We start from the raw sequence: 57,415 nt of genomic DNA, 5'->3' as shown, positions 1-57,415 counted from the left end.
TGGCGGACATGCTGGCCGAGTGGGGCGCGGCCCTGGTCGACACCGACGAGATCGCGCGCGCGCTGACCGCCGCGGGCGGCGCCGCCATGCCGGCGATCGAACGCGAATTCGGCCGCGAGGCCTTGACGCCCGACGGCGCGCTGGATCGCGCATGGATGCGCGCGCAGGCATTCGCCGATCCGCAGGTCCGCCTGCGGCTGGAGGCCGTGCTGCATCCGGTCATCGGCCGCGAAACGGAACGTCAGGCGGCGACCGCCCAAGGATCGTATCTGGTCTTTGTGGTGCCCCTATTGGTCGAGTCCCTGGACCGTTGGCGCGATCGCGTGGATCGTATCTGCGTGGTGGACTGCGACCCCGAGACGCAGGTGGCCCGCGTGCAGCAGCGCAGCGGGCTGACGGAGCAGGACATCCGGCGTATCATGGCGGCACAGGCTGCGCGGGCACGCCGGTTGGAGGTCGCGGACGACGTCATACTCAACGACGCAACGACCACGCCGGATCAATTGCGCGCGCGGGCGTTGACCCTGCATGACCGCTGGCTGGCGCTGGCGACCACCACGGGCCGGTAAGCCAGCGGCTGCCGGCACCCCTGAAAATTCTTGGCCCGCCGGCCAACCACTGATAGGGCCTGTAAAAAAGCGTGATCGTTTACGAATACCCCTTCAATGAGCGCATCCGTGCTTATCTGCGGCTGGAATACCTGTTCGACAGGCTCTTCTTCTTTGCTCGCGAGGGCGACTCACGCCAGCATCAGGTTGCCGTCTCCTCATTGTTCGATCTGCTCGATGCCTGCGAACGCACCGACGTAAAGGGGGCGATCCTCCAGGACCTTGAACGCCAGCGCCTGGCGCTGGTCGGACTGCGCGACCATCCTGGCGTTGCTCAGGACGCGCTGGAAAGCATGCTGCGCGAAATGGAAAAGGTGGCCAGTGCGCTGGCTGCACCCGGCAAGACCGGCCAGTCGCTGCGCGAGAACGAATGGCTGACCAGCCTGCGCGGCCGCTTGTCGATGCCCGGCAGCGCCACGCAGGTCGACATGCCGTCCTACTATGCCTGGCAGAACAAGCCCGAAGCCGCGCGCTGCGCGGACCTGCAGGCCTGGGTGTCGCCCTTCATTCCCCTCTACGACGGTCTGACGCTGGCGCTGCGCCTGTTGCGCGAGTCCGGCCGCAAGACCGACATCGTGGCCGAGCAGGGCGCCTATCAGCAGATGCTGGGCGGCAAGCAGTTCCAGCTTTTGCGCGTCTGGGTGGATCCCGCCCAGGGCGTCTTTCCTGAGATCAGCGCCAATAAGTACATGATCTGGATACGTTTTTCCACGCAGGACGGGGAGTTCAAGCCTCAGCAGGTGGCCCGCGACGTGGCATTCCAGATGACCTTGTGCAGTTCCTAGGCGCAAGTTACGTACGGTTTCGCGGCCCGGATTCCTGTTGCGGGTAGTTTCAGGCTGACGGCGACCAGGGCCGAAACCGGGACGGTCTAGTAGACAATACGGCTTTCCTTCCGAGTGTGCCGGAACCGAGTCCATGTCCGATAGCCGTCCCGTATCCCCACCCTCCCGCTGGAGCCGCCGCCGCGTCGTCGGTCTGGTCTTGCTGCTGCTTGCCGTCGCGGCGATTGCCTGGGTGGTGCTGCGGCCGTCGGCCAAGCAGGCGGGCCCGGGGGGGCGGACAGGCGGCAGGCCGCCCGCGGCCGCCATGGCCAACATGCCTGTCCCGGTCCGTATCGCCACCGCCGCGCAGCAGGACATCGACATCTTCCTGCGCTCGCTGGGCACCGTCACCGCCTACAACACCGTTACCGTCCGAAGCCGCGTCAGTGGCGAACTTGTGGACGTTGCGTTCCAGGAAGGCCAGCAGGTCAAGGCCGGCGACCTGCTCGCCCAGGTGGACCCGCGCGCCTTCCAGGTGGCGCTTGACCAGGCGCGCGGCACGCAGATGCAGAACCTCGCGCAGCTGGAAAACGCCCGCCGCGACCTGCAACGCTACCAGGCCCTTTTCAAGCAGGACTCCATCGCCCGCCAGCAGGTCGACACGCAGGCCGCGCTGGTGCGCCAGTACGAAGGCACGGTCAAGAGCGACCAGGCCAATGTCGACAATGCCAAGCTGCAACTGGATTACGCCCGCATCACCGCGCCGATCAGCGGCCGCCTGGGCCTGCGTCAGGTCGACCGCGGCAATCTGGTGTCCAGCTCCGACACCAACGGGCTGGTCGTCATCACCCAGACCCAGCCCATCTCTGTCGTCTTCACCCTGCCCGAAACGCAGCTGCCGGAAGTGCGCGCCGAGTTGGCGGCCGGCAAGACGCTGGCCGTCGACGCCTATGACCGCGCCGACACCCGCCGCATCGCCTCGGGCACGCTCGAGACGCTGGATAACCAGATCGACGTGGCGACCGGCACGCTCAAGCTCAAGGCCCGTTTCGACAACACCGACGATGCGCTTTTCCCCAACCAGTTCGTCAACGTGCGGCTGCACGTGCTGACCCGCAAGGACGTGACGGCCATTCCGACGGCGGCGGTCCAGCAGGGCTCGGCCGGCGCGTTCGTCTTCCTGGTGCAGGACGACAACACGATCGCGGTGCGCCCGGTGAAGCTGGGCGCCATCAACGCCGGCATGGTCGCCGTCAACGAAGGACTCAAGCCCGGGGATCGGGTCGTCACCGAAGGCACCGACCGCCTGCGCGCCGGCGCCAAGGTGGAAATCGTGGGTGGCGCCGAAGTCATTCCCGCCGCCCGCGACAAGTCGCTCGGCGCGGGCGCGCCGGCCGGCACCACGCCCGCGGCCAAGTAAGCAGAGAACGCCGTGAGCCCGTCGCGCCTATTCATCCTGCGCCCCGTGGCCACCACCCTGTCGATGGTGGCCATCCTGATCGCGGGCCTCATCGCCTACCGCTTCCTGCCCGTCTCGGCGCTGCCCGAGGTGGACTACCCCACGATCCAGGTCGTGACGCTGTACCCCGGGGCCAGCCCCGACGTCATGACCTCGCTGGTCACCTCGCCACTGGAGCGGCAGTTCGGCCAGATGCCCGGCCTGAACCAGATGTCGTCCACCAGTTCGGGCGGCGCCTCGGTCATCACGCTGCAATTCAATCTGACGCTGCCGCTGGACGTGGCCGAGCAGCAGGTGCAGGCGGCCATCAATGCCGCCTCGAACCTGCTGCCGTCCGACCTGCCGGTGCCGCCCACCTACAACAAGGTCAATCCCGCGGACGCGGCCGTGCTGACGCTGGCGATCACGTCTCCCACCATGCCGCTGCCGCAGGTGCGCGACCTGGTCGATACGCGCGTGGCGCAGAAGCTGTCGCAGATCCCCGGCGTGGGCCTGGTCAGCGTGGCGGGCGGGCAGCGGCCCGCGGTGCGCGTCCAGGTGAACCCGCAGGCGCTGGCGGCCAACGGCCTGTCGCTGACCGACCTGCGCACCGCGATCGTCGGCGCCAACGTCAATCAGCCCAAGGGCAACCTGGACGGCCCGCAGCGCTCCACCACCATCAACGCCAACGACCAGCTCAAGTCGCCCACCGACTACAACAGCCTGATCATCGCGTACAAGAACGGCGCGCCGCTGCGGCTGGCCGACGTGGCGCGCGCGGTCGAGGGGGCCGAGGACACGCGCCAGGCCGCGTGGGCCGGCGACAAGCCCGCCATCCTGCTGAACATCCAGCGCCAGCCCGGCGCCAACGTGATCGACGTGGTCGACCGCATCCAGGCGCTGATGCCGCAGCTGCGCGCCGCGCTGCCCGCCACGCTGGACGTGACGGTGGTGTCGGACCGCACGCAGACCATCCGCGACTCGGTCGCCGACGTGCAGTTTGAAATGCTGCTGGCCGTGGGGCTGGTGGTCATGGTCACGTTCGTGTTCCTGCGCAGCCTGACGGCCACGCTGATTCCCAGCGTCGTCGTGCCGCTGTCGCTGGTGGGCACGTTCGGCATCATGTATCTGTCCGGGTTCTCCATCAACAACCTGACGCTGATGGCGCTGACCATCGCCACGGGCTTCGTGGTGGACGACGCGATCGTGATGATCGAGAACATCGCCCGGCACATCGAGGAAGGCGAAAAGCCGATGCAGGCCGCGCTGAAAGGCGCGTCGCAGATCGGCTTCACGCTGATCTCGCTGACCCTGTCGCTGATCGCCGTGCTGATTCCGCTGCTCTTCATGACCGAAGTCGTGGGCCGGCTGTTCCGCGAATTCGCGATCACGCTGGCGGTGGCCATCCTGATTTCGCTGTTGGTGTCGCTGACGCTCACGCCCATGATGTGCGCGCGCCTCTTGCGCTCGGAATCCGAAACGAAGCATGGGCGCTTTCATCGGGCCACGGGCGCATTCATCGACCGCGTCATCGCCGCGTACGACCGCATGCTGCAGGTGGTGCTGCGCCACCAGACGCTGACGCTGGTGGTGGCGGTGGCCACTTTTGCGCTGACCGTGCTGCTGTACATGGTGGTGCCCAAGGGGTTCTTCCCGCAGCAGGACACCGGCCTCATCCAGGCCATCACGCAGGCGCCGCAGTCCATTTCGTTTGCCGCCATGTCCGAGCGCCAGCAGGCCGCCGCCCGCCTGGTGCTGCAGGATCCCGACGTGGCCGCCGTGTCGTCCTTCATCGGCGTGGATGGCAGCAACGCCACGCTCAGCGCCGGCCGCATGCAGATTTCGCTCAAACCCCAGGCCGAGCGCACCGGCGATCTGCGCGCGGTGATGGCGCGCCTGCAGGAAAACCTGAACAAGCAGGACGGCCTGACCGTCTACATGCAGCCGGTGCAGGACCTGACCATCGAAGACCGCGTCAGCCGCACGCAGTATCAGATGACGCTGTCCAATCCCGACCTGAAGGTGTTGAGCGAATGGACGCCCAAGCTGGTCGACCGCCTGCGCGCCGTGCCCGGCCTTATGGACGTGGCCGACGACCTGCAGGACGATGGCCTGCAGACCTGGGTGGAAATCGACCGCGACGCGGCCTCGCGCCTGGGCATCACCGCCGCCATCATCGACGAGGCGCTGTACAACGCCTTTGGCCAGCGGCTGATCTCCACGATCTTCACGCAGTCCAACCAGTACCGCGTGGTGCTCGAGGTGCTGCCGCAGTTCCAGATGTCGCCCAGCGCGCTCGGGCAGATTCACGTGCCCACGTCCTCGGGCGCGCAGGTGCCGCTGTCGTCGGTCGCGCACATCAGCGAAGGCAGGACGGTGCTGGCCGTGAACCGGCTCGACCAGTTCCCGATGGTGACGGTGTCGTTCAATCTGGCCCCCGGCGCCTCGCTGTCCGACGCGGTCGAGAACATCAAGGCGGCCGAAGCCGAGATCGGCATGCCGGCCGGCGTCGAGACCCGCTTCCAGGGCGCGGCGCTGGCGTTCCAGAATTCGCTGTCCAGCACGCTGTGGCTGATCCTGGCGGCCGTGGTCACGATGTACATCGTGCTTGGCGTACTGTACGAAAGCTACATCCATCCCATCACCATCCTGTCCACGCTGCCGTCGGCGGGCGTCGGGGCGCTGCTGGCGCTGCTCATCAGCGGCACCGAGCTGGACATGATCGGCATCATCGGGATCATCCTGCTGATCGGCATCGTCAAGAAGAACGCGATCATGATGATCGACTTCGCGCTGGATGCCGAACGCAAGCGCGGACTGTCGCCGCGCGAGGCCATCCACGAGGCCGCGCTGCTGCGCTTTCGGCCCATCCTGATGACCACGCTGGCGGCGCTGTTCGGCGCCTTGCCGCTGATGCTGTCGACCGGCACGGGCGCTGAACTGCGCCAGCCGCTGGGTCTGGTCATGGTGGGCGGCCTGCTGCTGTCGCAGGTGCTGACGCTGTTCACCACGCCCGTCATCTATCTGATGTTCGACCGCATGTCGCGCCGCTGGCGCGGAGCGGGCTCGCAATCGGCCGGAGGCGCCCGATGATCCTGTCGGCGCCCTTCATCGTCCGGCCGGTGGCGACCACGCTGCTGAGCCTGGCGGTCGTGCTGGCCGGCATGCTTGCGTTCTTCCTCTTGCCGGTCGCGCCCTTGCCGCAGGTGGACATTCCGACCATTTCGGTGTCGGCCAGCCTGCCCGGCGCCAGCCCCGAGACCATGGCCTCCAGCGTCGCCACGCCGCTGGAGCGGTCGCTGGGCAGCATCGCGGGGGTCACCGAAATGACCTCGCGCAGCTCGCAGGGCTCTACCCGCATCACGTTGCAGTTCGACCTGTCGCGCGACATCAACGGCGCCGCGCGCGACGTGCAGGCCGCCATCAACGCGGCGCGCTCGCTACTGCCCACGGGGCTGCGCAGCAATCCCACGTATCACAAGTCCAATCCGTCGGACGCGCCCATCCTGACGCTGGCGCTGACTTCCGACACGCTCAGCCAGGGCCAGCTCTACGATCTGGCGTCCACCATCGTGGCGCAGAAGCTGGCCCAGGTGGACGGGGTGGGCGAGGTCACGGTGGGCGGCAGTTCGCTGCCGGCCGTGCGCGTGACCGTGCTGCCCGGCGCCCTGGCCAATCAGGGCGTGTCGCTGGACGAATTGCGCGCCACGCTGGCCAACGCCAATGCCAACCGGCCCAAGGGCGTGCTGGAAAACGACCGCTACCACTGGCAGATCATGGTCAGCGACCAGCTCAGCCGCGCCGAGCAATACCGGCCGCTGATCGTGGCCTGGCGCGATGGCCGGCCGGTGCGCGTGTCCGACGTGGCCCGCGTCGAGGACTCGGTCGAAGACCTATATCAGACCGGCTTTTACAACGACCGCAACGCCATCCTGATGATCGTGCGCCGGCAGGCCGACGCCAACATCATCGAAGCCGTGGACGCCGTGCGCGCCCAGCTTCCCGTGTTGCAGGCGCTGATGCCCGCCGACGTCAACATGAGGGTTGCGCAGGACCGCACGCCCAGCATCCGGGCGTCGCTGCACGAGGCCGAGCTGACGCTCATCATCGCCGTGGGGCTGGTGGTGCTGGTGGTGCTGCTGTTCCTGCGGCGCTGGCGGGCGGCGATCATTCCGAGCGTGGCGGTGCCGGTGTCGCTGATCGGCACGTTCTGCATCATGTACCTGTGCGGCTACACGCTGAACACCATCTCACTGATGGCGTTGATCGTCGCGACCGGCTTTGTCGTGGACGACGCGATCGTGGTGCTCGAGAACATCATGCGTCACGTCGAACGCGGCATGTCGCCAATGCGCGCCGCGTTGCGCGGCTCGCGCGAAGTCGGATTCACGGTGCTGTCGATGAGCCTGTCGCTGGTGGCGGTGTTCATCCCCATCCTGCTGATGGGCGGCGTGGTCGGGCGCCTGTTCCGCGAGTTCGCGGTCACCTTGTCGGCGTCGATCCTGGTGTCGCTGGTGGTGTCGCTGACGCTCACGCCCATGATGTGCGCGCGCCTGCTGCGGCCCGAACCCAAGGAACAGAAGCCGCCGGGCCGGCTGGCCCGCTGGTCCGAACGCGCCTTCGAATCGATGCAGAACGGCTACCGCGTGTCGCTCGGCTGGGCGCTGGCGCACGGCCGGCTGATGATGCTGACGCTGGCGATCGCCGTGGGCCTGAACGTCTATCTGTATACGGTGGTGCCCAAGGGGTTTTTCCCGCAGCAGGACACGGGCCAGCTGCTGGGCTTTTTCCGGGTGGACCAGGGCACGTCGTTCCAGGCCACGCTGCCCAAGCTCGAGGCGCTGCGCAAGGTGGTGCTGGCCGATCCGGCAGTCCAAAGCATGACCGGATACGCCGGCGGGCGCGGCGGCAGCAACAGCAGCTTCATGCAGATCCAGTTAAAGCCGCTGGACGAGCGCAAGGTCTCTGCCGACGTGGTCATCAACCGCCTGCGCGCCAAGCTGCAGAACATGCCGGGGGCGCGCATGTTCCTGGTGTCGCAGCAGGACATCCGCATTGGCGGGCGCCAAAGCCAGGGTTCGTACGACTACACCCTGATGTCTGGCGACCTGCAGCTGCTTCGCACGTGGATGCCCAAGGTGCAGCAGGCGATGGCCAAGATTCCGGAGATCACCGACGTGGATGCCGACGTCGAGGACCGGGGCCGCGAGATCAACCTGGTCATCGACCGGGAAGCCGCGACGCGGCTGGGCATCAGCATGGCCACCATCTCCACGGTGCTGAACAATTCGTTCAGCCAGCGCCAGGTGTCGGTCATGTACGGGCCGCTCAACCAGTATCACGTGGTGCTGGGCGTGGACCCGAAGTTCGCGCAAGACATCGAGTCGCTGCGCCAGGTCGAAGTCATCACTGCGGACGGCGCGCGTGTGCCGCTGTCGGCGTTCACCAAGCTTGAAAACGCCAATGCGCCGCTCAGCGTGAGTCACCAGGGGCTGTTCGTGGCGGACACCATCTCGTTCAGCCTTGCGCCGGGCGTGTCGCTGGGGCAGGCGACCACCGCGATCGACAACGCGGTGGCCCGCATCGGCCTGCCGTCCGACCAGATCCAGGCCGGCTTTCAGGGCACCGCCGCCGCGTTGCAGCAGACGCTGTCGCAACAGCCCTGGCTGATCCTGGCCGCGCTGGTCACCATGTACATCGTGCTGGGCATCCTGTACGAAAGCTTCGTCCACCCGCTTACCATCCTGTCCACGCTGCCGTCGGCGGGCCTGGGCGCGCTGCTTGCGCTGCTGCTGGTTCGCTACGATTTCACATTGATCGCGTTGATCGGGGTGTTCCTGCTCATCGGCATCGTCAAGAAGAACGCCATCATGATGGTGGACTTTGCGCTGGACGCCGAGCGCCACCACGGCATGTCGCCGCGCGACGCCATCTTCCAGGCCTGCCTGACGCGCTTCCGGCCCATCATGATGACCACGATGGCGGCCATCTTCGGCGCGCTGCCGCTGGTGCTGGCCACGGGCGCCGGCGTCGAGATGCGCCAGCCGCTGGGCATTACCATCGTGGGCGGTCTGGTGCTGAGCCAGATCCTCACGCTGTACACCACCCCGGTGGTCTATCTTTATCTGGATCGCTTCCGCCTGTGGGCCGCACGCCGGCGCTCCGGGCGGGCCGGCGATTCCGCTTCCATCAAACACACATGATCCGTACCACGCCGTCTGCTTTCGCCTCATTTCCCCGCGCCGCGGTCACGCTTGCGCTGTGCGCGCTGCTGGGCGCTTGCGCGGTCGGGCCCGACTACCAGCGTCCGGCGCTCGACGTGGGCGCCGCTTACAAGGAAGGCCAGGTCGAGGTGCCCGGCTGGAAGCCCGCGCAACCGCGCGACGAGGCCGATCGCGGCGCGTGGTGGACGGTTTACGACGACACCACGCTGAACGGCCTGGTGGACCGGCTGAACACCTCGAACCAGACCATTGCGCAGGCCGAGGCCAACTACCGCCAGGCGCTTGGTCTGGTTCGCGGCGCGCGCTCGGGCTTTTATCCGACCGTGGGCGCGGGGGCAGGCATGAGCCGCAGCGGCAACGGCGGGCAAAGCGGTTCGTCCACTGGTTCCGGCGGCAACGTATCCAACCAGTATTCGCTGACCGGCAGTGTCAGCTGGGAGCTGGACGTCTGGGGGCGCGTGCGCCGCAGCGTCGAGTCCTCGGAAGCCAGCGCCGCCGCCAGCCTGGCCGACCTGGGCGCGACCCGGCTGAGCGCGCAGGCCGCGTTGGTGCAGACCTATCTGCAATTGCGCGTGCTGGACGAGCAGAAGCGCCTGCTCGACGCCACCGTGGCCGCCTATGAAAAATCCCTGCAGCTCACGCAGAACCGCTATGAGGTCGGCGTGGCCGGCCAAGCCGACGTGGCGGTGGCGCGCACGCAACTGGAAAGCACGCGCGCGCAGTCCATCGACCTGGACTGGCAGCGCGGCCAGTACGAGCACGCGATCGCCGTCCTGATGGGCCTGGCGCCGTCCCAATTCAGCCTGCCGCCCGCCGTCTTCGCGTTGCGGTTGCCGCAGATTCCCGTGGGCCTGCCGTCCGAACTGCTCGAACGCCGTCCCGACGTGGCGGCCGCCGAACGCCGCGCCGCCGCCGCCAACGCGCAGATCGGCGTGGCGCAGGCAGCGTGGTTTCCCAGCCTGACCCTGTCGGCCGACGGCGGTTTTCGCAATGGCGAGTTTGCCGAACTGCTGACGGCGCCCGCGCGCTTCTGGTCGCTGGGACCGGCGCTGGCCCTGACGATCTTCGACGGCGGCGCGCGCGAGGCCCAGGTCGAGCAGGCCCGCGCGTCCTATGACTCTCAGGCCGCGGCCTACCGGCAGGCGGCGTTGACCGGGCTGCGCGAGGTCGAGGATTACCTGATCCAGCTGCGGGTGATGGAGCAGGAGCAGATCGTGCAGCGGCGCGCGCTGGAATCCGCGCGGGAATCGCTGCGCCTGATCCAGAACCAATACAAGGCGGGCCTGGTCGACTACCTGAGCGTCGCCGTGGTCGACGCCACCGCGCTCAACAGCGAGCGCAACGCCCTGAGCCTGCTGGGCAACCGGCTCGTGGCCAGCGTCAACCTGATCGTCGCGTTGGGCGGCGGGTGGGAAGGTCTGCCGCCCGTGGAAACGGCGCGGGCGGACGCCGCGACCTCGCCGGCGGTGGCGCCTGCTTCGGAGCCTGCATCGCAAACCGCTGCGCCGCAAGCCCCGGCGCAGCAAACGCCGGCGGCGCCGTCTCGCTAGCCGCGGCTGCCCTACAAACCCACCGCCTTCAGATCCGGCCGCTGGCGGTGCCAGTCGGTGACCGCCTGGAACGCGATGCCAATCCGGCCCAGCACGGCCTCCGCGTTCGGCTTGCCCAGCAACTGCACGCCCAGCGGCAGGCCGTCGCTGGTAAAGCCCGCGGGCAGCGCCAGTCCTGCGGCGTTGACGTAGTTGCCGGCGCGGGTAAACGACGCAAGCGGCGTGGCGGTTTCATCGACGTCGGCCAGCTGCCGCGCGCCGAACGGCACGCAAGGCGTCAGCACCGCGTCGAACTCCTGCATCCAGTCCAGCCAGTCGCGGCGCGCCTGCGCATGCGCCTGCAACGCGCCGATGTAGTCGGCCGCCGAGATCCCCTTGCCCGACAGCACGCGGGCGCGCACGTACTGGCCGATGGGCTGCGCCGTGTCCTCGATGTGGCCGCGGTGCAGCGCATAGGCTTCCGCGGCGATGATCTGGCCGTTGCGCTGCATCATCTCGTGAAAATCGAAGGGCAGGGGCGTTTCCTGCACGTCGGCGCCCAGCGCGGCCAACACGCGGCGCGCGTCGTCCAGGGCTGACAGCGCATCGGCTTCCACGGCAATGGGGTGCTGTGCAACCGGCATCAGCGCGATCCGCTTGCCGCGCAGCGGTTGCGGGCCGGAGTAGGGCTCGCGGTATTCGAAGGCGGGTATGCCGAACGTCAGGGGGTCATGGGTGTCGGATCCGGCCATCAGCGCGGTCAGCAGCATTGCGTCGCGGGCGTCGCGCGTCAGCGGGCCCAAGGTGTCCAGCGTCGGCGACAACGCCACCGCGCCGTGCAGGCTGATCAGTCCGCGCGTGGTCTTCAGGCCGGTGATGCCGTTCAGCGCCGCCGGAATCCGGACCGAGCCGCCCGTGTCCGACCCCAGCGCCGCGGGCGCCAGCCCGGCCGCGACGGCGACGCCGGACCCGCTGGACGAGCCGCCGGGCACCCGCGCGCGATTCAAGTCCCAAGGGTTGCGGGGCGTGCCCATCACCGGATTGGTGCCCCAGCCGCCAAAGGCAAATTCGACCATGTGCGTCTTGCCCAGCAGCACCATGCCCGCGTTCAGCAGCCGTGCCACCGCGGTGGCGGTGACGCCGCCGCGCCGCTCGCGCCAGGCCTCGGAGCCCGCCGTGGTGATCTGCCCCTGGATGTCGCACAAGTCCTTGATGGCCACGGGAATGCCGTCCAGGGCGCTGAGCATCCCATAGCCGGCTCGCCGGCGTGCGTCGGAGGCCTCGGCAAGCCGTAGCGCGCCTGCGCTGTCGACGCTGACGAATGCGCCCAACGCCGGGTTGGCCCGGTCGATCCGGTCCAGGAAGTGGCGCGTCACTTCCACGGCACTGTAGCGGCCCTTCGCCAGCCCGTCCGCCAGATCGCTCATCGTGGCAAATGCGATTTCAGACATGCGTTCCTCGATGTAATGCCGATTGCCTGCCGGGCCGCGTGTGGCGGCCGGGCCTCGGGATGTAGCGTGCAACGGCGCGCACGTTTGGTCTATGCGCGCTTTCCCGCCCGGGCGGAATGCAAAACGGCCCATGCGAAAGGCATGGGCCGTTGGATTGCGCGTGCGGCGCGAGCGGTTCAGGCGGTCAGAGGATGCCGCGAATGCCGGCGATGCCGTGCGCGCCGTGCCGCAAGGCTTGCGAGACCGTCTGGGTGGATTGTCCGCCCAATGCAAACACCGGAATGCCCGCGTCGCGGTTGCCTTGCACGAAGCCTTCCCAGCCCAGCGTCTGCGCGCCGGGATGGCTGGGCGTGTCCAGCACGGGACCCAGCACGGCAAAGTCCGCGCCCAGTTCGCGGGCATGGACCACCTGCGCGTTGTCATGCGCGGATACGCCGACCAGCGCGTTGCGCGGCAATTCCGGACGAGCGGTCAGACGCAGTGCGTCGGCCGTGCGCAGCTGCACGCCGTCGGCTTCCTTCCACCAGGCAACGGGATGGATGCTGTTGACCAGCACGCGCGCACCAGCGGCGCGGCAACGCTTGACCACCTGTTGCAGCACCTCGTGCAGCGAACTGGCGCCCACGCCGTCGGGCCATTGCGGTTCGCGGAACTGCACCAGCTTCACGCCGCGCGCCAGCGCCGCGTCCAGCCGGCCGAGGAACGGCGCAATGCCCGCGCGCGACCCGATGCCGCTGATGCCATAGGTGGTGGGCAGCTGCAGCCAGCGCAGCGGCGGCAAGGTGGCGGGCAGCAGGTCGCCCACCGCGGCCGCGTTGGCCGGATCCACCCATTCCAGGCGCTGGTTTTCCAGGCTTTGCGGTTCACCTTCCCAGCCGGTGACGTGGCAGAACGCCAGGCGGACCGTGGTGTGGGGATAGGCGTGCACATAGGTGACCCACGGGCGCGACTGCGTGACACGGATGCCGATTTCTTCTTGCAGTTCGCGCGCCAGCGCCTGTAGCACGGTCTCGCCGGGTTCGAGCTTGCCGCCGGGCAGTTCCCACCACCCCGACCACGGCTTGCCCTCGGGGCGCTGGCCCAGAAGCAGCTTGCCGTCCGGACGCAGGATCAGGCCGGCGGCGACGTCGACGATCTTTTCAGACATGGCGGGCCGCCCAGTCGCGTGCGAACTGATAGGCCACGCGGCCCGAACGCGAGCCGCGCTCGATGGTCCATTGCAGGGCCTCGGTGCGCGACGGTTCGATGTGCTGTTCGGGGCAGCCCAGTTCGCGCAGCCAGTGGTACACGATATCCAGGTAGTCGTCCTGCTTGAACGGATAGAACGACAGCCACAGCCCGAATCGCTCGGACAGCGAAATCTTTTCCTCGACGGTTTCGCCGGGGTGGATTTCGCCGTCGGGCTGGTGCTTGGCCTGCAGGTTCTCGCTCATGTATTCCGGCATCAGGTGGCGCCGGTTGGACGTGGCGTAGATCAGGACGTTGTCGCCCGAGGCCGACACCGAGCCGTCCAGCACCGATTTCAGCGCCTTGTAGCCGGCTTCGCCTTCCTCGAAGGACAGGTCGTCGCAGAACACGATGAAGCGTTCGGGCCGCGCCGCCACCAGTTCGACGATATCGGCCAGGTCGCCGAGGTCGGACTTGTCGACTTCGATCAGCCGCAGGCCGCGGTCGCCGTAGGCGGCCAGCATGGCCTTGACCAGCGAGCTCTTGCCGGTGCCGCGCGCGCCGGTCATGAGCACGTTGTTGGCGGGCTTCTTTTCAAGGAACTGCAGCGTGTTGCGGTCGATGGTGGCCTTCTGGCGCTCGATGTGCTGCAGGTCCTGCATGTCGATGCGCGCCACGTGGCGCACGGCGTCCAGCCAGCCGCGCGCGCCGCGCTTGCGCCAGCGGAATGCGTGGGCCGACCAGTCGATCTCGGGCGGGGCCGGAGGCAGGAAGGCCTCCAGCTGCGCCAGCACGCGTTCGGCGCGCTGGATCAGGGTGGTGAACTCGTTTGCCGTCATGGTCGATCAGGAGCGGTAGTCGGCGTTGATCGACACGTACTCGTGCGAGAAGTCGCAGGTGTAGACGGTGTCGCTGACCTTGCCGCGGCCCAGCGCGATGCGCACCGAGATTTCGGCCTGCTTCATGACGCGCTGGCCGTCGGCTTCCTGATAGTCGGGGTTGCGGCCGCCGTTCTTGGCAACCAGCACGTCGTCCAGCCACAGGCGGATGTTGGAGACATCCAGGTCGTCGATGCCGGCGTAGCCGACGGCTGCCAGGATGCGGCCCAGGTTGGGGTCCGACGCGAAGAACGCGGTCTTGACCAGCGGCGAATGCGCCACGGCATAGGCGACCTTCAGGGCTTCCTCGGTGGTGCCGGCTTCTTCGACGCGGATCGTCATGAACTTGGTGGCGCCTTCGGCGTCGCGCACGATCTTGGTGGCCAGATCAAGGGCGGCGGCGGTCAGGGCCTCGCGCACGGCGGCGTAGGCGGCGTCGGACTCGCTATTGACGTTGACGCCCGACTTGCCGGTGGCGGCGATGATGAAGGAGTCATTGGTGGAGGTGTCGCCGTCGACCGTGATGCGGTTGAACGAGGCGTCGGCGATTTCCACGGCCAGCTTGCGCAGGAGCGGCTGGGCGATGCCGGCGTCGGTGGCCAGGAAGCTGAGCATGGTGGCCATGTTGGGACGGATCATGCCGGCGCCCTTGCTGATGCCGGTGAAGGTGACCGTCTTGCCGTCGATCTGCACCTTGGCGGACGAAATCTTGGGCAGGGTGTCCGTGGTCATGATGCCGTGGGCGGCGCTGGACCAGTGGTCGGCGGCCAGGTCGGCGATGGCGGCGGGCAGCCCGGCGACCAGGCGGTCCAGGGGCAGGGGCTCCAGGATGACGCCGGTGGAGAACGGCAGGATCTGCGAGGCGGGCACGCCCAGCAGCTTGCCCAGCGCGTCGCAGGTGTCCTTGGCTTTTTTCAGGCCTTCTTCGCCGGTGCCGGCGTTGGCGTTGCCCGTATTGATGACCAGGGCGCTGATCGGGCCGCCGGCGGCCAGGTGGGCCTGGCAGACCTGCACCGGGGCGGCGCAAAAGCGGTTGCGGGTGAAGACGCCCGCCACGCTGGTGCCTTCGGCCAAGCGGAACACCGTCAGGTCGCGCCGGTTGGCCTTGCGGATGCCAGCCTCGGTGACGCCGATTTCTACGCCGGCAACAGGGAAAATTTCGGACTCGGAGGGGATCTGCAGATTAACGGCCATGACTTCGTCTCTTGGAGTGAGCGGGACGGAACCGCCGCCAGGCACGGCGGCGTGCGGGAAAGCTTCGTATTATCCCACCGGATCCGGGGGCGGTGTCCGGCCCCCTCGGCAAGCCGAGGGGCGGGGCGTCCGCGTCAGGGACCGATGCGCATGGCGGCCACGTCCAGCACGCCGGCTTCGCGGTTGCTCAGCACGCTGCGCACGGTGCCGTCGGGCGCCTGCAGCACCGACTTGCCCGCGGGGACGTCTTCGCCGCCGGCCCGGCGCGCCGAGCGCCCGCGCGAGGGCGAGAACAGCAGGTCCCCCGGCTGCGCGCCCTGCAGGCGCGGGTTGGCGGCCAGCACGCGCGTGCCTGGCGGGTAAGTCATGTCGCCCAGCACGGTGTCGCGCGCCGCCAGGCCTTCGAAGCCCAGCATCCGGCGCTGCGCGTCCAGTTGCAGGTCAACCTTCAGCAAGGGAATCCTGGCCACAGTCAGGGAATCGCTGCCCTCGGTGCGCAGCAGCCAGCGCGGGCCGGATCCGCTCTTGTCCAGCGGCGTGCCGCGCAGGGCGGGATCGACCTTGAGCCAGGCGCCGGCGGGCACGGGCTGCTGGTCCAGCGTGTTGCCGATGGCCAAGTGGCAACTCGAGAACTGCGGATGCCCGCCCTGCACGACGAATTCGATGCGGTGGCCGTGGGCGCACAGCCAGCCCTCCAGCGCCTGGTCGCGCGCGATTTCGGCGGAGAGCGTTTCGGGTTGCTTGCTGGTCGCGGGGTAGCGGAACAGCTGGGTCGCTGCGACGCCCAGGATCTCGGCGGGATGGGCTTCGGGAAAGGTGGCGCGGTCAAACGAGGCCAGGTCGCCCGGCGTGGCCAGCCGCAGGGTGGTGCCGGCGGGCATCTGCACCCCGGCCAGCTGCGTGGGCTGGGCCAGCACGGTCTTGCGCGCGTTGTCGGCCTGCGCATCGCGCTGGGCCACGAACCACTGGCTGAATTGCTGGTACGGAAAGATGGCGCCGACGACCGCCAGCAAGGTCATGAGCACGGTGCCGGCGCGCCGGTGGACGGCCAGCCATTCGCGGGCGCCGCGCGAGGTGGCCAGGACGGCGAGCCAGGTCAGCAACGTGGACAGGCAGGCCAGCGAGGCCGCCATCAACACGTAGAAATTACCGCCAGGAAGAGATACCGGAATCATGGCGGCAATTATGCGCCAATCCGGCCCCCGGATCCGGCGCGCAAGAACGCTTAATCGCGGTTGGCCGCCGAGCGGGTGGCCACCACCTGCAGCTTCAGTTCGCCCAGCGCCTGGAACAAGGCGTTGCGGCTGGATTCGGGCAGGTCGGCGAACATCGACTTGACCCAGTTTTCGTGCGCCCGCGCCATGCGCGAGAAGCTTTTCTTGCCTTGCGGGGTCAGCTTGATGAGCGAGCTGCGGCGGTCCGATTCAACCTTGGTCCGCACCACCAGGCCTTCCTTTTCGAGCTGGTCGGTGATGCCCGTGATATTGCCGTTGGTCACCATCATGTGACGCGAGAGCTCGCCCATCTTCATGCCCTTGGGCGCGCGCTGCAATTGCGCCATGAGGTCGAAGCGGGGCAGGGTGGTGTCGAATTCGTTGCGCAGGCGGCTGCGGATCTCTCCTTCGATGAGATTGGCGCAGGTCAACATGCGCAGCCACAGGCGCAGCGCGTGATGGTCGTCGGGCGCGGCGCGGGATTCCAGGTCGGGAGTGTCGGTCATGGCTCGGAAGATTACCGGGAATGCGGTGGTGATGAGGGCGCCAGACCCATCTGTTCGAAGATGGCTTGGGTCAGCGGGCTGTTCGGATCGTTGAGCGTCAGGACGATATCAAAGTGATTGGTGCCCGGCATCGGGACATACCTGCCGGGAAACCCGCGTTCGCGCCAGGCGGCCAGGTAATCATTGCTCTGGCGCTTGAATTCGTCGGTTTCGGATTCGCCGTAGCTGACCACCAGCGGGCAGCCCGTCTGCGGCAGTTGCAGCGCGGGGCTGTTGCGGATGGCGTCGGCCTCGCTCATGCGCATCCATTCGTTGATGTGCGTGTGCACCAGCGGGCGCAGGTCGAACAGGCCCGACAGCGGCGCAGCGCCCCGGACCACGCTGGGCGGCACGTCGTAACTGGCATGCCAGCCGCTGGCCAGCAGCGCGCCGACCAGGTGGCCGCCGGCCGAGCTGCCGCAGATGTGAATGCGTGCCGGGTCGCCGCCGTACTGGGCGATATGGCGATGGATCCAGGCCAGCGCGCGCCGGTTCTGGTCGACGATGCGGTCCAGCGTCACTGCTGGGGCCAGCGAATAGTTCACGGCCACGACCACCGCGCCCGCCTGGGTGAACGCGGGCGCCATGTTGCTGGACTCGTTCTTGGACAACAGGCGCCAGTAGCCGCCGTGGATGAACACGAAGACGGGCGCGCCGGGTTTGCCGGGCGCGGCGCCGGCGGCTGGAAATATGTCCAGCAATTCGTCGGGATGGTCGCCAAAAGGCACGTCCAGCGCGCAGTCCAGCGTGCGCCGGGCAGTAGCGCTGTCCTCGGCGTATTTCTTGAGTATCGGCTGGATGTCGGGTACTGTCGCGCGAGCGTTGTACTGGACGTCCAGCTGAGCGCGATCGTAGTTGCGGTAGAGGGTGTCCATGGCGGCAGGTGGTAAAAACCCTAGACTTGTTTTGCCGAATACTTTAAACCTAAACTATGAACCACGCCAGTTTTCCCTGTGCTGCTTGAGGGGATTGCGGCGTGGCAGGCATACCTCCTGCCGGCACGGCCTGACGGCGGCGACCATCGCGCCGGCGGGCCGGGCACAGAAGTCTTTCGCATCGCACCTTCAAAAAGAACACCCTCTGCGCGGGCTCGCGCACGGAGCACACCACCATGCGTTTGATCACTTCCTTCCTGGCTGCCGCCGCCCTGGTCCCCGCCATGGCCTACGCCGACACCGTCAAGGTCGGCATCGCCAACGACATCTCGGGCCCGTTCTCGGCGCTGGGCGCCGAGGCCCGCGACGGCTTCAATCTGGCCATCAAGCAACTGGGCGGCAAGTTGGGCGGACAGCCCGCGGAATTCCTGCAAACCGACATGGGCGGCAATCCGGACCAGGCCCGCCAGCTCGTCACGCGCTACATCCAGCGCGAAAAAGTCGACTTCTTCACGGGTCCCATCGGCTCGAACGTGGCGCTGGCCGTCGGCCCCGCGCTGTTCGCCGCCAAGATCCCCTACCTGTCCAACAACCCCGGCCCCAGCCAGTTCGCCGGCGCGCAGTGCAACAACTACTGGTTCGGCACGTCGTACCAGAACGACGCGTTCCACGAGGCGGCCGGCAAGGTCGCGGCGGACCGCGGCTTCAAGAAGATGTTCATCATGGCCCCGGACTACCCGGCCGGCAAGGATGCACTGACCGGCTTCAAGCGCGGCTACAAGACCGCCCCGGGCGACGAGGTCTACACCAAGCTCGGCCAGATCGACTACGCCGCCGAGATCGCGCAGATCCGCGCCGCCAAGCCGGACGCCGTCTACATCTTCCTGCCGGGCGGCATGGGCATCAACTTCGTCAAGCAGTTCGTCTCGGCCGGCCTGTCCCAGAACGTCAAGCTGATCGGCCCGGGCTTTTCGGCCGACGAGGACGTGATCCAGGCGGTGGGCGACCCCATGCTGGGCATGTACAACACGGCGCAATGGGCGCATGACCTGGACGTGCCGCAGAACAAGGCCTTCGTCGACGCCTTCCGCAAGGAATACAACGGCCGCTACCCCTCGGTCTACGCCGCCCAGGCGTATGACGTCATCATGGCCATGGACGCCGCCGTCAAGCAGGCCGGCGGCAAGGCCACCGACCGGGAAGCCATCGTGAAGGCGCTGGAAAAGGCCGACTACCCCTCGGTGCGCGGCAGCTTCACCTACGGCAAGAACCACTACCCGATCCAGGCGTACTACCTGCGCGTCGTCGACAAGGACGGCAGCGGCCGCATCACCAACAAGCTGGTGGGCAAGGTGTTCGACAAGTACCAGGACGTCTACGTCGGCGACTGCAAGATGTGACCCCCCCGAGGCGCTGCGCGCTTCCCCCCAGGGGGCGTCGCAGCGGACCGGCAAAGCCGGATCCGCGCGACCCCGCTTGGGGGCGGCGGCGTGCGCGGGGGTGATGCGCGGCTGATGCAGATTGAGATGGATTTGGTGATCGGCGCTTGCCTTCGGCGGCGCGCGGCAAGGGGGAAGTTTTCATGACGTTTACGCTGATCGTCGAGCAATTGCTGAACGGTCTGCAGTTTGGGTTGATGTTGTTTCTGATTGCGGCCGGGCTGACCCTGGTGTTCGGGATCATGGACATCATGAATCTGGCTCACGGCTCGCTCTACATGGCTGGCGCCTATGTCGCCGCCGAAACCATGCAACGCACCGGCTCGTTCACCGCCGCGGTCCTCGTGGCGGCGGTGGCCACCGGCATCGTCGGCATCGTGCTGGAACTGTCGCTCATCCGCCGCCTGGCGCTGCGCGACCACCTTGCGCAGGTGCTGGGCACCTACGCCGTCATCCTCATCGCCAATGACCTGGTCAAGATGATCTGGGGCCCGGCGCCGGTCATGCTGAACATGCCCGCGATGCTGTCCGGTCCCGTGCGCCTCTTGCCTGACCTGCTGTATCCCGCCTACCGCCTGATGATCATCGTCTTCGGCGTGGCGGCGGCTGCCGGGCTGTACTGGTTCGTGACGCGGACCCGCGCCGGCGTGCTGGTCCGGGCCGGCGCCTCCAACCGCCAGATGGCCACCCTGATGGGCGTGCGCGTGCCGCTGCTGTTCCTGGGCGTGTTCGTGCTGGGCGCCATGCTGGCCGCGGTGGCCGGCGCGCTGCTGGGCCCGATCACCTCGGTGCAGGTGGGCATGGGCGAAGAGATCCTGATCCTGGTGCTGGTGTGCATCGTCATCGGCGGCATCGGCTCGATCCGGGGCGCCTTCGTGGGCGCGCTGCTGGTCGGCATGGTCGACACCGCCGGCCGGGCGTTTCTGCCGATGCTGTTGCGCCAGGTGTTTTCTCCGGCCGTGGCCTCCAGCGTCGGTCCGACGCTCGCGGCCATCGCCATTTATGTATTGATGGCGGCAGTGCTGGTGTTCCGGCCCTCTGGCCTCTTTCCGGCGCGGGGCTGACCATGAAAACCAAGATCTGGACCGTGGTCCTTCTGGCTGCGCTGGCGGTGTTTCCGCTGGTGGCGCCCATGCTGGGCCTGGACTTCTACATTTCCTTCGTGCGGCGCGTGCTGATCTACGCGTTGGCGGCGACCAGCCTGAACCTCATCCTGGGGTACGGCGGCATGGTGGCGCTGGGCCACGCCGCGTTCTTTGGCGCGGGTGCCTACGCGGTGGGCATCCTGGCGATGTCGGGCGTCACGTCCGCGCTGGTGTCGTGGCCGGTGGCGATGCTGCTGGCGGGCGTGCTGGCCTGCATCACGGGCGCGATCTCGCTGCGCACGCGCGGCGTGTACTTCATCATGATCACGCTCGCGTTTGCGCAGATGCTGTTCTACATCTTCATCTCATTGCGCCAGTACGGCGGTGAAGACGGGTTGAACCTGCCGGGTTATTCCACCTTGCCGGGCATCGATCTCGCCCACGACGTCAGTTTCTATTACCTGGTGCTGGTGCTGTTTGCGCTGCTGATGTGGGCCTTCGGCCGCGTGGTCGCCTCGCGCTTCGGCATGGCGCTGCAGGGCATCCGCGAGAACGAATCGCGCATGGAATCGATGGGTTACCCCGTCTACCGCATCAAGCTCGTGGCCTTCACGCTGAGCGGCGCGGCCGCCGGGCTGGCGGGCGCGCTGCTCGCCAACCACAACCTGTTCATTTCGCCCAGCCTCATGCACTGGACCCAGTCGGCCAACCTGCTGATCATGGTCCTGGTGGGCGGCATCGGCCTGCGCTACGGCGGCGTGGCCGGCGCGGTCGTGATGCTGACGCTGGAAGAAGTGCTGCGTCTTTGGACCGAATACTGGCACCTGCCCCTGGGCGTGCTGCTGCTCTGCGTGGTGTTTGGCGCGCCGCGCGGCCTGGTCGGCCTGTTCGGGCCGCTGTTCAGCGGGCGCGCTGCCCCGCAATCCGGCAAGGTGGGCTCATGAGCACTCCGATGAATCCCACGACCCGCGCGACCGGCACGCACGCCTTGCAGGCGCGCGGACTGGTCCGCCGCTTTGGCGCCCTGGTGGCCACCGACAACGTGTCGCTGTCGTTGGAGCCGGGCGAGATCCACGCCCTGATCGGCCCCAACGGCGCCGGCAAGTCCACGCTGATCCACCTGCTGTCGGGCACGCTGTCCGCCGATGCCGGCACGCTGGAGGTGGACGGCCGCGACGTTACCGCGATGAACGCGCACCAGCGCGTGGCGGCGGGGCTGTCGCGGTCCTACCAGATCACCAACATCTTCAAGCAGTCCAGCGTGCTGGATAACCTGGTGCTGGCCGTGCAGGCCCACGCCGGCAGCAGCTTCCGCTTCTGGAAGCCGCGCGCCGCGGAGTCGGCGCTGTATGAACAGGCGCGGGAACTGGCGCGCGAGTGCGCCATCGACGCCAGCCTGCTTGGCCGCGCCGCGGGCACGCTGCCGCACGGCGAACAGCGCAAGGTTGAATTTGCGCTGGCCCTGGCCGCCCGGCCCAAGGTGCTGCTGCTGGACGAGCCCATGGCGGGCATGGGGCCGGACGAGACCGTCCGGCTGACCGAACTGATCGAATCCATGCGGGGACGCGCCGCAATGCTGCTGGTTGAACATGACATGCAGGCGGTCTTCCGTCTTGCCGACCGCCTGTCCGTGCTGGTGTACGGCCGGGTCATCGCCTCGGGCACGCCGGACGAGATCCGCGCCAACCCGGAAGTGCGCCAGGCCTATCTGGGCGACGAGGAGACCGTGTGATGCTGGCCATCGAATCGGTAAAGAGCGGCTACGGCGCCAGTCAGGTGCTGTTCGGCGTGGACCTGGAAATCGGCGCGGGCCAGGTCGTGACCCTGCTGGGCCGCAATGGCATGGGCAAGACCACGCTGCTGCGAACCCTGTTCGGGCAGCTGCCGCTGCGCGGGGGCAAGATCCATTTCGCGGGGCAGGACATCAGCGGCTGGAGTCCGGACCGCATCGCGCGGGCCGGGGTGGCAATTGTCCCGGAAGGCCGCCAGTGCTTTCCCAACCTGACAGTGCGCGAGCATCTGACGGCATTCGTCGCCGGGCGCAACCCGGACATCGGCGAGCCCTGGACGCCCGATCGCGTGTTCGAACTGTTTCCCCGGCTGGCCGAGCGCGCCCGCAACATGGGCAACCAGCTGTCGGGCGGCGAGCAGCAGATGCTGGCCATCGGCCGTGCACTGGTCACGAACCCGCGGCTCCTGATCCTGGACGAAGCCACCGAGGGGCTGGCGCCAAAGATCCGGGAAGAAATCTGGAACTGCCTGGCGCGCCTGCGGCAAGCCGGGCAGACCATTCTGGTGATCGACAAGTATGTCGAAAGGTTACTTAGCCTTGCCGACCAGCATGTCATCCTGGAACGCGGCAAAGTGGTCTGGACGGGCGATTCCCAAGCCCTGGATTCGGACCGGGGCCTATGGGAACGCTATCTCGGCGTGTAGCCGGCCTGTCGCAATAAAGCTGCAAATCGGGACGACGAGTGGTAACAGGCGCTGATATAAAACGCAATAAATCAAGATATATATTGCTCGCGTGAAACTTAGGGTGTCTCGAACGCATCCAGACGTTTGCACCTGTATCAATAAACCCCACCGCCATCTACACTAGCCGCGCCGGTTCGCCCGCATGGGGCGCCGGCGTTCAGGCTCATGGCTCAAAAGGCGGGGCATCAGCATGGCAGGGCGCCTCGTACGGCCTAAGCACCCGACCTGCATCCCCGTTTTCGCGCGTGACATCGCATCAGGCTGTCAGGAAGACTTCGCATGGCGAAATGGGGATTGCGCAGGAAATCACTAATGGCGCTGCTGTTGGCGTGTCTGGTCGCCCTGGCGCCAGCGGCGCTGATCGGCTGGCAGGTGCTGGACGGCGTGCGCGAGCACTTCGGCCGCGCCTTTGCCGACAACTTCACGCAGCTGAACCGCCAACGGATCCTGGCCCCGGTGTCGCGCGAACTCGCGCTGTCGCAGCGCCTGGCCGACAGCGAGGTCACGCGCCGCTGGCTTCGCAATGAAAACGATCCCGCCGCGCGCGAGCTGTTCTTCCGCGAGGCCGACGGCTACCGCCGCGACCTGCTGGGCGGCGCCTATTTCATCGCCAGCGCCGCCTCGGGCAATTACTACTTCAACGACGACAAGCCGCTGTCCGAGACGCCGCGCTACACGCTCAGCCCCAGCGCGGCCGACGACGGCTGGTTCTACGCCACGATCAAGTCTTCCGCCCGCTACAACATCAACGTCAATCCCGACCTGAAGCTGCAGACGACCAAGGTCTGGATCAACGTGCAGATCCGCGACGGCGAGAAGGTCATGGGCCTGACGGGCGCCGGGCTGGATGTGGGCGGGTTCCTGAAGGAATTCGTGAACAGCGGCCAGCCGGGCGTCACGCCCATCATCGTGGACGAGGAAGGCGCGATCCAGGCGCACATGAACCCCGCGCTGATCGCCTACAACTCGGGCGCGGGCGGGGCCAGCGGCGAAGGCATGGTCTTCAGCCTGCTGGACGAGGGCGCGGGCCGCGCCGAGCTGCTGTCCGCCATGCACGCGGCCCAGGCGGACCCGCAGTCGGTGCAATCGGCCTGGGTCAAGATGGACGGCGTGCGCCAGCTGGTGTCGGTGGCGTACATGCCGGAGCTGCACTGGCACGTGCTGACCGTGGTCGACCTGGGCGCCGCCCGGGTGCTGGACACGGGCTGGCTGTGGCCGGCCGCGATCGGCCTGGTGGTGCTGTTTGCGGCGATGCTGCTGTGCTTTGGCTATGCCATCGAACGCCTGATGCTGCGCCCCTTGCGCCGCCTGCAGCAGTCCGCCCGGGCAATCGCCGACGGCAGCTACGACGTGCGCCTGCCGCCGGGCGGCCAGGACGAGATCGGCGACCTGAGCCGGGCCTTCGGCGTGATGGCCGACAAGGTGCGCAAGCACACGGCCGAACTGGAAACCAAGGTGCGTGAACGCACCTCGGAACTGGAAAACGCCAACCGCGCCATGGCCGCGGCGCACAAGAAGATCGGCGACTCGATCGATTACGCCAGCCTGATCCAGCGCGCGATCCTGCCGGACCGCCAGCTGACCCAGTCGCTCGGCGCCCACCATTTCGTGCTGTGGAAGCCGCGCGACGTGGTCGGCGGCGATTTCTACGTGTTCCGCTCGGACGGCGCCAACTGCCTGCTGGGCATCATGGACTGCGCGGGCCACGGCGTGCCCGGCGCGCTGATGACGATGCTGGCGCGCGCCGCCATCGATCTGGCGATCACCGAGGTCGGCCCGGGCGATCCCGCCGGCATTCTGACGCGCACCGACAACGCCATCCGGGCGATGCTGGCCGACGCGCAATTGCCGCGTGCCCTGGCCACCAACACCGATGCGGGGCTGGTATATATTGACCGGCAATCCGGCAGGTTGCTGTACGCAGGCGCCAAGATCAGCCTGTACGCAAGCGACGGTGAAACCCTGCGCGAAGTGCCCGGCGCCCGGCGCGCACTGGGTGACAAGCGTATGGGGGTTTACGAGAACATCGTGCTGCAGATGGAGCCGGGCTGGACGTACTACCTGGCTACCGATGGGTTCCTGGACCAGGCGGGCGGCGAGCATGGTTTCGGCTTTGGCAACACGCGGTTCGCGGAAATGCTCAAGACGCACGCCCGCAGGCCGTTAACCGAACAGGCGGCGGCTTTCAGCCAGGCGCTTGCCGAATACCAAGGTGGCCGGCCCCAGCGCGACGACATCACCTTGCTGTCTTTCCGTTTCGAATAATCGTTATCAAGGCGGTACCCTCATGAATGCCTCCGATCTATACGCGTTGGGCGCGCGCTTCGACCAGAACCGCACGCTGCTGTGCTTTAACGGGCCGATCTCGCGCAGCCTGATCGAGGAAATCGGCAATGCGCTGAAGAACTACCTGAACGCCGAGCACGTCCGCCCCGCCGAAGCGATGGACGTGTTCTCGGTCTACATCGAAATGATCCAGAACATCCGCCAGTACGCCGCGCAGAACGGCGACGCGGACGCCTCGGCCACGGTGGTCATCGGCCGCCGCGACGAAAGCCGCTACGTGGTGTCGGCGGGCAATCTGGTCAACGCAGAGGACGGCCACAGCCTGGTCGCCCGCATCCAGGAACTGGCCGCGCTGGACAAGGCGGCCCTGAAGGCCGAATACAAGGCACAACTGCACAAGCCGCGCACACAGGGCGTGGCGTCGGGCGCAGGCCTGGGCCTCATCGACATCGCGCGCCGCGCCGGCGCTCCGCTGGAAGCCAGCCTGACCCCCGCCGCACAGCCGGGCAAGGCCTTCTTCAGCCTGAGCGTGGTGGTCTGAGAACGCGCGTTCAAAGGATTATTTTCGGAGTATTTGATGAAAGACCTGAACATTCCCGGGACCCAGTCCACGCCCGCCATCGCCGCCGACGCTGCCGCCGGCGTGCTGGCGATGCGCGGCGACTCCTATCCCGAGAATTCCTTCGAACTGTTCGGCCCGGTCATTGAATGGGTCGAGACGTACCTGCAGGACCACGACGCGCCGCTCAAGCTTGAGCTGGAACTGCTGTACCTGAACACCAGCAGCATCAAGTCCGTGATGGACATCTTCGATGTGCTCGAGGCCGCGCACCGCAAGGGCCGCGAGGTCGGCGTGACCTGGTTCTACGACATGCGCAACGAGCGCGTGGGCGAACTGGCCGAAGAGTTCAAGGAAGACTGCACGTTCCCGTTCTCGGTGGTCGGCCGCCAATGAAGCCGGGCGCCGCCGAACTGGATAAGCGCATCGCCGCACTGCTGGCGGATCCGGCGCATGCCGGCCATCCGCTGCGCGACGCGCTGGAAGCGCTTTGGCGGCATACCGAGGAACAGATGACGCGCATCCAGCGCGTGACCCAGCTTTCGGACGCCTACCAAAGCATGGCGCACGAACGTGAACTGGGCCTGTGCGACCAGTTCGATCGGCAGTTGCGCCGGTTGACCCGCATTGCGCGGATCTCGGATCACTACCAGAACATGATGCGCGACCTGAACCGCGCGCTCGAGGAAACGTCCAGCCGCGATCCCCTGACCGGCCTCTTGAACCGCCGCGCGCTGATGGAGACGATCAAGCAGGAAGTCCAGCGCGCCGCGCGCACGGGCGACAGCTTTGTCGTGGCGATGCTGGACGTGGATCACTTCAAGGCCGTGAACGACCGTTTCGGCCACGAAACCGGCGACCGCGCCCTGGTGGAACTGGCCGTGGTGCTGGGCGAAAGCCTGCGCGAATACGATCTCTGCGGCCGCTGGGGCGGCGAGGAATTCCTCGTCCTGCTGCCGCAGACGCAGCCGGACGAGGCGCAGGCGGTCATGGACCGCTTGGTCGGCGAGGTGCGGGCAATGGCGATGGCGGCCGGGGACGAAGTCCTGCGGCTGACGGTCAGTATCGGCATGGCGTATCACCAGTTGGGCGAAACGTTCTCAGAGACGCTCAGCCGGGCGGATCAGGCGTTGTATCTGGCCAAGCAGGACGGACGCGATCGCGTCGCCCTTGGTTTTCCGAGGCGCTGAATGAAACCGGAACAGCTGTTATCCGGGTTGGAGCCCCTTATGCTTGATTCTCATCTTGGCGGTTCGGAGACGAACCCCCAAGGCGCCGCTTGGCATGTGGGCACTTATCTGACGTCGATGGACCGCGCTTTGCTGCTGTTCGATTTTGACGCCAGCGGCTCCTTGTTGAACGGCAATCCCAATTTCCTGGCCGCTGTGGGTTACACCCGCGAAGAGGCCCTGACGCTGCGCCACGACGTGCTGTGCGACAGCATGGACGAAGGCAAGGGCACCGGCAGCGGCGAGCAGGTGTGGGCCCGGCTGCGCCGCGGCCAGCACTTTTCGGGCACCTGCCGCTATCGCACGAAGGCAGGCGCGTCGCTGTGGATCGAAGCGACCTACCTGCCGCAACTGAACGAAGCGGGCGAGGTCGGCCGCGTGTCGGTCATCTCGCGCAAGTCGATCGCGGACGCCGAACGCCAGGAGGAAATCCGCCTCCTGATGCTGGGCATCAACGAGACCGGCAATGCGGTGGCGGTGTCGGGCTGTGATGGGCGCATCGTCTATGTGAACGACGGCTTTCAGCGCATGCTGGGCTTTTCGCGCGGCGACGCGGTCAACCAGGACCTGGGCGAGCTGCTGTCCGGCGGCCGCGCCGACGGCGGCACGCGCGAGGAACTGCATCGCCGCATCGCCTGCCGCGAGGGCTATCACAAGGACGTGCTGGTCTACGACCGGGGCGGCAAGCCGTTGTGGGTGTCGGTGATGGCCAATTCGGTGTTCGACGAGCGCGGGACGCTGGTCAACATCGTGGACGTGCTGACGGACATCACGCCGACGAAGGTGCACGAGGTGCTGCAGCGCCGGGTGCTGCAGGCGATGGTGAATGAGGCCTCGGTGGTCGAGGTCATGAACATGGTGTGCCGCGAGGTCGAGCGCCTGGCGCCGGAAGTGGCGGCCTCGGTGGTGCGGGTGGACGACGCGGGCCTGCTGCGCCCGCTGGCCGCGCCGAGCCTGCCGCAGGGCTATTCGGACGCGCTGGAAGGCGTGCCGATCGGTCCGCAGGTAGGCGCCTGCGGCACGGCGGCGTTTCTGGGCCGGCCGGTCATCGTGCCGGACATTGCCACGGACCCGCTGTGGGACGATTACCGCCATTTGCCGCTGCCCGAGGAATACAAGGCCTGCTGGTCGTCGCCGATCAAGTCGAGCGACGGCCGGGTGATCGGCACGTTCGGCTTCTATTTCCGCGAACGCCGCCTGCCGGACGATTTCCATCATCGTCTGGTGGACGTGTGCGTGTACCTGTGCGCGCTGGCGCTGGAACGCGAGGAAGCCCGCGCCCGGATCCGCCAACTGGCGTTCTACGACGAGCTGACGGGCCTGCCGAACCGCAATCTGCTGCTGGCGCAGGCCGAACAGGCGATCGCGCGCGCCGAACCGGAACGCAAGCGGGTCGCGGTGCTGTTCCTGGACCTGGACCGCTTCAAGCAGGTGAACGATACGCTGGGCCATCCGATCGGCGACGCGCTGCTGCGCGACGTGGCGCAGCGCCTGCGCCGCCTGGCGCGCGCGACGGACATCGTGGGCCGCCTGTCGGGCGACGAGTTCGTGATGCTGATGCCGGAGTTCGAACACGGCCGCCTGACCGCCGCCGCGGAACACATCCTGGTGGCGCTGGCGCAGCCGTTCTCGGTGGGCGGCATCACGCTGAACCCGTCGGTGAGCATCGGCATCAGCGTGTTCCCGGAAAACGGCCGCGACATGGATACGCTGCTGCGCCATGCGGACATGGCGATGTACCAGGCCAAGACGGCGGGCCGCAACCGCATTTCATTCTTCAGCGCGGAGATGAACCGCCAGGCGCAGGAAAGACTGGCGCTGGAAGCGGCGTTGCGAGACGCGCTGGAAGCCAAGGCATTGCGCTTGCATTACCAGCCGCAGGTGGGCTTGAAGAACGGCAGCCTGTACGGGGTGGAGGCGCTGGCCCGCTGGCGTCACCCGACGCTGGGCGACATCTCTCCGGCGCGCTTTGTGCCGCTGGCCGAGGAGTGCGGGCTTATCGGTGACCTGGGCGACTGGGCACTCCGAGAAGCCTGCTCGCAACTGTCGATCTGGCGCCACAACGGCCTGCGAGTGCCGTCGGTGTCGGTGAACCTGTCGGCAACCAATTTCCACAACCTGAACCTGCCCCGCATGATCGCGGCGACGCTGGCGGAATTCGGGCTGGCGCCCGCGGATCTGATGCTGGAGATCACGGAAGGCGTGGTGCTGGACGCGACGGCAGGCACGCTGCGCACGATTGCCGAACTGCATCGCCTGGGCGTGCGGCTTTCGATGGACGACTTCGGGACGGGGTATTCCAGCTTGGGCCACTTGCGCCGGCTGATCGTCGACGAACTGAAGCTGGACCGCAGTTTCGTTCAGGGACTGGAGAGCGACGATGCGGCGCGGGCGCTGACCAGCGCGGTGATTCGGATCGGGGAAAGCCTGAGCCTGCCGGTGGTGGCTGAGGGTGTCGAGAACGAGGAGCAGCGGCGCTTCCTGATCGAGCAGGGGTGTGCGGCGGGGCAGGGGTTTCTGTTTTCACCGCCGTTGCCTGCGGGGGATCTTGAGGAGTGGTTGCGGGCTCGGGGGTGATCAGTTTGCTTTGCTTGCTGGATTGAGTCCTCGGAGCATCTGGCTCTGTGGCGATTCTGGGGCGGATTGCTTTGGTTGTCGGGTTGAGTTCTTGATGCGTCCGGCACGGCGGCGGCCCGGGGCGCGCGGGGCCACGATTGCGGTCCGGAGCCTTCGCTCCGGACTGCCCCGTCGTCATCTTCATCCGCCTTCGGCTCCCTTCAGATTCCCTCGGGCTTATCGACGCCCCGCGCACCCCGGGCCGCCACCGCACCGGACTCTGGCAATTGAAATCTGATGGTCGCTGGGGCGGTCGGTGTGCTTGGCATTCTGTTGCCGTCTTTTCCGGGCCAGAAGCATCTTGCGTTGCCCGTCTCCGTTCGGCCGCGCGGGCGGCCTCCGGAGACTTACGCGGCGTCTTGCGATTGGATGATGACGCTTTGCGCGTAGGTGCGCGCGTCTCACCAGGTGTCTGACACCCACATAGATAGGCTACAGGCTTGAAGGGTGCTTCTTGGGTGTCAGACACCCGTCCTGGCGAAGGCGCTCGTTCTGAGCAGGTGTCAGACACCGGCGAATTTGTAAGACAGACTCGGCTGTCAGACACCACCAAGCGGTCCGTCACTAATCATCAATTGAACTCAAGTCTCCGATGGGCGGCGCGCGACCCGACCGTCAAGCTGTAGCAGCCCGTCGCCGCGCGCCGCCCATCACCGCCTCCCCCCAAGTGATGCTGGAGCCTTAGCACCCCAATCCCCGCCAGCGCGCAAGCGACCACCGTCTCGACGCCCCACATCGCGTATGCCGATCGTGGCCGCCCGCGCGGCCGCGATTCGGCGGGCCCCGCAAGACTCGTCCCTGACCACGGCTCCAGCAGCGTCCCGAGACATGCACAGCGCAGCTCCTCCGCCCGAGGGAATCTGAAGGGAGCCGAAGGCGGACGAAGATGACAACGGGGCAGTCCGGAGCGAAGGCTCCGGACCGCAATCGTGGGCGATCGTGCCCCTGCCGACCGCGCCGAGGGGCGGAAGAAAAACGCGGAAGCCGCCAAACCAGAGCCACCGCCAAACCCGAGCCAATGGTCAAAGCTGCCTCAAGGTTAGACCCCAGCCCACACCCCAACACCGCCCCTAGAATCGTCCCCATTAACAGATCCGATCCCAAATCTCTAAATACTTTCCCTCATTTGCACACCCACCACTTCCGATATATATTTCAAGCCTAAACTATCCAGACCTAAATATCTGCGGCTTCCGCTCCGGCACCAAGAGCGACTGTCGCGTACTTGGAGCGTATACGGCAATGAAGATAGTCTGCATCGGCGGCGGTCCCGCCGGCCTGTATTTCGGTCTGCTCATGAAACTGCAGAATCCCGCCAACGAAGTCACCGTCATCGAACGCAACCGTCCGTATGACACGTTTGGCTGGGGCGTGGTGTTCTCCGACGCCACCATGCAGAACCTGCGTGAGGCCGATCCGGTCTCGGCGCAAACCATTGGCGATGCGTTCAACCATTGGGATGACATCGACATCCATTTCAAGGGACGCAGCATCCGCACCAGCGGGCACGGCTTCATCGGCATTGGCCGCAAGAAGCTCCTGAACATCCTGCAGGCGCGTTGCGAGGATGTTGGCGTCAAGCTTGTGTTCGAGAACTTCGTTCAGGATGATCAGGCCATCGCCCGCGAGTACGATGCCGACCTCGTCATTGCCTCGGACGGCATCAACAGCCAGATCCGCACCCGCTACGCGGACACGTTCCATCCCGATATCGATCAGCGCCGCTGCCGCTTCGTGTGGCTGGGCACGAAAAAGGTGTTTGACGCGTTCACCTTTGCCTTCGTGCAGACCGAGCACGGCTGGTTTCAGGCGCACGCTTACCGTTACGAAGACGGGATGTCCACGTTCATCGTGGAAACGCCCGAGGAAACCTGGCAGGCCGCCGGCATCGAGCAGATGAGCCAGGAAGAGGGCATTGCGTATTGCGAGAAGCTGTTCGCGCCCTGGCTGGATGGCAACAAGCTGATCAGCAACGCCTCGCACCTGCGCGGCTCGGCGATCTGGATCCGCTTCCCGCGGGTCATCTGCAATACGTGGGTCCACTGGAATGATCTGGACACCGCGCGCGGCACGCGCCGGGTGCCGGTCGTGCTGATGGGCGATGCGGCGCATACCGCGCACTTTTCCATCGGCTCCGGCACCAAGCTGGCGCTGGAAGACGCGATTGAGCTGGCGCGCTGCCTGAGCGGCGCGGAAGGCAGCGTGGAGGCGGGCCTGCATCACTACGAGGAAGTGCGCAGCGTCGAGGTGTTGAAGATCCAGAACGCGGCGCGCAATTCCACCGAGTGGTTTGAAAACGTCGAGCGTTATGCCGAGCTGGAACCGGAGCAATTCGCCTATTCGCTGCTGACCCGTTCGCAACGCATCTCGCACGAGAACCTGCGTTTGCGCGACCCGGCCTGGCTGGAAGGTTTCGAACGCTGGATCGCCGAACGCGCCGGCGCCGCTACGCCCGAGGGCCGTCGTCCGGCCATTCCGATGTTGACGCCGTATCAGGTGCGCGGCGTGCGGCTGAAGAACCGGATCCTGGTGTCGCCGATGGCCATGTACTCGTGCACGGATGGCGTGCCGGGGGATTTCCACCTGGTTCACCTGGGCGCGCGCGCCATGGGCGGGGCGGGGCTGGTGATGGTGGAGATGACCTGCGTGTCGCCGGACGGCCGCATCACCCCGGGGTGCCCGGGCCTGTGGAACGACGAGCAGCAGCAGGCGTTTGCCCGCATCGTGAATTTCGTGCACAGCAACAGCGATGCGCGTATCGGCATGCAGCTGGGTCACGCGGGCCGCAAGGGGTCGACGCAGCTGGGCTGGCAGAAGATCGATCATCCTCTGGCCGAAGGCAACTGGCCGCTGGTCTCGGCGTCGGCGCTGCCGTACATCGAAGGCGTGTCGCAGACGCCGCGCGCCATGACGCGCGAGGACATGGATCAGGTGCGCGACAACTTCGTGGCGGCCGCGCGCCGCGCGGCGGCGGCCGGGTTCGACTGGCTGGAGCTGCACTGCGCGCACGGTTACCTGTTGTCCAGCTTCATCTCGCCGCTGACGAACCAGCGCGAAGACAAGTACGGCGGCAGCCTGGAAAACCGCCTGCGCTTCCCGCTGGAGGTCTTCCATGCGGTGCGCGCGGTGTGGCCGGAAGATAAGCCGATGTCGGTGCGGATCTCGGCCAGCGATTGGGTGGAAGGCGGCATCACCGCGGACGACGCGGTCGAGATCGCGCGTCACTTCAAGGCGGCGGGCGCCGACATGATCGATTGCTCGTCCGGTCAGGTCAGCAAGGAAGAAAAGCCGGTGTACGGCCGCATGTTCCAGACGCCGTTTGCCGACCGCGTCCGCAACGAAGCGGGCATCCCCACGATTGCCGTGGGTGCCATCTTCGAGGCCGATCACGCCAACGGCATCATCGCCTCGGGCCGCGCGGACCTGTGCGCGCTGGCACGTCCCCATTTGGCTGACGCCTCCTGGACGCTGCGCGAAGCGGCTCGGGTGGGCTATGTTGATGTGGCGTGGCCGAGCCAGTATTTCGCGGGCAAGCGCCAGCTGGAAACCAACTTCGAACGCGCCGCCGCCATGGCGCAACTGGATATCAAATGAATGCACAACCGCTACCGCTCGCCGGGCGTCACGCCCTGGTGACGGGCGGCGCCCGCGGCATCGGCCTGGCCGCCGCCCGGTCGCTGCTGCAGCGCGGCGCGCGCGTCACGCTGCTGGGCCGCGACGGCGGCGCGCTGGATGCCGCGACCGACGAGCTGGCCCGGCTGGGTCAGGTGCAGGCCGTCAGTGCGGACATCGCCGACGAAGCTTCGGTGCGCGCGGCCTTCGCGCAGGCCGAGGCCGAATTCGGTCCGGTGCTGATCCTGGTGAACAACGCGGGGCAGGCGGTCAGCCAGCGTTTTGACCGGACGGATGCGGCGCTGTGGAACCAGATGCTGGCCGTCAATTTGACGGGCACCTTTCACTGCATCCAGGCTGCATTGCCCGGCATGCTGCAGGAAAAATGGGGCCGCGTGATCAACGTGGCCAGCACCGCCGGGCTGATCGGCTACGGGTATGTAAGTGCCTACTGCGCCGCAAAGCACGGTGTCATAGGCCTGACCCGGTCGCTGGCGTTGGAAACGGCGCAGAAGGGCGTGACGGTCAACGCGGTCTGCCCCGGCTATACCGAGACCGACATCGTTCGGGGCGCGGTGGCCAACATCGTTGAGAAGACCGGCATGACGCCGGACGCCGCTCGCCTGAAGCTGGCCGAGCGCAACCCGCAGGGCCGCCTGGTGCAGCCCGAGGAAGTGGCCGAGACGGTCGCGTGGCTGGCGTTGCCGGCTTCCGCCTCCATCAACGGCCAGGCGATCGCCGTCGACGGCGGCGAAGTGATGACCGGCTGAGTCCGGCGCCCCAACCATCCAGCATTCACGAACGGAGACACCATGAGCACCCAGCCCGAAGAACACACCATGAAGCATCACAAGCGTCCCATCGCCGGTTACCAGGCGAAGACGTTTCTGTGGCAGGTGTCGGACGACGGCAAGGTCGGCACCATCACGCTGAACCGTCCCGAGCGCAAGAACCCGCTGACGTTCGATTCGTACGCGGAACTGCGCGATTTGTTCCGGTCGCTGGTGTATGCCACCGACGTCAAGGTGGTGGTGGTGACGGGCGCGGGCGGCAATTTCTGCTCGGGCGGCGACGTGCACGAGATCATCGGCCCGCTCACGAAGATGAGCATGCCGGAGCTCCTGGACTTCACGCGCATGACGGGTGATCTGGTCAAGGCGATGCGGGCGTGCCCGCAGCCCATCGTGGCGGCGGTGGACGGCGTGTGCGCCGGCGCGGGCGCGATGGTGGCGCTGGCCTCGGACATGCGGTTGGGCACGCCGGCGGCGCGCACCGCGTTCCTCTTCACCCGTGTGGGTCTGGCGGGCGCCGACATGGGCGCGTGCACGCTGCTGCCGCGCATGATCGGCCAAGGCCGCGCTTCCGAGCTGCTGTACACGGGCCGCGCGATGACGGCGGACGAGGGCGCAAGCTGGGGCTTTTTCAATGCGCTGCACGAGTCCGGCAAGCTGCTGGAAGCGGCGCAGACGCTGGCCGCGCAGCTGGCCGCGGGTCCGACCTTCGCGCACGGCGTGACCAAGAAGCTGCTGCATCAGGAATGGAACATGGGCGTGGACGAAGCCATCGAGGCCGAAGCCGAGGCGCAGGCCATCTGCATGCAGACGCGCGATTTCCATCGCGCCTACGAGGCCTTCGTGGCCAAGCAAAAGCCTGTCTTCGAGGGGAATTGACGATGCGCGACGCAAGCTGGCTGGACTGGCCCTTTTTCGACGACGCGCATCGCAAGCTGGCGCATGAGGTCGACGCCTGGTGCGAGCAATCGCTGGGCGACGTGGACCATCACGATGCGGACGCGGCGTGCCGGAAGCTGGTCAAGGCCATGGGCCAGGCCGGGTGGCTGCGGTATGCGGTGGCGGGCGGTCCGGGCGGGGCCTGGGGCGGTGCGCTGCCCGAGGTCGATTCCCGCGCGGTGTGCATCCTGCGCGAAACCTTTGCCCGCCATGAAGGGCTGGCGGACTTTGCGTTTGCGATGCAGGGGCTGGGCAGCGGTGCCATTTCGCTGATGGGCTCGGATGCGCTGCGTCAGCATTACTTGCCGCGCGTGGCGCGCGGCGAGGCGATTGCGGCCTTCGCGCTGTCCGAACCCGACGCGGGCTCGGACGTGGCGGCGCTGGCGTGCGAGGCCAAGCTGGACGGCGACCATTACGTGCTGAACGGCGCCAAGACGTGGATCTCCAACGGCGGCATCGCGGACTTCTACTGCGTCTTTGCGCGCACGGGCGAAGCGCCGGGGGCGCGCGGCATCAGCGCGTTCGTGGTGGATGCGGATACGCCGGGGTTCGAGGTGTCGGAGCGCATCGATCTGATTGCGCCGCACCCGCTGGCGACGATCACGTTCGACAACTGCCGCGTGCCGGCCACGCACCGGTTGGGCGACGCGGGGCAGGGATTCAAGCTGGCCATGATGACGCTGGATATCTTCCGCGCATCGGTGGCGGCGGCGGCGCTGGGCTTTGCGCGCCGGGCGCTGGATGAAGGATTGGCGCGCGCCAAGACGCGCCGCATGTTCGGCCAGACGCTGGCCGACCTGCAACTGACGCAAGCCGCGCTGGGCGACATGGCGACCGCCATCGATGCCTCGGCGCTGCTGACGTACCGCGCCGCGTGGATGCGCGACGTGCAGAAGCTGCGCACCACGCGCGAAGCCGCGATGGCCAAGATGACGGCCACCGAGTCGGCGCAGACCGTGATCGACCGGGCCTTGCAGATGTTCGGCGGCGCGGGCGTGGTGTCGGGGATGCCGGTGGAGAAGCTTTACAGGGAAATCAGAGCGCTGCGTATCTACGAAGGCGCCACGGAAGTTCAAAAGTTGATCATCGCCCGTGAACTGCTGAAGGCGTAAAGGGGCCATCGAGCGCCTGCCTTTTGCAACGTAAACCGCATCGCACTAGCCAAGGGGAATTTTCATGGAAGTATCCGCCCACATCGACACCTTCGCCCGGGACAACCTGCCCCCCGGCGAACAATGGCCTGAGTTCCTGCTGGACGGCCCCGACGTGGCCTATCCGAAGCGTTTCAATTGCGCGGTGGAATTGGTGGACGCCATGGTCGGGCGCGGCCACGGCGACCGCGTGGCCTTGCGCTGGCGCCAGGACGGCAAGCAGGCGTCGATGACCTATCGCGAACTGGCGGCGCTGACCAACCGCATCGCGCATGTGCTGACCGAGGACATGAAGCTGGTGCCGGGCAATCGCCTGCTGTTGCGCGGGCCGAACAATCCGATGATGGCGGCGTCGTGGCTGGCCGCGATCAAGGCGGGCCTGGTGACGGTGCCGACGATGCCGCTGCTGCGTTCGAAGGAACTGAAGCAGATCATCGAGAAGGCGCAGATCCAGGCGGTGCTGTGCGACGTGCGCCTGAAGGACGAGGCGCAGTTCTGCGCGCAGCCGGACCACGAGAATCATTGCCCGGGCCTGGCGCAGGTCATGTATTTCAATGACACGGCAGCCGATGCGCTGGATACGCTGGCCGCCGGCAAGCCGGATACGTTCGAGGCCTGCGATACGGCGGCGGACGATGTGTGCCTGATCGCGTTCACCAGCGGCACGACGGGCGCGCCCAAGGGCTGCATGCATTTTCATCGCGACGTGCTGGCGATGTGCGATCTGTTCCCCAAGCATGTGATCAAGCCGGGGCCGGACGACATTTTCTGCGGCACGCCGCCGCTGGCGTTCACGTTCGGCCTGGGCGGGCTGCTGTGTTTTCCGCTGCGGGTGGGCGCCAGCACGGTGCTGGCCGAAAAGCTGTCGCCGGAAAGCCTTCTGGAACTGATCCAGGAATTCCGCGCGACGATCGTGTTCACGGCGCCGACCTTCTACCGGCAGATGGCGGCGCTGGTGGGAAAATTCGATCTGTCTTCGCTGAAGAAGAGCGTGTCGGCGGGCGAGGCGCTGCCGGATGCGACGCGCCAGCTCTGGAAGGATGCGACGGGGATCGAGATGATCGACGGGATCGGGGGCACGGAGATGATCCACGTGTTCGTGTCGAGCCCGCCGGAGTCGGTGCGCCGCGGCGCAATCGGCCGCGTGGTGCCGGGCTATGTGGCGCAGATCGTGGACGACGAGATGAAGCCGGTGCCCAATGGCACGGTGGGCCGCCTGGCAATCAAGGGGCCGACAGGCTGCCGTTATCTGGCGGATGATCGCCAGCGCCGCTTTGTGCAGAACGGCTGGAATCTGCCGGGCGATACGTTCGTGCAGGACGACGACGGCTATCTGTTCTATCAGGCGCGCAACGACGACATGATCGTGTCGGCGGGCTACAACATCGCGGGCCCGGAAGTCGAGGACGCGCTGCTGCGCCACGAGGCGGTGGCGGAATGCGGGGTGGTGGGCGCGATGGATGACGAGCGCGGGCAGGTGGTGAAGGCGTTCGTGGTGCTCAAACCGGGTTTTGCGCCCAGCGCGGAACTGGTGACGGCGATGCAGACGTTCGTGAAGGCGAACATTGCGCCCTACAAGTACCCGCGCGCGATCGAGTTCGTGGACGCGTTGCCGCGCACGGAAACCGGCAAGCTGCAGCGCTTTGCGCTGCGCAAGATGGCATAAGCAGGCAATCGGCAACAAGGAAACATCATGGCAGCACCCTTCGTGAGTCAGGTAGAAGTCCGCTTCCGGCATTGCGACCCGGCGGGCATCGTGTTCTATCCGCGCTATTTCGAGATGATCAATGATTTCGTCGAGGAGTGGTTCGACAAGGGAATGGGGCTGCCATTTCATGCGCTGCACGTGGAGCGGCACATCGGCACGCCGATGGCGTCGGTGACGTGCGATTTCAGCGCGCCAAGCCGCTGGCACGAAAAGCTGTGCCAGACGCTTTCGGTGCAACGCATCGGCGGGGCGTCGTTCAAGGCGCTGGTGCGTTTTGAAGGGCCTGACGGGCAGTTGCGGTTGTCGGCAACGCTGACGATCGTGACGGTGGACCTGCGGACGATGAAGTCGATGCCGCTGCCCGCGGATCTGCGGGAACGCATGCAGGATTATCTGGCAACCGCGGCATAAGCGGGCGCCACCCTGTGGTTTGTTTATTTGATCAATAGGATGAGACGTTATGAAGATTCTGCAACCGCCGGATTGGATGGCGCCCCGGGGCTATTCGAATGGTGTGCTGACCGAGATGCAGGTGGGCAGCAAGCTGGTGTTCGTAGGCGGACAGGTGGGCTGGAACGGGCAGCAGCAGTTCGAGTCCGATGACTTCGCGGACCAGGTGCGTCAGGCGCTGCTGAACATCGTGCAGATCCTGGCCGAGGGCGGGGCGAAGCCGGAACATATCGTGCGGATGACGTGGTATGTGACGGACAAGAATGAATACGTGGCGGCTTATCCGGGTATCGGCAAGCACTACCGGGAGTTGATCGGCCGGCATTTCCCGGCGATGACGGCGGTGGAGGTTGCCGATCTGGTGGAGGATCGCGCGAAGGTCGAGATTGAAGTGACTGCGGTGGTGCCTGCGCAGTAACGCGTTATTCGGCTTGACGGTGTACCGAAGGTTCGCCGCTTTTGCTGCCCGGCCGGCACCGGGGGGCTGGAGCGGCGGGCCTTTGGTGCTTTTGGCCGCGCTTTTGTTTGGTTTGTTGGCGGGTTTTGCTGAAGTGGTTTTCTGGCGCTCTCAGGATCCTCAGATCGTCAGGTGTCTGACACCCGCAGGAGACAGTCGTCATCGCACGGCGGTCATGGCCGGGTGTCTGACACCTTCATGATGCCCCGGTGCCGTTCTTAAGACGCCCGGCGCGCCGGAGCCTTCGCTCCGGACTCCCCCTTCGTCATCTTCGTCCAGGCCTTCGGCCTTCCCTTCAGATTCCCTCGGGCGCATCTACACGCCCCGCGCACCCCAGGCCGCCGCCACGCCGGGCTCGGGTGAATTCAGCTTGGCGGTTGTTGGGGGGATTTGAGTTCTTTAGGTTCTTGCCTGCGGTGGCTTGGGTATGAAGCATCTTTCGTTGCCCGCCCCACTGCGGCCGCGCGGGCGGCCTGGTGGGGCTTACGCGGTGTCTTGCGGCTGACGGGTGCGCTGCGCGCTCGCGACGTGCGTGGTTTTAGTCACGTAAGACTGATTCGGGTGTCAGACACCGCGTTCCCTCATCCCGCTGCGCGCCGCGTTTCTCTCGGCAGTTCTCCAAAACGCTCCCGGTAATACTCCGAAAACCTGCCCAAATGCCCGAACCCCACGCTCAGCGCCACTTCCGTGACGCTCGCGTCCGGCTGGGTCTTCAGCCGTGTTCTCGCCGCATCCAGCCGGAAGGCGCGCAGCGCATTCATCGGCGTCGTGTTGCGGTGTTCCTGAAACAGGCGCGTGAGCGCGGTGGCGCTGGCGCCGGCGTGGCGGGCGATGTCGTTCAGGGTCAGGGGGGCGCCCAGGCGTTCGCGCATGTAGGTCTCGGCGATGCTGAGGCGGCGCGGGACGGTGTTGGGCTGGCCTGCGTGGGTTTGCCAGGTGTTGGGCTGGTTGTAGAGCAGGTGCAGGACCAGGGTGTCTTCCAGGTGCTCCAGCCACGCGGCGGGTGGGCGGCGGGCGCCGTCGTCCAGGGTGGGAAGCAGGTGGATGAGGCTGGTCATCATGCTGCGCCAGGCGGCGCCGATGGGGGTGTCCAGGCGCAGGGCGGGACTGAAGTCCAGGGGGCCTGCGGCGGCGTCGCCGAAGGCGCGTTGGCCCATGGCTTCCAGCTTGCCTCTTGGGATCTTGAGCAGCAGTTGTTCGCAGCCGGCCTCCCAGTGCAGGCGCAGGCGGCGGTTGGGGGCGATGACGGCGGCGCAGTCGGGGTCGGCGTTGACGCCTTCGTCGCCGCATTCGATGCGGGCGCGGCCGCGCAGCGGCACCTGGACCAGCATGAAGTCCTGCAGGCGGTCGGGTTCGATGTGGACTTCTGCGCCGTAGCGCAACGTACAGACGGTCAGCGAGCCGAATCGGCCCCGGTTCAGCTCCGCGTCGACGCGTCCGCCTTTCCAGGTGAGGCGGTGGTCCTTCAGGGCTTCGGACACGCGCGCGCGGGTCTCATCCTGTTGCGTGGAGCTGAAGACGCGCCGTTGCAACAAGGGCGCCAGCTCGATTCGGGACCAGCCGTGCATGGAAGCCTCCGGGACGGGACCGATCCCGTATCTGGAGGCAGCGTAATGTAATCGGGCCGCATTGGGAATTAAGTGAATCCCGGATAAGGGTGGCGGTATTCGGATAGAGCTGGGGTGGACGCGGCCCTAATCTTGCCGGGAGGCGCCGTGCAGGGTGGTTGGCGCCTGTTGGAATGCAGACGCCGCGGCGCGTAAGCTGGGCGACTTGGATCGGCGGCATGCGTGTACCGACGGCAGACGGGTTCTGTCAGCTTTCCGCCAGCGCGGCTGGCGGCGAATACGGGGTGGCACATGAATCGAAATCGATGGAGCCGGCGCGCGCTGGCGGCGCTGGTTTGTCTGGGGGCGGTGGCGGGCGCGACGGGTGCGGCGTCGGCAGCGGACAAGGTGAAGGTGGGGCTGCTGACCACGCTGTCGGGGCCGGGCGCGGCGTTGGGCAACGAGATCCGGGACGGCTTCAATCTGGCGCTGCAGCATACGGGTGGCAAGCTGGGCGGGTTGACGGCGGAAGTGGTGGTGGCCGATGACCAGCAGAAGGCGGATACGGGGCGTCAGGCGGTGGAACGGCTGCTCAAGCGCGACCGGGTGAACGTGATGACGGGCATCGTGTTCTCGAATGTGCTGCTGCCGGTGATGCCGGCGATCCTGCAGTCGGACACGATCTATCTGAGCACGAACACTGGGCCTGAGAATTACGCGGGCGCGGGCTGTAATCCGAATTTCTTTGCGGTGGCCTGGCAGAACGAAGACATCCCGGCGGCGATGGGCAAGTACGCGGCCGACCAGGGCTACAAGCGCGTGGCGCTGATCGCGCCGGACTATCCGGGCGGACGCGAGTCGCTGAACGGATTCAAGCGCCTGTACAAGGGCGGCGTGGCAGAGGAAATCTATACGCAGCTTGGCCAGCTGGACTATGGCGTGGAGATCACGCAGCTGCGCGCCAGCAAGCCGGATGCGGTGTTCTTCTTTTTGCCGGGCGGCATGGGCGTGAATTTCATCAAGCAGTTCAACGGGGCGGGCCTGTCCAAGGACATCGCGCTGCTGGCGCCGGGCTTTTCGGGTGACGAGGACACGATCGCGGCGGTGGGCGCGCCGATCAAGGGCCTGCGCAACACGGCGCAATGGGCGGCAGAACTCGACAACCCCGCCAACCGCAAGTTCGTCGAGGATTTCAAGAAGACGTACAACCGCAGCCCGTCGCTGTATGCATCGCAGGGCTATGACGCGGCAATGCTGCTGGACAGCGCGGTGCGCCAGACGGGCGGCAAGCTGGATGCCGAGTCGCTGCGGCCGGCGCTGCGCCGCGCGGACTTCAAGTCGGTGCGGGGCGATTTCAAGTTCAACCGCAACCAGTATCCGGTGCAGAACTATTACCTGCGCGTGGTCGAGGCGGACGCCAGCGGCAAGCTGTCGAACAAGCTGTCGGGCACGGTGCTGACCCAATACCAGGATCCCTTTGCCGCCGCGTGCCAGATGAAGTAGGCCGCCGGACATCGCAACACAGGAGATACGCATGACAGAACGCATTTCAACGCGCGAGGTGACAATCGCCTCGCACGATGGCAAGTCCTTTGGCGCCTATCTGGCGGTGCCGGCTTCGGGCCGCGGGCCGGGCCTGGTGCTGTGCCAGGAGATTTTCGGGGTCAACGATTTCATGCGGCGCAGCGCGCAGCTGCTGGCCGAGGAAGGGTATGTGGTGCTGGTGCCGGATCTGTTCTGGCGCCAGCAGCCCGGCATCCAGTTGACGGACGGCCCGGCCGACATGCCGCGCGCCTTCGAGCTGTACAAGGGCTTTGACGTGGATGAGGGCATCAAGGACATCGCGTCGACACTCGCGGCGCTGCGCGATTTGCCCGAGCAGGAGGGCGGGGCGGGCGTGCTGGGCTATTGCCTGGGCGGCAAACTGGCCTATCTTGCCGCCTGCCGCACGGACGCGGATGTGGCGGTGGGGTACTACGGCGTGGGCATCGAGGACAGCCTGGAAGAGGCCGCCAATCTGCGCGGGCGTCTGGTGCTGCACATTGCGGAGCAGGACGGCTTCTGTCCGCCCGAGGCGCGCGCGCGCATCCTGGAAGCGCTGGGCGGCAAGCCGGGCGTGGAGCTGTACGTGTACCCGGGCGTGGACCACGCGTTTGCGCGCACGGGCGGCGACCACTATGACAAGCCGTCGGCGTTGATGGCGCACCAGCGCAGCATGGCGGCGCTGCAGCGCACGATCGGGCCGGAATTCGACTATTCGTATCTGTGGGACAAGCATTGCGAATATGAATTCGGCACGCGCGACGTGGCCGCGACGATGGCGACGATGGTGGCCGAACCCTACGTGAACCACATTCCGACGATGACGGGCGGCGTGGGCCACAAGGAGCTGTCGCGCTTTTACCAGCATCATTTTGTGAACAGCAACCCGCCGGACACGCGGCTGGTGCCGCTGTCGCGCACGGTGGGCGCCACGCAGATCGTGGATGAACTGCTGTTCTGCTTTACCCACACGACCGAGATCGACTGGATGCTGCCGGGCGTCGCACCCACGGGTAAGTACGTGGAGATCCCGCTGGTGGCCATCGTGAAGTTCCGCGGCGACAAGCTCTATCACGAGCACATCTATTGGGATCAGGCCAGCGTGCTGGTTCAGGTGGGCCTTCTGGACCCCAAGGGCCTGCCGACGGCCGGGCGCGAGACGGCGGCCAAGCTGCTGGACGAGACGCTGCCTTCCAACACGCTGATGGCGCGCTGGAAGGACAGCGAGAACAAGTAGGGAGACGACATGCCTTATACCGACGAACAACTTGCGGCCCTGGTGCGCGGCGACAGCGTGCATCGGGACCTGTACACGGATCCGGCCATCTTCGATCTGGAGATGCAGCGCATCTACGGCCGCGCCTGGATTTACGTGGGCCACGAAAGCCAGGTGCCCAAGACGGGCGACTATCACACCACGCGGCTGGGCGATCAGGACGTGCTGATGGTGCGCGCCGCCGACGGCCGCGTGCATGTGCTGTACAACCGTTGCCCGCACAAGGGCGCGAAGGTGGTGGCCGACGGCGAAGGCTGTGCCGGCAAGTTCTTCCGCTGTCCGTATCACGCCTGGACGTTCAAGCTGGACGGCAGCCATCTGGGCGTGCCGCTCAAGCAGGGCCTGGAAGGCACCTCGTACGATCCGGCGGATCCTTCGTTCTCGATGCGGCGCCTGCCGCGAGTGGAGAGCTACCGCGGCTTCGTGTTCGCCAGCCAGGCGGCCGAGGGGCAGGCGCTGGTGGACTTCCTGGGGGGCGTGCGCTCGTCGATCGACAACCTGTGCGACCGTTCGCCCGTGGGCGAAGTGGAAGTGGCGGGCGGCGTCTTCCGCGTGATGCAGCGGTCGAACTGGAAGGTCTTCTACGAGAACCTGCACGACACGATGCACGCGCGGGTCACGCATGAATCGTCGTATGCGGCGGCGCGCGACGAGGCCAAGGAAATCGGCGAGATGCCGCTGGAACTGCACATCATGGACGGCAACGGCGAGCCCTACGAATTCTGGGAAAAGCTGGAGCTGCGCGCCTACGACAACGGCCACGGCTACATGGAGGGCATCTTCAATCCGGGCGCCGCGGAGCGCGACCCCGTGTCGCGCGCGCACTTCGAGTCGCTGACCGCCGCCTATGGCGAACAACGCGCCCGCGAGATCCTGGGCATGAACCGCCACAACACGGTGATCTACGGCAGCGGCTCGCCTCACACGGTGTTCCAGCAGTTCCGCGTGATCCGGCCGGTTGCCGTGGACCGCACGCTGATCGAGATTCAGACATTCCGCTGCAAGGGTGCGCCGGAGGGCGTGTTCAAGCGCGCAATGCTGTATGCCAACGTGATCAATTCGCCGTCGTCCAACGTCATGCCGGACGACATCGAGCTCTACAACCGCTGTCAGGAAGGCAACGCGACGCGGGGCGGCGACTGGGTCAGCATGCATCGTTATCACGGCACCGACCGCGTCGACGCCGAGGGTATGGTGTCCGTGAACGGCACCAGCGAATTGCCCATGCGCAACCAGTTCCGCGCATGGAAAGCCTACATGGAGGCGGGCGCCGGCAATGGCGCGGCTGCCGCGGCCAAGGGAGACGGCGCATGCTGCTAGATCTGGATTTCGACGTCGGCACCGCGAACCTTGCGCCCGCCGACGTGCCCGCCGATGCCTACCACCGCATCGCCCAGTTCCTGTACCGCGAGGCGCGGCTGCTGGACGAGCGGCGCTATGACGACTGGCAGGCGCTGTGGACCGAAGACGGCATGTACTGGATGCCGCGCAAGCCGGGCCAGGAAAGCCCGTACGACTACATCTCGCTGTTCTGGGAAGACCGCATGCTGCGCGATGTGCGCATCCGGCGCCTGGAACATCCGCGCAACTGGTCCCAGCAGCCGCCCACGCGCAGCGTGCGGCTGGTGGGCGGCGTGCAGGTCGAGGGGGTGGATGCCGGCGGCAACTTGGTCGTGCATTCGGTCTTTCAGATGACCGAATGGCGCAAGCGCGAGCCGCGGCAGCTGGCAGGCCGCTACACCCACAAGCTGGCCGCCGAGGGCGACGGCTGGCGCATCCGGATGAAACGCGTGGACCTCGTCAATTGCGACGATGCGCATGATGCGTTCGAGGTGTTCGTGTGATGAGCGCGGACGTGGCGGTGCTGGCGCTGCACTATCAGAACGATGTGCTGCATGCGGATGGCAAGATCCGCGTCGGGCTGGATGCCGACAGCGGGGCGCGCCAGCGCCTGCTGGACAACGCCGCCGCCTTGCTGGAAGGCGCGCGCTCGCATGGGCTGCCGATCGTGCACGTGCGCATCGCGTTCCGGCCCGACTACGCGGACCTGCTGCCCAACTGCGATATCTTCCGCAACGTGGCCAGGATCGGGGCGGTGCCGGAAGGGCAGTGGGGCAGCGCGTTCTATGACGGGCTGCAGCCGCTGGCGGACAGCACGCGCGAATTCGTGGTCAAGCACACGCGCATCAGCGCGTTCTATGGCACGCCGCTGGAGGAAACCCTGCGGCTGCTGGGTGCGCGGCGGCTGGTAGTGGCCGGCGTGGCGACGCATTCGGTGGTGGAAGGCACGGTGCGTCATGCCGCCGATATCGGCTTTTCGGTCATGGTGGCCGAAGATGCCTGCGCGTCGGCCGACCCGGCGGTGCACGCGGCGTCGCTGGCCAGCATGCGGCTGATCGCGCAGACGGCGCCGGTGGCGGACGCGGTGCGCTGGGCGGCCGCGCCCAACTGACAAGGAACACACATGGACTTTTCAGGTTTCCCGGGCCTGGCGGGCAAGACCGCCATCGTCACCGGCAGCACCCAGGGGCTGGGCGCGGACATCGCGCGCGGCTTTGCCGCGGCGGGCGCCAACGTCGTGCTGGTCGGCCGCAATGCCGACGCGGGCCAGGCGCTGGCGCACGCGCTGGGCGAACGCGCGCTGTTCTGCGAAACCGACATCGGACAGGACGCGCAAATCAAGGCGTGCATCGATGCCGCGCTGGCGCGCTTTGGCCGGCTGGATTTCCTGGTCAACAATGCCTGCCAGTATGCGGACCGCGGGCTGGCGTCGACCCGCGAGGAGTGGCATCGCACGCTGGACACGAACCTGGTGTCGGCGGCCATCTTCACGCAGATGGCGGCGGCGCATCTGCCGCGCGGCGGCGTGGTGGTGAACCTGGGCAGCACGGGCGGAAAATTCGGTGCGGCCGGGCGGGCGCTGTACCCGGCGTCCAAGGCCGCGCTGCTGCAGATCACCAAGAATTTCGCGGTGGAACTGGCGCCGTCGGGCGTGCGCGTGCTGGCGGTGTCGCCGGCCTGGACGTGGTCGCCGTCGGTGGAACAGTTGTCAGGCGGATCCCGCCAGGCTGCCGATGCGGTGGGCGCGCATTTTCACCCGCTGGGCCGCGTGGGCTCCGGCGAAGAGATCGCCGCAGCGGTGTGTTTTTCGTGCTCGGACGCGGCATCGTGGATGACCGGCGTCGACATTCCGGTGGACGGCGGCTTCTCGGTCCTGGGCCCGGACCGCGGCATCTCGCCGCGCGTGTGGTTCAAGGAACTGATGCCGGACGACGGCGTCTGAGGTCAGGGTGGGCTGGATGGCAGCGCGGCGCCGGGCATCTTCGTGCCGCGAAGGTGTCAGACACCCCTGCCGCCGCGGAGGTGTCTGACACCCTTGAGAGACCGTGGACGGCTTGTCGCGGTGTGGCCGGGGTGTCAGACACCGGGGTTCGAGACACCGGGGTTCGAACGCCAGCGTCTAGCGAATAACGATCTCGCCTTCTTCCAGGCCGGCCTTGCCGCCCACCTGGTCTTCCAGGAACTCCTGCATCTTGTTGCCCAGCTGGATCTTCGTGCCGCTACAGAAGCGGCGCGTGGCGGCGATGGTGGCGTTCTGTTGGGGCAGCAAGTCGCGCGCCAGCTGGGCCTCTTCGGTTTCCAGGCCGGCCAGATCGCCGATCAGCTTGGTGTGCGTGTTGCGCGCGCGCTCGACCACGTCGCCCGTGGCCCGTTGCGGATTGGCTTGCAGGAACATCAGCAGCTGCTCCAGTTTGGCCTTTTCCTCGTTCATCTTCAGGCGCTTGCGGGTCAGCGCCGAACGCTTGATGTCCGCGTGCGGATCCAGGCCCGCCTGCACCAGCGTCGGAATGCCTGCCGGCGAGCCGATGGTGCCGGCGCGCACCGCCAGCAGGGCGCGGGTCTCGCCGCCCGTGATGGCGCTTTGCTGCGTGTTGGGCGGGCCGACGTTCACGCTGCCGCCGGCGGCAATGCTGCATTGACGGATCTCGCGCTCGACGTCGATGTCCTGGCCCGCGCTGATGACGGCGTTCTCGATGAATTTGGCGCGCAGCGTGCCGCCGCAGACGATGTGCGCGGTGCGCGCCGCGGCCGTGGCGTCGTGCACGGTTTCGGCCATGCCGATGATGCCGCCCTTGACGGTGACGCTGCCGCCGGCCTCGACCAGCGCGGCCTCGATGGTGCCGTTGACGACCACGTCGCCGGTGACGCGCACTTCCATCGTGGCGGCAATGTCGCCGCGCACTTGCAGGGAGCCTTCGAAGTTGATGTTGCCGGTGGACAGGTTGACGGCGTCCACCTCCACCATCGGATTGACCTGCACGCCATGGGTGATGATTGTCGGCGTGCCGGCGATGGCCGCGCGCAGCAGCAGGGGATTCTCGGGATCGACTTCGACGCCGGACAACTCCTTGGAGAACGGCGTGTCGGGCAGCTCTTCGGGCATCACCGGCTCGCCGAGCACGTTGGTGCCGTCCACGCCCGGCAGCGGCGGAATGCGGCGCATGAGCGGCGTGCCCGGCGACACGAGCAAGAGGCTGCCCAGGTCCCGGTAATCCACCTGGGCCAGTTCGTCGATGTCTTCGGCGCGCGGCTTCAGGCGGTCGAGCAGGCTCTCGAAGCGGGTGGGGGTGCCGCGCGTGGGCGGCGTGCCTTGCGCGGCCAGGATGGTCTCGGCGCGACCCAGCGCCACGGCCTCGGCCAGCGCGCTGTCCAGCACGCCGTGCACGATGCCCTGGTCGGCCAGCGCCTGGCGGACCGCTTCCAGCGTGACGGGCTTGCCGCCCTTGGGCGGATGCAGCGTCAGGGTCGCCGCCATGCGGGTTGCGTTCAGTTCGATGTCGAAGCTGCCGTCAACCACCTGGCCGACGGGGCTCTGCACGGGTTCGGCGGCCGTGCGGCACAGGTCGATGAAGGCGAGGATGGCGTGGTTGTCGAGCGCCTCGGCGCCCCAACCCTGCGCGGCAGCGGCGGCGACCAGGGCGTCCCAGGTCGGCAGGTCCGTGTTGATGAGCGGGGCGTCGGCTTCATCGGCGAGGGCGACGCTGGTGTCCTGGTCGTCGGGCTGTTCGCCGCCCTCCTGAGGGGCGGGCGCCGCGGCAGGCGCGGGCGCGGCCTCGGAAGGTTCCGGACGGGGTGGCGGCGTGTAGACCGCCGTCAGGACGTTGGTGTCGGCATCCAGCACCAGCTGGAGCATGTTTTCTGCGCCCATTTCACCCTCTCTCCGGTTCCGGCACGAACGGCCGGTTCAATCATTTGGTAATTGAACGAAATATTACGTCATATTCATTGCAAGGACGATCTTTACCGGCCTGTAACACGCAAAATTTATCGTCCGCATGGCCTAGTCATGTCCCCGATTTTCCCTGGGAAACCAGCGGCTTGCCGCGATGTAGATCATCGGCAGGAAAGACAGGACCGGGATGGTGCAAGCAGCATTAGGGCTCGCCAACGCGTCTCAGGACGCCGCCGGAGCCCCGTCCCATGTCCCAACCGCCCACTTCCATTCTTTCGGCCACGCGCGCCATCCTGGCGCGCGCCGGCGGGATGGCGGCGCTGGCGACGGGTGCTCTGGCGCTGGCGGCCGCAGCGCCGGTCCAGGCCGCCGACACCTACCGCTACAAGGACCCGTTCGGGGTGTGGCGCACGATGAAAGTGCCCACCGGCACCGGTAAATACTACAAGCGGGCGCAGGCACGCACGGCGGGGCGAGGCAGCGTGGAAGCCCTGTGCCTGACCTGTGAGCCAGAGGCGGGCGACGGCGCGCGCCGGGTGACCCGGGCCGCGGCCGAACCGCCCTTGCGCTGGAGCACGGTCAAGCCCACGACCAAGCACGACAACCTGATCGCCCGCGCCGCGCTGGATTCCGGCGTCGACCAGGCGTTGCTGACTGCGGTCATTGCCATCGAATCGGGGTTTCGCAGCGATGCCCGCTCGCCCAAGGGCGCGCTGGGACTGATGCAGTTGATGCCGGCGACGGCCGCGCCGTTGCTGTCGGTGGACGACGTGGAACGCGCGCTGGTGGATCCGGCGACCAACGTGCAGGCCGGATCGCGCCATTTGCGCCGGCTGATCGACCGGTATCCGGGCCGCCTGGATCTGGCGCTGGCCGCGTACAACGCGGGCGAGGGCGCCGTGCGCAAGTACGACGCCGTGCCGCCCTACGCGGAAACCCAGGCTTATGTGAAGAATGTGACGGCCCTGTACGAGCAGTACAAGGCGCCTTGAAGGGAGCGGGCGGCAGGCCCGCTCCGCAGACGCTTACAGCCCCGCGAAAACCTTTTCCGCGATATCCAGCGTGGCCTGGATCACGGCGTCGTCGTGGGTGGCCGACACGAAGCCCGCTTCGAAGGCGGACGGCGCAAAATGCACGCCGTGGTCCAGCATGGCATGGAAGAAGCGGTTGAATGCCGCCGTGTCGCACGCGGAGACCTGCGCGAACGAGGCCGGGATGCTGTCGCTGAAATAGATGCCGAACATGCCGCCCACCGAATCCGCAGAGAACGGCAGGCCGGCCTTGCGGGCGCGTTCTTGCAGGCCCTGCGCCAGCTTGGCGGTCTGGGCCGACAGGTTCTCGTAGAAGCCCGGGGCGCCGATCAGGCGCAGCGTGGCCAGACCCGCGGCCACGGCCACCGGGTTGCCCGACAGCGTGCCGGCCTGGTAGACGCCGCCCAGCGGCGCGATGTGCTTCATGACTTCGGCGCTGCCGCCAAAGGCCCCCACCGGCATGCCGCCGCCGATCACCTTGGCCAGCGTGGTGATGTCGGGCTTGACGCCGGTCAGGCCCTGCACGCCTTGCGGTCCGACGCGAAAGCCCGTCATGACTTCGTCGAAGATCAACAGCGCGCCGTGCTGCGAGCAGACTTCGCGCAGACCTTCCAGGAAGCCGGGCGCCGGCTTGATGAGGTTCATGTTTCCGGCGACCGGCTCCACGATGATGCAGGCGATGTCGGCGCCGTGCTGCGCGAAGGCTTCGCGCACGGCATCCAGGTTGTTGTATTCCAGGGTCAGCGTGTGCGAGACGAACTCAGGCGGCACGCCGGCCGAGCTGGGATTGCCGAAGGTCAGCAGCCCCGATCCCGCCTTGACCAGCAGGCTGTCCGAATGGCCGTGATAGCAGCCTTCGAACTTGACGATCTTGGCGCGGCCGGTGGCGCCGCGTGCCAGACGGATGGCCGTCATGGTGGCTTCGGTGCCCGAGCTGACCAGGCGCACCTGTTCCAGCGACGGCAGGCGCGAGATCAGCACTTCGGCCAGTTCGATTTCCGCTTCGGTCGGCGCGCCGAACGACAGGCCGTTGACGGCCGCTTCCTGCACCGCGCGCACCACTTCCGGGTGCGAGTGGCCCAGGATGGCCGGGCCCCAGGAGCCCACGTAATCGATGTACTGCTTGTCTTCCGCGTCCCACACGTACGGACCCTGCGCGCGCTTGATGAAGCGCGGCGTGCCGCCCACGGAGCGGAAGGCGCGCACCGGCGAATTGACGCCGCCGGGGATGCTGCGGCAGGCGCGGTCGAAAAGCTGAGCGTTACTGGACATGGGTATCAAGACTTGCGGTTGAAGTTGGCGGAATAGGGCGCCGAGCAGGCCACGGCCGCGGCCCGGATGCTGGGCGCCTCGAACAGGCTCGTGATGACGGCGATGGCGTCGGCGCCGGCCTGCGCCACGAGCGGGGCGTTGGCGGGGGTGATGCCGCCGATGGCCACCACCGCGGGACGGGGCGCATCGCGCTCATCGGCCAAGCGGCGGGCCTCGGTCAGGACGGACAGCGGCGCGCGCACCGTGTCGGGTTTGACCGTGGAGGCGAACATGGCGCCGAAGGCGATGTAGTCGGCGCCGGCGTCGAGCAATTCACGTGCCCGCGCCAAGTCATCGTAGCTGGAGCCACCCAGGATCAGGTCGGGGCCGGCCTCGCGGCGGATGTGCGCCAGGCTTTCGTCGTCGCGGCCCACGTGGGCGCCGTCGGCGCCGACCTCCAGCGCAAGCCGCCAGTCGTCATTGATGAGGAACACCACGCCCAGTTCGCGGCACAGCGGCGCCAGGGCGCGGGCCTGCGCCGCGCGCACCGCGTCCGGCACGTTCTTGCGGCGCAACTGCAGCGAGCGCATGCCGCCTGCGGCCGCATCGCGCACGGCCTGCAACAGGCGGTCGGTGTCGTCCCATTCAGGCGTCACGCCATACAGGCCGGTGGGGAAGCGCAAGGATTTCATTGGGGCAGGATCCGGTTGGGAATGCGCCGGCCCATGCCCGGCAGGAAGCTGGCGGCCACGGCCGCGTCCGCGTGGACCAGACCCTGGCGCACGGCCTCGGGCATTTCCAGGCCCTGCGCCAGCATGGCGGTGATGGCGGTGGCCGCCACGCCGCCGGCGTCGCCGTTGCGGTCGGGCGGCGCCTGCCAGGGCCAGGTGTGCGTCTGGCCGCCGGGGCCGAGCAGCACGTTGGCGAAGTGACCGGGACGCTGGGGGCTGCCCAGCACCAGGACCCACGCCGCGCCGGCCGCCACCAGGGCGTGCATGGGCGTGGGTGCGTCCCCGATATCGATATCGCCGTCGGCGTGCCACTGCGCAAGGCGCAGGTGTTCAATGACCAGCAGGTCCGTCTGCGGCAGCACCAGTTCCAGCGTCGCGGCCAGGAGGTCGTCGGCTTCGTCCTCGTCGGCGGCGCTTGCGGGCACCTGCGCGCGCTGGCCCAGGTGCAGAACGAGCGGCACCTGGCTATAGTCGGCGGCAACCTGCGCCGCCACGCTGGCCGTTTCCGCGGTGTATAGTCCGCCCACCTTGATGGCCTGCACCGGCATGTCTTCGAGCAGGCAACGCGCCTGGTCGTCCAGCAGGTCGGGCGAAACGGGGTGGATTTCTTCGATGCCGGCGGTGTCCTGCACGGTCAGCGCGGTCACGGCCGCCAGGCCATGACAGCCCAGGCGGGCGCAGGTGACGGCGTCCGCGGGCAACCCGTCCGAGCCGGAGGGATCGAACGGGCCGAAGACCAAAACGAGAGGGGGAGTTACGGAGGCCACGTGACAACGCTTGATTGAGGGCGCCCCGGCTCATTTGGCATGAATCAGGGGAACCCCTATTGGGTTTCGGTAAGATTGTCCCCATTCTAATGGAAGCCCCTCACCTTTGCCCCACCGCGGGGATGCCGGTGGGGAATTGATGTAAGAGAGAACTATGCGTACTTGGATGTGTTTGATTTGCGGCTGGGTCTATGACGAAGAGGCCGGCCTGCCCGACGAAGGCATCGCTCCCGGCACTCGCTGGGAAGACGTGCCGCCCAACTGGGTCTGTCCCGAATGCGGCGCCCGCAAAGAAGACTTCGAACTGATGGAAATCTGAAGCCGTCACGCCCACATATTCCGCCAAGGCTCGTAAGATGGGGCATACCCCATCCCTAGTAACCGCCGCAGGGCCGCCAGGCATGATGTTTGCGTCTGCGCAGTCACTCCGAACGGTTTTCACAGACTACCCATGAAGGGGTTGCCATGACGGAAAAACATACCGAAAGCGCTGCGGCGCAGGCGGCCAACTTCGCCAACCAGTTCCTGATCGCCATGCCGGGCATGGTCGAGGGCAGCTTGGCGGGTTCCGTCATCTACGTGTGCGAACACACGGACCGCGGCGCGCTGGGGCTGGTCATCAACCGCCCCACCGACCTGACGCTGGGCACGCTGTTCGAGCGCATCGACCTGACGCTCGAGATCGGACCGGTCAAGGACACGTTCGTCTTTTTTGGCGGACCGGTCCAGACCGATCGCGGCTTCGTGCTGCACGCGCCGGCCGGCGACTACAGTTCCAGCATCAAGCTGGGCGACATGGCGCTGACCACGTCGCGCGACGTGCTGCAGGCCGTGGCCGACGGCAACGGCCCCGCGCGCATGCTTGTGACGCTGGGCTACGCCGGTTGGGGCGCGGGCCAGCTGGAAAGCGAAATGGGCCAGAATGCCTGGCTGAGCGTGGGCGCGGACGCGCACATCATCTTCGACGTGCCGCCCGAGGAACGCTATCCCGCCGCGCTCAAGCTGCTGGGCATCGATCCCGTGATGCTGGCCGGCGACGCTGGACATGCCTGAAGAAACCCTGCTTGCCTTCGATTTCGGCGAAAAGAAGATCGGCATTGCCATCGGCAATACGTTGACGCGCCAGGCGCGTCCGCTTGAAATCATCTTCAGCGAGGTCCGCGACGCGCGCTTTGGCCGCATCGCGGCGCTCTTGCAGGAATGGCAGCCGCACCGCGTTGTCGTCGGACTGGCGCTGGACGCCGAGGGCGGCGAACAACCCGCCACGGCGCGCTGCCGGCGCTTTGCCAACCAGTTGCACGGCCGCTTCGGCATCGCCGTCGAACTGGTCGACGAACGCGGCTCCAGCATGGAGGCCCAGCGCCTGCTCGGCACGCATGCCGCGGACGACGCAATGGCCGCGGCTGTTATCCTGCAACGCTACCTTGACGCCTTGCCCGCGGCCTGACGGCCGCGGCTTGTCTTGCCCATGCTCAATCCGCAACTCGATCGCCGCGGCGAACTCGCGCATCTGCTGACCACGGAAGGGCTGCCCCGCCGTCACGTCGAGCGGCTGCTCGAGATGGCGCGCGGACACGCGGCCGCCGGTGATGCGCCGCCATCCGCCGCGCCCGAAATGCCGGTGTTTCTTTGCCTGCCCGACACGGATGCCGCCGACCGCGAAGCCTACGCCGTGGCCGCGGCCAGCCTGTCCATGCTGCCGGTGCCGCTGGACGCGCAAGCCGGGCAGGCGCTGGCCGAAACCGTGGCGGGTCTTGCGCCGGGCGTGCTGGTCCTGCGTCATCCCCAAAGCGGCGCGGCGCATTGCGCAGCCGCCCATGCCGCGCCGGGCCTTCGCGTCCTGAATGCGGGCGACGGCCGGCATGCCGATCCCGTGCCGGCGCTGGCGCTGATGCAGGCCATCGGCGATGCCAAGCCCGACCTCACGAGCCTTGTCGTCACGCTGGTCGGCGACATCCGCCATTCGCGCGTGGCGCGTTCGATCATCCATCTTCTGACGACGCTGGGCGTACCCGAGGTACGCGCCGCCGCGCCGCGCACGCTGCTGCCCGACGGTCTTGCGCAACTGGGCGTGCGCGCCTGCGCGACCCTTTTAGAAGGCCTGAGCGACGCCGACGTGGTGATCGTGTTTCCCTTGAATGTCGAAGACCTCAGCGGCGCGCAGCTTCCGTCGGCGCGCGAGTACGCCCATACACATGGCCTGACGGCCGCGGCGATGGCGGCCGCCAAGCCGGACGTGCTGCTGTTGCCTGCCGGCGGGCTGGTGCCTGGCGTGGAGGTTGATGGCGACATCGCCGCCGGCCTTGAGCCCACCGAGGCGGGTGTCGCGGCGCTTGAACAACCGCTGCGCACGGCGGTGTTGCGCGTGCTGGCCGGAGCGGCGCCATGAGACTGCACATTGCCAATGGCCGATTGATCGATCCCGCAAATGGCGTGGACGGTCAGCACGATCTCTACATCGCATCGGGCCGCATCATTGCGGTCGGCGCGGCGCCGGACGGATTCCAGGCCGATCGCCGCATCGATGCCAATGGTCTGGCGGTGCTGCCGGGCCTGATCGACCTGTCCGCGCGCGTCGCGCAGGCAGGCCACACCGGATTCGCGCCCGCCGAGTTGCGCGCGGCGCTGGCCGGTGGCGTGACACGCCTGGTGCTGCCGCCCGACGCGGAAAGCCCGCTGGATGAGCCCACGAAGGTCGAGGCGCTGATGCGTCACGCGCAGGCCGGGCAATGCGCCGTCCACCCGCTGGGCGCGATGACCGTGGGTCTGGCGGGCGAAACGTTGACGGAAATGGCGCTGCTGGCGCGCGCGGGCTGCATCGCCTTTTCGCAAGGCGAGTCCATCATGGCCGACACGCGCGTGCTGTGGGGAGCGATGCGATACGCAAGCGGACTGGGCCAGACCTTGTGGTTGCGAGCGCAGGATCCGTGGCTGGCGCGCGGCACGTCGGTGGCAAGCGGTCCGTACGCGGAGCGTCTGGGCCTGGAAGGGATGCCCGCCCAGGCGGAAGCCGTGGCGCTGCACACGATCTTCGAATTGCAGCGCGCAACGGGCGCGCGGATTCACCTGGCGCGCCTGTCGAGCGCCGCCGGTATCGACCTGCTGCGCAAGGCCCGCCGCGAAGGCTTGCCGGTCACGGCAGACGTGTCGGTGAACAGCCTGCTGCTGACCGACGTGGACATCGGCTTCTTCGACACGAATCACCATCTGACGCCGCCGCTGCGGGGCCAGCGCGACCGCGACGCGATCCAGTCGGCGCTGGCTGACGGCGTGATCGACGCGCTGTGCTCGGATCACACGCCGGTTGACGCCCGAGGCAAGGCAGAACCATTCGCGGCGTCCACGCCGGGCGCGACGGGGCTCGAACTGCTCTTGTCGCTGGCATTGAAATGGGCGCGCGACAGCCGCCGCCCCATCGGCGACGCCCTGGCGCGCGTGACGTCCGGCCCGGCCGCGGTGCTCGCCGCCGTCGCGCTGCAGCTCGGCCCGTGCGGCCATCTGGGCGTGGATGCGCCGGCGGACCTGTGTCTGACGGACCTGGACGCGGAATGGATGGTGATGCCCGCGGCGCTGCAAAGCCGCGGCGTCCATACACCTTTCGCAGGTATGATGCTGCCCGGTCGAGTACGAGCCACCATGGTTGGTGGCCAACCGGCCTGGGAGACTCCAGTTTGAAGCTGCTGCGCTTTGTCCTACGGCTGAGCCTTGTCCTGCCCCTGATCATTTTCGGCCTGCTCTGCGTGGGCCTGGTCTTCCCCCTGATGCGCCCCGCGGCCCGCGCGCGGCTGAACCGCCGCTGGTCGCGCTGGCTGATGGCAGCCTGTGGCCTGCAGGTCATCCTGAAGGGCGAGCCGCGCCTGGAAGGCCCGGTGCTGCTGGTGGCGAACCACGTGTCCTGGATCGACATCTTCGTACTGAACTCGGCGCGAGCGACGTCATTCGTGGCCAAGAGCGAGATCCGCTCCTGGCCGGTGATCGGCTGGCTGGTCGCCGGCGCCGGCACGCTCTTCATCGAACGCGGCCAACGCCACGCGGTCCACGCGATGGGCGAGTCGATGCAGGACCGCTTCAAACAGGGCGACGCGGTCGGCCTGTTTCCCGAAGGGACCACGAGCGAAGGCTTTGAACTGCTCCCTTTCCACGCCAGCCTGTTCGAACCGGCTCGCGCAGCCGCGGTGGAAATCCAACCCGTGGCGCTGCGCTTCATGCAGCACGGCAAACGCAGCGGCTACGCGGCCTTCGTGGGCGAGGAGTCGCTGGTGGCCAACCTCTGGCGCGTGCTGGGGGTTACAGGATTGGCAGTCGAAGTGGTGTTCTTGCCCCCGCTGGCGGCGCGGCATCCGGATGGGTCGCTGCCGACGCGATTGGAACTGTCGCATCAGGCTAGAGAGGCGATTTTGCGGGTGCTTTGAGGGTGCCGGGTGAGAGCGGGCTTGGGTTGGGGCGCCAGCGGTTAGGACGTCAGAGGCTTTAGGCAATCGCTCGAGTCGGAGGGGCGTCTTTTTTGAACGGCCTCTAGTGAGCTGGGGCTGAAGGCTAGCTTGGTATTTTCGGTTGGCGGATTGGGTTCTTAAGGCGTCCGGCACGGCGGCGACCCGGGGCGCGCGGGGCCACGATTGCGGTCCGGAGCCTTCGCTCCGGACTGCCCCGTCGTCATCTTCGTTGTCGCCTTCGCTTCAGATTCCCTCGGGCTTATCGACGCCCCGCGCACCCCGGGCCGCCACCGCACCGGACTCGAGCAATAGAAATCTGACGGCCGGCGGGGTGGTCGGTGTGCTTGGCATTTTTGTGCAGAGACTTTCTGGCTAGAAGCATCTTGCGTTGCCCGTCTCCGTTCGGCCGCGCGGGCGGCCTCCGGAGACTTACGCGGCGTCTTGCGGCGTGGTGATGACGCTTCGCGCGTAGGTGCGTGCGTCTCACCAGATACCGTCTTGACCGTCAAGCGTTCAGGCGTAGTCGGGCCGATACGGTGTCCGAGTTTTAAGCACGCCGAAGCACAGATGCACCAGCTTTCTCATGGCCGCGCCCAGCGCGGCCATCTTGCTCTTTCCAGCTGCTAAGAGTCGCGCATAAAGCGCACCAACGTGTGGGTTGAAGCGCTTGCTGACGATAGCGGCCATGTAGAGGGTGGCACGTACTGTGCTGGGACCCGTTTTAGATAGCCGCGGCCGGCTGTTCAGACTGGTGCCGGACTGGCGTTGCACCGGTACCACCCCCAGGTAGGAGGCCAAGCCCTCGGCTGACTCGATGTGTCGGTTATGCATGATCGACAGGATCGAGTTCCCCGCTCGATCCCCGATGCCGGGGATGCTGGTCAGCAGTTCCCGATCCTCCTTCAGGTCCGGGTGGC

48 protein-coding genes and 1 pseudogene (1 of these 49 cut by a window edge) are annotated in these 57,415 nt (G+C 67.1%); 36 read left to right on the top strand and 13 right to left on the bottom strand.

Annotation, left to right across the window (positions count from 1 at the left end; translation table 11 throughout):
- The 6 genes and pseudogenes from coaE to ASD87_RS24275 form a co-directional block, all read left to right on the top strand.
- Window positions 1-594 (top strand): annotated as a pseudogene (gene coaE / locus ASD87_RS24300) (dephospho-CoA kinase) (its annotated part extends 49 nt beyond the left edge of the window); the annotation flags it as partial.
- Between the two features lie 46 nt (window positions 595-640).
- Window positions 641-1,393 carry a cell division protein ZapD gene (zapD, locus tag ASD87_RS24295; protein ID WP_056327494.1) on the top strand — a complete coding sequence of 251 codons (753 nt, stop codon included), beginning with the start codon at window positions 641-643 and terminating at the stop codon, window positions 1,391-1,393.
- 133 nt (window positions 1,394-1,526) lie between these two features.
- Window positions 1,527-2,792, top strand: coding sequence for an MdtA/MuxA family multidrug efflux RND transporter periplasmic adaptor subunit (locus ASD87_RS24290; protein ID WP_056327493.1), 1,266 nt, complete (start codon window positions 1,527-1,529; stop codon window positions 2,790-2,792).
- A 12-nt stretch (window positions 2,793-2,804) separates the two neighbouring features.
- The gene (locus ASD87_RS24285; protein WP_056327491.1) at window positions 2,805-5,903 is read left to right on the top strand and encodes an MdtB/MuxB family multidrug efflux RND transporter permease subunit; all 3,099 of its coding nucleotides are present in this window, start codon (window positions 2,805-2,807) and stop codon (window positions 5,901-5,903) included.
- Window positions 5,900-9,013, top strand: coding sequence for a multidrug efflux RND transporter permease subunit (locus ASD87_RS24280; protein ID WP_056327489.1), 3,114 nt, complete (start codon window positions 5,900-5,902; stop codon window positions 9,011-9,013). Before ASD87_RS24285 ends, ASD87_RS24280 begins: the two co-directional genes overlap by 4 nt.
- Window positions 9,010-10,584 (top strand): efflux transporter outer membrane subunit, encoded by a 1,575-nt coding sequence (locus ASD87_RS24275; RefSeq protein WP_200952235.1) that lies wholly within the window; start codon window positions 9,010-9,012, stop codon window positions 10,582-10,584. Before ASD87_RS24280 ends, ASD87_RS24275 begins: the two co-directional genes overlap by 4 nt.
- A gap of 11 nt (window positions 10,585-10,595) precedes the next feature.
- Here ASD87_RS24275 and ASD87_RS24270 read toward each other — a convergent pair whose 3' ends face one another.
- The 7 genes from ASD87_RS24270 to ASD87_RS24240 all read right to left on the bottom strand — a co-directional run bounded on the left by ASD87_RS24270 (window position 10,596) and on the right by ASD87_RS24240 (window position 17,887).
- Window positions 10,596-12,014 carry an amidase gene (locus ASD87_RS24270; protein ID WP_056327487.1) on the bottom strand — a complete coding sequence of 473 codons (1,419 nt, stop codon included), beginning with the start codon at window positions 12,012-12,014 and terminating at the stop codon, window positions 10,596-10,598.
- Window positions 12,015-12,198: 184 nt separating this feature from the next.
- On the bottom strand, window positions 12,199-13,161 hold the full coding sequence (locus ASD87_RS24265; protein WP_056327486.1) for a Nudix family hydrolase: 963 nt from the start codon (window positions 13,159-13,161) through the stop codon (window positions 12,199-12,201).
- On the bottom strand, window positions 13,154-14,020 hold the full coding sequence (locus ASD87_RS24260) for an ATP-binding protein (protein ID WP_056327484.1): 867 nt from the start codon (window positions 14,018-14,020) through the stop codon (window positions 13,154-13,156). The genes ASD87_RS24265 and ASD87_RS24260 overlap by 8 nt, the downstream gene beginning before the upstream one ends.
- 6 nt (window positions 14,021-14,026) lie before the next feature.
- Entirely contained in the window at window positions 14,027-15,253 is a 1,227-nt protein-coding gene (gene argJ, locus ASD87_RS24255; RefSeq protein WP_056327482.1) for a bifunctional glutamate N-acetyltransferase/amino-acid acetyltransferase ArgJ, read from the bottom strand.
- A 134-nt stretch (window positions 15,254-15,387) separates the two neighbouring features.
- Window positions 15,388-16,428, bottom strand: coding sequence for a hypothetical protein (locus ASD87_RS24250; protein ID WP_056327481.1), 1,041 nt, complete (start codon window positions 16,426-16,428; stop codon window positions 15,388-15,390).
- Between the two features lie 50 nt (window positions 16,429-16,478).
- Window positions 16,479-16,973 (bottom strand): MarR family winged helix-turn-helix transcriptional regulator, encoded by a 495-nt coding sequence (locus tag ASD87_RS24245; RefSeq protein ID WP_056327479.1) that lies wholly within the window; start codon window positions 16,971-16,973, stop codon window positions 16,479-16,481.
- Window positions 16,974-16,984: 11 nt separating this feature from the next.
- On the bottom strand, window positions 16,985-17,887 hold the full coding sequence (locus ASD87_RS24240) for an alpha/beta hydrolase (RefSeq protein WP_056327477.1): 903 nt from the start codon (window positions 17,885-17,887) through the stop codon (window positions 16,985-16,987).
- Between the two features lie 236 nt (window positions 17,888-18,123).
- On the opposite strand from ASD87_RS24240, the gene ASD87_RS24235 reads away from it, so the two are divergent.
- The 17 genes from ASD87_RS24235 to ASD87_RS24155 all read left to right on the top strand — a co-directional run bounded on the left by ASD87_RS24235 (window position 18,124) and on the right by ASD87_RS24155 (window position 38,648).
- Entirely contained in the window at window positions 18,124-19,287 is a 1,164-nt protein-coding gene (locus ASD87_RS24235) for an ABC transporter substrate-binding protein (RefSeq protein WP_056327475.1), read from the top strand.
- A 182-nt stretch (window positions 19,288-19,469) separates the two neighbouring features.
- Entirely contained in the window at window positions 19,470-20,390 is a 921-nt protein-coding gene (locus ASD87_RS24230) for a branched-chain amino acid ABC transporter permease (RefSeq protein ID WP_056327617.1), read from the top strand.
- Window positions 20,391-20,392: 2 nt separating this feature from the next.
- Window positions 20,393-21,355, top strand: a complete 963-nt coding sequence (locus ASD87_RS24225) for a branched-chain amino acid ABC transporter permease (protein ID WP_056327473.1) — start codon at window positions 20,393-20,395, stop codon at window positions 21,353-21,355.
- Window positions 21,352-22,143, top strand: coding sequence for an ABC transporter ATP-binding protein (locus ASD87_RS24220; RefSeq protein WP_369818591.1), 792 nt, complete (start codon window positions 21,352-21,354; stop codon window positions 22,141-22,143). Before ASD87_RS24225 ends, ASD87_RS24220 begins: the two co-directional genes overlap by 4 nt.
- Entirely contained in the window at window positions 22,143-22,847 is a 705-nt protein-coding gene (locus ASD87_RS24215; protein ID WP_056327469.1) for an ABC transporter ATP-binding protein, read from the top strand. Before ASD87_RS24220 ends, ASD87_RS24215 begins: the two co-directional genes overlap by 1 nt.
- A 321-nt stretch (window positions 22,848-23,168) precedes the next feature.
- Window positions 23,169-25,154: a biofilm regulation protein phosphatase SiaA gene (siaA, locus tag ASD87_RS24210; protein WP_200952233.1), complete on the top strand. Its 1,986-nt coding sequence runs from the start codon at window positions 23,169-23,171 to the stop codon at window positions 25,152-25,154.
- Between the two features lie 22 nt (window positions 25,155-25,176).
- The gene (gene siaB, locus ASD87_RS24205) at window positions 25,177-25,716 is read left to right on the top strand and encodes a biofilm regulation protein kinase SiaB (RefSeq protein WP_056327466.1); all 540 of its coding nucleotides are present in this window, start codon (window positions 25,177-25,179) and stop codon (window positions 25,714-25,716) included.
- Window positions 25,717-25,752: 36 nt separating this feature from the next.
- A complete protein-coding gene (gene siaC / locus ASD87_RS24200) occupies window positions 25,753-26,130 on the top strand; it encodes a biofilm regulation phosphoprotein SiaC (protein WP_056327464.1) in 378 nt (125 codons plus the stop codon).
- A complete protein-coding gene (siaD, locus tag ASD87_RS24195) occupies window positions 26,127-26,924 on the top strand; it encodes a biofilm regulation diguanylate cyclase SiaD (protein ID WP_056327462.1) in 798 nt (265 codons plus the stop codon). The genes siaC and siaD overlap by 4 nt, the downstream gene beginning before the upstream one ends.
- 39 nt (window positions 26,925-26,963) lie before the next feature.
- Window positions 26,964-29,540, top strand: coding sequence for an EAL domain-containing protein (locus ASD87_RS24190; RefSeq protein WP_223574149.1), 2,577 nt, complete (start codon window positions 26,964-26,966; stop codon window positions 29,538-29,540).
- A gap of 1,281 nt (window positions 29,541-30,821) precedes the next feature.
- A complete protein-coding gene (locus ASD87_RS24185) occupies window positions 30,822-33,173 on the top strand; it encodes a bifunctional salicylyl-CoA 5-hydroxylase/oxidoreductase (RefSeq protein ID WP_056327457.1) in 2,352 nt (783 codons plus the stop codon).
- Window positions 33,170-33,961: an SDR family NAD(P)-dependent oxidoreductase gene (locus ASD87_RS24180; RefSeq protein ID WP_056327456.1), complete on the top strand. Its 792-nt coding sequence runs from the start codon at window positions 33,170-33,172 to the stop codon at window positions 33,959-33,961. The genes ASD87_RS24185 and ASD87_RS24180 overlap by 4 nt, the downstream gene beginning before the upstream one ends.
- 42 nt (window positions 33,962-34,003) lie before the next feature.
- Window positions 34,004-34,861, top strand: coding sequence for an enoyl-CoA hydratase family protein (locus ASD87_RS24175; RefSeq protein WP_056327454.1), 858 nt, complete (start codon window positions 34,004-34,006; stop codon window positions 34,859-34,861).
- A gap of 2 nt (window positions 34,862-34,863) precedes the next feature.
- Complete coding sequence (locus ASD87_RS24170) at window positions 34,864-36,033, top strand: acyl-CoA dehydrogenase family protein (protein ID WP_056327452.1); 1,170 nt, start codon at window positions 34,864-34,866, stop codon at window positions 36,031-36,033.
- A 64-nt stretch (window positions 36,034-36,097) separates the two neighbouring features.
- Window positions 36,098-37,738 carry an AMP-binding protein gene (locus ASD87_RS24165; RefSeq protein WP_056327449.1) on the top strand — a complete coding sequence of 547 codons (1,641 nt, stop codon included), beginning with the start codon at window positions 36,098-36,100 and terminating at the stop codon, window positions 37,736-37,738.
- A gap of 27 nt (window positions 37,739-37,765) precedes the next feature.
- Complete coding sequence (locus tag ASD87_RS24160; protein WP_056327447.1) at window positions 37,766-38,191, top strand: thioesterase family protein; 426 nt, start codon at window positions 37,766-37,768, stop codon at window positions 38,189-38,191.
- A gap of 49 nt (window positions 38,192-38,240) precedes the next feature.
- Entirely contained in the window at window positions 38,241-38,648 is a 408-nt protein-coding gene (locus ASD87_RS24155) for a RidA family protein (RefSeq protein WP_056327445.1), read from the top strand.
- Window positions 38,649-39,268: 620 nt separating this feature from the next.
- Here the strand turns inward: ASD87_RS24155 and ASD87_RS24150 are convergent.
- Entirely contained in the window at window positions 39,269-40,255 is a 987-nt protein-coding gene (locus tag ASD87_RS24150; protein WP_056327443.1) for an AraC family transcriptional regulator, read from the bottom strand.
- A gap of 291 nt (window positions 40,256-40,546) precedes the next feature.
- On the opposite strand from ASD87_RS24150, the gene ASD87_RS24145 reads away from it, so the two are divergent.
- The 6 genes from ASD87_RS24145 to ASD87_RS24120 are packed head-to-tail and all read left to right on the top strand — an operon-like array spanning window position 40,547 to window position 46,335.
- Window positions 40,547-41,737 (top strand): ABC transporter substrate-binding protein, encoded by a 1,191-nt coding sequence (locus tag ASD87_RS24145; protein WP_056327441.1) that lies wholly within the window; start codon window positions 40,547-40,549, stop codon window positions 41,735-41,737.
- A gap of 31 nt (window positions 41,738-41,768) precedes the next feature.
- Complete coding sequence (locus ASD87_RS24140) at window positions 41,769-43,013, top strand: dienelactone hydrolase family protein (protein ID WP_056327439.1); 1,245 nt, start codon at window positions 41,769-41,771, stop codon at window positions 43,011-43,013.
- Window positions 43,014-43,022: 9 nt separating this feature from the next.
- Window positions 43,023-44,372: an aromatic ring-hydroxylating dioxygenase subunit alpha gene (locus ASD87_RS24135; protein ID WP_056327437.1), complete on the top strand. Its 1,350-nt coding sequence runs from the start codon at window positions 43,023-43,025 to the stop codon at window positions 44,370-44,372.
- Window positions 44,363-44,896, top strand: coding sequence for an aromatic-ring-hydroxylating dioxygenase subunit beta (locus ASD87_RS24130; RefSeq protein ID WP_056327436.1), 534 nt, complete (start codon window positions 44,363-44,365; stop codon window positions 44,894-44,896). Before ASD87_RS24135 ends, ASD87_RS24130 begins: the two co-directional genes overlap by 10 nt.
- Window positions 44,896-45,504, top strand: coding sequence for a cysteine hydrolase family protein (locus ASD87_RS24125; protein ID WP_056327434.1), 609 nt, complete (start codon window positions 44,896-44,898; stop codon window positions 45,502-45,504). The genes ASD87_RS24130 and ASD87_RS24125 overlap by 1 nt, the downstream gene beginning before the upstream one ends.
- A gap of 12 nt (window positions 45,505-45,516) precedes the next feature.
- The gene (locus ASD87_RS24120; RefSeq protein ID WP_056327431.1) at window positions 45,517-46,335 is read left to right on the top strand and encodes an SDR family oxidoreductase; all 819 of its coding nucleotides are present in this window, start codon (window positions 45,517-45,519) and stop codon (window positions 46,333-46,335) included.
- A 177-nt stretch (window positions 46,336-46,512) separates the two neighbouring features.
- Here the strand turns inward: ASD87_RS24120 and ASD87_RS24115 are convergent, their stop codons facing one another.
- Window positions 46,513-48,261: a DUF342 domain-containing protein gene (locus ASD87_RS24115; RefSeq protein WP_056327429.1), complete on the bottom strand. Its 1,749-nt coding sequence runs from the start codon at window positions 48,259-48,261 to the stop codon at window positions 46,513-46,515.
- Window positions 48,262-48,533: 272 nt separating this feature from the next.
- Here ASD87_RS24115 and ASD87_RS24110 point away from each other — a divergent pair, with 272 nt between their 5' ends.
- Complete coding sequence (locus ASD87_RS24110) at window positions 48,534-49,277, top strand: lytic transglycosylase domain-containing protein (protein ID WP_056327427.1); 744 nt, start codon at window positions 48,534-48,536, stop codon at window positions 49,275-49,277.
- 33 nt (window positions 49,278-49,310) lie between these two features.
- Here ASD87_RS24110 and hemL read toward each other — a convergent pair whose 3' ends face one another.
- From hemL to ASD87_RS24095, 3 genes are read right to left on the bottom strand one after another with little or no spacing between them, the layout of a single operon-like run.
- Window positions 49,311-50,588 (bottom strand): glutamate-1-semialdehyde 2,1-aminomutase, encoded by a 1,278-nt coding sequence (gene hemL / locus ASD87_RS24105; protein ID WP_056327425.1) that lies wholly within the window; start codon window positions 50,586-50,588, stop codon window positions 49,311-49,313.
- A 5-nt stretch (window positions 50,589-50,593) separates the two neighbouring features.
- Window positions 50,594-51,259, bottom strand: coding sequence for a thiamine phosphate synthase (gene thiE, locus ASD87_RS24100; RefSeq protein WP_056327423.1), 666 nt, complete (start codon window positions 51,257-51,259; stop codon window positions 50,594-50,596).
- A complete protein-coding gene (locus ASD87_RS24095; RefSeq protein WP_174245394.1) occupies window positions 51,256-52,065 on the bottom strand; it encodes a hydroxymethylpyrimidine/phosphomethylpyrimidine kinase in 810 nt (269 codons plus the stop codon). Before ASD87_RS24095 ends, thiE begins: the two co-directional genes overlap by 4 nt.
- 154 nt (window positions 52,066-52,219) lie before the next feature.
- Between ASD87_RS24095 and ASD87_RS24090 the strand changes: the two genes are divergently transcribed.
- The 6 genes from ASD87_RS24090 to ASD87_RS24065 all read left to right on the top strand — a co-directional run bounded on the left by ASD87_RS24090 (window position 52,220) and on the right by ASD87_RS24065 (window position 56,477).
- Window positions 52,220-52,384: a rubredoxin gene (locus ASD87_RS24090; protein ID WP_003814980.1), complete on the top strand. Its 165-nt coding sequence runs from the start codon at window positions 52,220-52,222 to the stop codon at window positions 52,382-52,384.
- A 146-nt stretch (window positions 52,385-52,530) separates the two neighbouring features.
- Window positions 52,531-53,118, top strand: a complete 588-nt coding sequence (locus tag ASD87_RS24085; RefSeq protein WP_056327419.1) for a YqgE/AlgH family protein — start codon at window positions 52,531-52,533, stop codon at window positions 53,116-53,118.
- Window positions 53,111-53,512 (top strand): Holliday junction resolvase RuvX, encoded by a 402-nt coding sequence (gene ruvX / locus ASD87_RS24080; protein ID WP_056327418.1) that lies wholly within the window; start codon window positions 53,111-53,113, stop codon window positions 53,510-53,512. The genes ASD87_RS24085 and ruvX overlap by 8 nt, the downstream gene beginning before the upstream one ends.
- Window positions 53,513-53,533: 21 nt before the next feature.
- Complete coding sequence (locus tag ASD87_RS24075; protein ID WP_056327415.1) at window positions 53,534-54,454, top strand: aspartate carbamoyltransferase; 921 nt, start codon at window positions 53,534-53,536, stop codon at window positions 54,452-54,454.
- Window positions 54,451-55,740 (top strand): dihydroorotase, encoded by a 1,290-nt coding sequence (locus ASD87_RS24070; RefSeq protein WP_056327413.1) that lies wholly within the window; start codon window positions 54,451-54,453, stop codon window positions 55,738-55,740. The genes ASD87_RS24075 and ASD87_RS24070 overlap by 4 nt, the downstream gene beginning before the upstream one ends.
- Window positions 55,737-56,477 carry a 1-acyl-sn-glycerol-3-phosphate acyltransferase gene (locus tag ASD87_RS24065; RefSeq protein ID WP_056327411.1) on the top strand — a complete coding sequence of 247 codons (741 nt, stop codon included), beginning with the start codon at window positions 55,737-55,739 and terminating at the stop codon, window positions 56,475-56,477. The genes ASD87_RS24070 and ASD87_RS24065 overlap by 4 nt, the downstream gene beginning before the upstream one ends.
- Before the next feature lie 534 nt (window positions 56,478-57,011).
- Here ASD87_RS24065 and ASD87_RS24060 read toward each other — a convergent pair.
- Window positions 57,012-57,415: transposase (locus tag ASD87_RS24060; RefSeq protein WP_156403501.1), on the bottom strand; the 404-nt coding region annotated here is incomplete at its 5' end.

The organism is Achromobacter sp. Root170, from assembly GCF_001428165.1.
GTDB classification, from domain to species: domain Bacteria; phylum Pseudomonadota; class Gammaproteobacteria; order Burkholderiales; family Burkholderiaceae_B; genus Achromobacter; species Achromobacter mucicolens.
Note: the sequence above shows the minus strand (reverse complement) of the source record. Positions and strands in the feature narration are given on the sequence as shown.

What these genes read in the sequence shown, in the direction of transcription:
- ASD87_RS24090 (WP_003814980.1), top strand. Translation starts at nt 52,220, where the DNA reads ATGCGTACTTGGATGTGTTTGATTTGCGGCTGGGTCTATGACGAAGAG.
- ASD87_RS24245 (WP_056327479.1), bottom strand. Translation starts at nt 16,973, where the DNA reads ATGACCGACACTCCCGACCTGGAATCCCGCGCCGCGCCCGACGACCAT.
- ASD87_RS24110 (WP_056327427.1), top strand. Translation starts at nt 48,534, where the DNA reads ATGTCCCAACCGCCCACTTCCATTCTTTCGGCCACGCGCGCCATCCTG.
- ASD87_RS24235 (WP_056327475.1), top strand. Translation starts at nt 18,124, where the DNA reads ATGCGTTTGATCACTTCCTTCCTGGCTGCCGCCGCCCTGGTCCCCGCC.
- ASD87_RS24070 (WP_056327413.1), top strand. Translation starts at nt 54,451, where the DNA reads ATGAGACTGCACATTGCCAATGGCCGATTGATCGATCCCGCAAATGGC.
- ASD87_RS24130 (WP_056327436.1), top strand. Translation starts at nt 44,363, where the DNA reads ATGCTGCTAGATCTGGATTTCGACGTCGGCACCGCGAACCTTGCGCCC.
- ASD87_RS24085 (WP_056327419.1), top strand. Translation starts at nt 52,531, where the DNA reads ATGACGGAAAAACATACCGAAAGCGCTGCGGCGCAGGCGGCCAACTTC.
- ASD87_RS24265 (WP_056327486.1), bottom strand. Translation starts at nt 13,161, where the DNA reads ATGTCTGAAAAGATCGTCGACGTCGCCGCCGGCCTGATCCTGCGTCCG.
- thiE (WP_056327423.1), bottom strand. Translation starts at nt 51,259, where the DNA reads ATGAAATCCTTGCGCTTCCCCACCGGCCTGTATGGCGTGACGCCTGAA.
- ASD87_RS24140 (WP_056327439.1), top strand. Translation starts at nt 41,769, where the DNA reads ATGACAGAACGCATTTCAACGCGCGAGGTGACAATCGCCTCGCACGAT.
- ASD87_RS24155 (WP_056327445.1), top strand. Translation starts at nt 38,241, where the DNA reads ATGAAGATTCTGCAACCGCCGGATTGGATGGCGCCCCGGGGCTATTCG.
- argJ (WP_056327482.1), bottom strand. Translation starts at nt 15,253, where the DNA reads ATGGCCGTTAATCTGCAGATCCCCTCCGAGTCCGAAATTTTCCCTGTT.
- ASD87_RS24290 (WP_056327493.1), top strand. Translation starts at nt 1,527, where the DNA reads ATGTCCGATAGCCGTCCCGTATCCCCACCCTCCCGCTGGAGCCGCCGC.
- hemL (WP_056327425.1), bottom strand. Translation starts at nt 50,588, where the DNA reads ATGTCCAGTAACGCTCAGCTTTTCGACCGCGCCTGCCGCAGCATCCCC.
- ASD87_RS24215 (WP_056327469.1), top strand. Translation starts at nt 22,143, where the DNA reads ATGCTGGCCATCGAATCGGTAAAGAGCGGCTACGGCGCCAGTCAGGTG.
- ASD87_RS24185 (WP_056327457.1), top strand. Translation starts at nt 30,822, where the DNA reads ATGAAGATAGTCTGCATCGGCGGCGGTCCCGCCGGCCTGTATTTCGGT.
- ASD87_RS24125 (WP_056327434.1), top strand. Translation starts at nt 44,896, where the DNA reads ATGAGCGCGGACGTGGCGGTGCTGGCGCTGCACTATCAGAACGATGTG.
- ASD87_RS24280 (WP_056327489.1), top strand. Translation starts at nt 5,900, where the DNA reads ATGATCCTGTCGGCGCCCTTCATCGTCCGGCCGGTGGCGACCACGCTG.
- ASD87_RS24220 (WP_369818591.1), top strand. Translation starts at nt 21,352, where the DNA reads ATGAGCACTCCGATGAATCCCACGACCCGCGCGACCGGCACGCACGCC.
- ASD87_RS24075 (WP_056327415.1), top strand. Translation starts at nt 53,534, where the DNA reads ATGCTCAATCCGCAACTCGATCGCCGCGGCGAACTCGCGCATCTGCTG.
- ASD87_RS24115 (WP_056327429.1), bottom strand. Translation starts at nt 48,261, where the DNA reads ATGGGCGCAGAAAACATGCTCCAGCTGGTGCTGGATGCCGACACCAAC.
- ASD87_RS24260 (WP_056327484.1), bottom strand. Translation starts at nt 14,020, where the DNA reads ATGACGGCAAACGAGTTCACCACCCTGATCCAGCGCGCCGAACGCGTG.
- ASD87_RS24190 (WP_223574149.1), top strand. Translation starts at nt 26,964, where the DNA reads ATGCTTGATTCTCATCTTGGCGGTTCGGAGACGAACCCCCAAGGCGCC.
- ASD87_RS24180 (WP_056327456.1), top strand. Translation starts at nt 33,170, where the DNA reads ATGAATGCACAACCGCTACCGCTCGCCGGGCGTCACGCCCTGGTGACG.
- ASD87_RS24120 (WP_056327431.1), top strand. Translation starts at nt 45,517, where the DNA reads ATGGACTTTTCAGGTTTCCCGGGCCTGGCGGGCAAGACCGCCATCGTC.
- siaB (WP_056327466.1), top strand. Translation starts at nt 25,177, where the DNA reads ATGAATGCCTCCGATCTATACGCGTTGGGCGCGCGCTTCGACCAGAAC.
- ASD87_RS24225 (WP_056327473.1), top strand. Translation starts at nt 20,393, where the DNA reads ATGAAAACCAAGATCTGGACCGTGGTCCTTCTGGCTGCGCTGGCGGTG.
- ruvX (WP_056327418.1), top strand. Translation starts at nt 53,111, where the DNA reads ATGCCTGAAGAAACCCTGCTTGCCTTCGATTTCGGCGAAAAGAAGATC.
- ASD87_RS24135 (WP_056327437.1), top strand. Translation starts at nt 43,023, where the DNA reads ATGCCTTATACCGACGAACAACTTGCGGCCCTGGTGCGCGGCGACAGC.
- ASD87_RS24170 (WP_056327452.1), top strand. Translation starts at nt 34,864, where the DNA reads ATGCGCGACGCAAGCTGGCTGGACTGGCCCTTTTTCGACGACGCGCAT.
- ASD87_RS24165 (WP_056327449.1), top strand. Translation starts at nt 36,098, where the DNA reads ATGGAAGTATCCGCCCACATCGACACCTTCGCCCGGGACAACCTGCCC.
- siaC (WP_056327464.1), top strand. Translation starts at nt 25,753, where the DNA reads ATGAAAGACCTGAACATTCCCGGGACCCAGTCCACGCCCGCCATCGCC.
- ASD87_RS24240 (WP_056327477.1), bottom strand. Translation starts at nt 17,887, where the DNA reads ATGGACACCCTCTACCGCAACTACGATCGCGCTCAGCTGGACGTCCAG.
- ASD87_RS24270 (WP_056327487.1), bottom strand. Translation starts at nt 12,014, where the DNA reads ATGTCTGAAATCGCATTTGCCACGATGAGCGATCTGGCGGACGGGCTG.
- siaA (WP_200952233.1), top strand. Translation starts at nt 23,169, where the DNA reads ATGGCGAAATGGGGATTGCGCAGGAAATCACTAATGGCGCTGCTGTTG.
- ASD87_RS24175 (WP_056327454.1), top strand. Translation starts at nt 34,004, where the DNA reads ATGAGCACCCAGCCCGAAGAACACACCATGAAGCATCACAAGCGTCCC.
- siaD (WP_056327462.1), top strand. Translation starts at nt 26,127, where the DNA reads ATGAAGCCGGGCGCCGCCGAACTGGATAAGCGCATCGCCGCACTGCTG.
- ASD87_RS24145 (WP_056327441.1), top strand. Translation starts at nt 40,547, where the DNA reads ATGAATCGAAATCGATGGAGCCGGCGCGCGCTGGCGGCGCTGGTTTGT.
- ASD87_RS24275 (WP_200952235.1), top strand. Translation starts at nt 9,010, where the DNA reads ATGATCCGTACCACGCCGTCTGCTTTCGCCTCATTTCCCCGCGCCGCG.
- ASD87_RS24230 (WP_056327617.1), top strand. Translation starts at nt 19,470, where the DNA reads ATGACGTTTACGCTGATCGTCGAGCAATTGCTGAACGGTCTGCAGTTT.
- ASD87_RS24160 (WP_056327447.1), top strand. Translation starts at nt 37,766, where the DNA reads ATGGCAGCACCCTTCGTGAGTCAGGTAGAAGTCCGCTTCCGGCATTGC.
- ASD87_RS24250 (WP_056327481.1), bottom strand. Translation starts at nt 16,428, where the DNA reads ATGATTCCGGTATCTCTTCCTGGCGGTAATTTCTACGTGTTGATGGCG.
- ASD87_RS24150 (WP_056327443.1), bottom strand. Translation starts at nt 40,255, where the DNA reads ATGCACGGCTGGTCCCGAATCGAGCTGGCGCCCTTGTTGCAACGGCGC.